General features: G+C 49.7%; 54 protein-coding genes and 1 other RNA gene (1 of these 55 running past the window's edge). 40 read left to right on the forward strand and 15 right to left on the reverse strand.

Features of this window, described 5'->3' with window-relative positions:
- From EFB08_RS20235 to EFB08_RS20275, 9 genes are all read left to right on the forward strand, one after another.
- Nucleotides 1–651: the 3' portion of a cell division protein FtsX gene (locus EFB08_RS20235; RefSeq protein ID WP_123128798.1), read on the forward strand. The gene continues 249 nt to the left of window position 1, outside the view; 651 of the gene's 900 nt are visible here — the last part of the coding sequence; its start codon lies off the left edge, out of view; its stop codon occupies nt 649–651.
- Between the two features lie 14 nt (nt 652–665).
- Complete coding sequence (locus tag EFB08_RS20240) at nt 666–887, forward strand: DUF3098 domain-containing protein (protein ID WP_123128799.1); 222 nt, start codon at nt 666–668, stop codon at nt 885–887.
- The gene (locus tag EFB08_RS20245) at nt 888–1730 is read left to right on the forward strand and encodes an undecaprenyl-diphosphate phosphatase (RefSeq protein ID WP_123128800.1); all 843 of its coding nucleotides are present in this window, start codon (nt 888–890) and stop codon (nt 1728–1730) included.
- Entirely contained in the window at nt 1730–2440 is a 711-nt protein-coding gene (gene truB / locus EFB08_RS20250; protein ID WP_123128801.1) for a tRNA pseudouridine(55) synthase TruB, read from the forward strand. Before EFB08_RS20245 ends, truB begins: the two co-directional genes overlap by 1 nt.
- The gene (locus tag EFB08_RS20255; RefSeq protein ID WP_123128802.1) at nt 2418–3344 is read left to right on the forward strand and encodes a bifunctional riboflavin kinase/FAD synthetase; all 927 of its coding nucleotides are present in this window, start codon (nt 2418–2420) and stop codon (nt 3342–3344) included. Before truB ends, EFB08_RS20255 begins: the two co-directional genes overlap by 23 nt.
- A gap of 96 nt (nt 3345–3440) precedes the next feature.
- The gene (locus EFB08_RS20260) at nt 3441–3845 is read left to right on the forward strand and encodes a hypothetical protein (protein WP_123128803.1); all 405 of its coding nucleotides are present in this window, start codon (nt 3441–3443) and stop codon (nt 3843–3845) included.
- A 105-nt stretch (nt 3846–3950) separates the two neighbouring features.
- Nucleotides 3951–4652 (forward strand): CoA transferase subunit A, encoded by a 702-nt coding sequence (locus EFB08_RS20265; protein WP_123128804.1) that lies wholly within the window; start codon nt 3951–3953, stop codon nt 4650–4652.
- Between the two features lie 23 nt (nt 4653–4675).
- Nucleotides 4676–5332, forward strand: coding sequence for a CoA transferase subunit B (locus EFB08_RS20270; RefSeq protein ID WP_123128805.1), 657 nt, complete (start codon nt 4676–4678; stop codon nt 5330–5332).
- 235 nt (nt 5333–5567) lie between these two features.
- Nucleotides 5568–7121, forward strand: a complete 1554-nt coding sequence (locus EFB08_RS20275) for a bifunctional GNAT family N-acetyltransferase/carbon-nitrogen hydrolase family protein (RefSeq protein ID WP_123128806.1) — start codon at nt 5568–5570, stop codon at nt 7119–7121.
- Nucleotides 7122–7224: 103 nt separating this feature from the next.
- On the opposite strand, the gene EFB08_RS20280 is transcribed toward EFB08_RS20275, so the two are convergent.
- Nucleotides 7225–8136 (reverse strand): chain length determinant protein, encoded by a 912-nt coding sequence (locus tag EFB08_RS20280; protein ID WP_123128807.1) that lies wholly within the window; start codon nt 8134–8136, stop codon nt 7225–7227.
- Nucleotides 8137–8343: 207 nt separating this feature from the next.
- Here EFB08_RS20280 and EFB08_RS20285 point away from each other — a divergent pair, with 207 nt between their 5' ends.
- The 15 genes from EFB08_RS20285 to EFB08_RS20355 all read left to right on the forward strand — a co-directional run bounded on the left by EFB08_RS20285 (nt 8344) and on the right by EFB08_RS20355 (nt 26366).
- Complete coding sequence (locus EFB08_RS20285) at nt 8344–9861, forward strand: oligosaccharide flippase family protein (protein ID WP_123128808.1); 1518 nt, start codon at nt 8344–8346, stop codon at nt 9859–9861.
- Nucleotides 9854–10990, forward strand: coding sequence for a glycosyltransferase family 4 protein (locus EFB08_RS20290; RefSeq protein WP_123128809.1), 1137 nt, complete (start codon nt 9854–9856; stop codon nt 10988–10990). Before EFB08_RS20285 ends, EFB08_RS20290 begins: the two co-directional genes overlap by 8 nt.
- A complete protein-coding gene (wecB, locus tag EFB08_RS20295; RefSeq protein WP_123128810.1) occupies nt 10991–12109 on the forward strand; it encodes a non-hydrolyzing UDP-N-acetylglucosamine 2-epimerase in 1119 nt (372 codons plus the stop codon).
- Nucleotides 12110–12114: 5 nt separating this feature from the next.
- On the forward strand, nt 12115–13200 hold the full coding sequence (locus EFB08_RS20300) for a glycosyltransferase family protein (RefSeq protein WP_123128811.1): 1086 nt from the start codon (nt 12115–12117) through the stop codon (nt 13198–13200).
- Between the two features lie 14 nt (nt 13201–13214).
- Complete coding sequence (locus EFB08_RS20305) at nt 13215–14156, forward strand: glycosyltransferase family 2 protein (RefSeq protein WP_123128812.1); 942 nt, start codon at nt 13215–13217, stop codon at nt 14154–14156.
- 18 nt (nt 14157–14174) lie between these two features.
- On the forward strand, nt 14175–15146 hold the full coding sequence (locus EFB08_RS20310) for a glycosyltransferase family 2 protein (RefSeq protein ID WP_123128813.1): 972 nt from the start codon (nt 14175–14177) through the stop codon (nt 15144–15146).
- Nucleotides 15143–16432: an O-antigen ligase family protein gene (locus tag EFB08_RS20315; RefSeq protein WP_123128814.1), complete on the forward strand. Its 1290-nt coding sequence runs from the start codon at nt 15143–15145 to the stop codon at nt 16430–16432. Before EFB08_RS20310 ends, EFB08_RS20315 begins: the two co-directional genes overlap by 4 nt.
- A gap of 1 nt (nt 16433) precedes the next feature.
- The gene (locus tag EFB08_RS20320; RefSeq protein ID WP_123128815.1) at nt 16434–17555 is read left to right on the forward strand and encodes a glycosyltransferase family 4 protein; all 1122 of its coding nucleotides are present in this window, start codon (nt 16434–16436) and stop codon (nt 17553–17555) included.
- 71 nt (nt 17556–17626) lie between these two features.
- On the forward strand, nt 17627–18742 hold the full coding sequence (locus EFB08_RS20325; protein WP_123128816.1) for a glycosyltransferase family 4 protein: 1116 nt from the start codon (nt 17627–17629) through the stop codon (nt 18740–18742).
- A gap of 340 nt (nt 18743–19082) precedes the next feature.
- Entirely contained in the window at nt 19083–19982 is a 900-nt protein-coding gene (locus EFB08_RS20330; protein ID WP_165864980.1) for an O-antigen ligase family protein, read from the forward strand.
- A gap of 275 nt (nt 19983–20257) precedes the next feature.
- Nucleotides 20258–21640 carry a histidine--tRNA ligase gene (gene hisS / locus EFB08_RS20335; protein ID WP_123128818.1) on the forward strand — a complete coding sequence of 461 codons (1383 nt, stop codon included), beginning with the start codon at nt 20258–20260 and terminating at the stop codon, nt 21638–21640.
- Nucleotides 21640–23145 (forward strand): histidine ammonia-lyase, encoded by a 1506-nt coding sequence (gene hutH / locus EFB08_RS20340; RefSeq protein ID WP_123128819.1) that lies wholly within the window; start codon nt 21640–21642, stop codon nt 23143–23145. The genes hisS and hutH overlap by 1 nt, the downstream gene beginning before the upstream one ends.
- A gap of 8 nt (nt 23146–23153) precedes the next feature.
- Entirely contained in the window at nt 23154–24785 is a 1632-nt protein-coding gene (locus EFB08_RS20345) for a T9SS type B sorting domain-containing protein (RefSeq protein ID WP_165864981.1), read from the forward strand.
- 203 nt (nt 24786–24988) lie between these two features.
- Nucleotides 24989–25324 (forward strand): YbaB/EbfC family nucleoid-associated protein, encoded by a 336-nt coding sequence (locus EFB08_RS20350; protein ID WP_123128821.1) that lies wholly within the window; start codon nt 24989–24991, stop codon nt 25322–25324.
- Nucleotides 25314–26366: a glycosyltransferase family 2 protein gene (locus tag EFB08_RS20355; protein WP_227006424.1), complete on the forward strand. Its 1053-nt coding sequence runs from the start codon at nt 25314–25316 to the stop codon at nt 26364–26366. Before EFB08_RS20350 ends, EFB08_RS20355 begins: the two co-directional genes overlap by 11 nt.
- Here the strand turns inward: EFB08_RS20355 and EFB08_RS20360 are convergent.
- A complete protein-coding gene (locus EFB08_RS20360; RefSeq protein ID WP_123128822.1) occupies nt 26331–26549 on the reverse strand; it encodes a PspC domain-containing protein in 219 nt (72 codons plus the stop codon). The genes EFB08_RS20355 and EFB08_RS20360 overlap by 36 nt on opposite strands.
- Nucleotides 26550–26754: 205 nt before the next feature.
- Here EFB08_RS20360 and EFB08_RS20365 point away from each other — a divergent pair, with 205 nt between their 5' ends.
- From EFB08_RS20365 to EFB08_RS20375, 3 genes are all read left to right on the forward strand, one after another.
- On the forward strand, nt 26755–28461 hold the full coding sequence (locus tag EFB08_RS20365) for a tetratricopeptide repeat protein (RefSeq protein ID WP_125077819.1): 1707 nt from the start codon (nt 26755–26757) through the stop codon (nt 28459–28461).
- 143 nt (nt 28462–28604) lie between these two features.
- Nucleotides 28605–29588 carry a pyruvate dehydrogenase complex E1 component subunit beta gene (locus EFB08_RS20370; RefSeq protein WP_123128824.1) on the forward strand — a complete coding sequence of 328 codons (984 nt, stop codon included), beginning with the start codon at nt 28605–28607 and terminating at the stop codon, nt 29586–29588.
- A 104-nt stretch (nt 29589–29692) separates the two neighbouring features.
- Nucleotides 29693–30109: a hypothetical protein gene (locus EFB08_RS20375; RefSeq protein ID WP_123128825.1), complete on the forward strand. Its 417-nt coding sequence runs from the start codon at nt 29693–29695 to the stop codon at nt 30107–30109.
- A 103-nt stretch (nt 30110–30212) separates the two neighbouring features.
- Here the strand turns inward: EFB08_RS20375 and EFB08_RS20380 are convergent, their stop codons facing one another.
- Nucleotides 30213–30929, reverse strand: a complete 717-nt coding sequence (locus EFB08_RS20380) for a methyltransferase domain-containing protein (RefSeq protein WP_123128826.1) — start codon at nt 30927–30929, stop codon at nt 30213–30215.
- Between the two features lie 324 nt (nt 30930–31253).
- Here EFB08_RS20380 and EFB08_RS20385 point away from each other — a divergent pair, with 324 nt between their 5' ends.
- The 8 genes from EFB08_RS20385 to EFB08_RS20420 all read left to right on the forward strand — a co-directional run bounded on the left by EFB08_RS20385 (nt 31254) and on the right by EFB08_RS20420 (nt 39006).
- A complete protein-coding gene (locus EFB08_RS20385; protein WP_123128827.1) occupies nt 31254–32759 on the forward strand; it encodes a sensor histidine kinase in 1506 nt (501 codons plus the stop codon).
- On the forward strand, nt 32756–33463 hold the full coding sequence (locus EFB08_RS20390; protein ID WP_123128828.1) for a sensor histidine kinase: 708 nt from the start codon (nt 32756–32758) through the stop codon (nt 33461–33463). Before EFB08_RS20385 ends, EFB08_RS20390 begins: the two co-directional genes overlap by 4 nt.
- Nucleotides 33464–33572: 109 nt before the next feature.
- Nucleotides 33573–33986, forward strand: coding sequence for a response regulator (locus tag EFB08_RS20395; RefSeq protein ID WP_123129072.1), 414 nt, complete (start codon nt 33573–33575; stop codon nt 33984–33986).
- Between the two features lie 63 nt (nt 33987–34049).
- A complete protein-coding gene (locus EFB08_RS20400) occupies nt 34050–34478 on the forward strand; it encodes a response regulator (protein WP_123129073.1) in 429 nt (142 codons plus the stop codon).
- 14 nt (nt 34479–34492) lie between these two features.
- Nucleotides 34493–36823 carry a hybrid sensor histidine kinase/response regulator gene (locus EFB08_RS20405; RefSeq protein WP_123128829.1) on the forward strand — a complete coding sequence of 777 codons (2331 nt, stop codon included), beginning with the start codon at nt 34493–34495 and terminating at the stop codon, nt 36821–36823.
- Nucleotides 36824–36890: 67 nt separating this feature from the next.
- Nucleotides 36891–37412: a DinB family protein gene (locus EFB08_RS20410; protein ID WP_123128830.1), complete on the forward strand. Its 522-nt coding sequence runs from the start codon at nt 36891–36893 to the stop codon at nt 37410–37412.
- Nucleotides 37413–37485: 73 nt separating this feature from the next.
- Entirely contained in the window at nt 37486–37971 is a 486-nt protein-coding gene (locus EFB08_RS20415) for a nucleoside deaminase (protein WP_227006425.1), read from the forward strand.
- 276 nt (nt 37972–38247) lie between these two features.
- Nucleotides 38248–39006: an OBAP family protein gene (locus EFB08_RS20420; protein WP_123128831.1), complete on the forward strand. Its 759-nt coding sequence runs from the start codon at nt 38248–38250 to the stop codon at nt 39004–39006.
- A gap of 42 nt (nt 39007–39048) precedes the next feature.
- Here EFB08_RS20420 and EFB08_RS20425 read toward each other — a convergent pair whose 3' ends face one another.
- Together EFB08_RS20425 and ffh are read right to left on the reverse strand one after the other, a co-directional pair.
- Nucleotides 39049–40308, reverse strand: coding sequence for a glycosyl hydrolase family 8 (locus tag EFB08_RS20425; RefSeq protein WP_227006426.1), 1260 nt, complete (start codon nt 40306–40308; stop codon nt 39049–39051).
- A gap of 277 nt (nt 40309–40585) precedes the next feature.
- Nucleotides 40586–41923, reverse strand: coding sequence for a signal recognition particle protein (ffh, locus tag EFB08_RS20430; protein ID WP_123128833.1), 1338 nt, complete (start codon nt 41921–41923; stop codon nt 40586–40588).
- 221 nt (nt 41924–42144) lie between these two features.
- Here ffh and EFB08_RS20435 point away from each other — a divergent pair, with 221 nt between their 5' ends.
- From EFB08_RS20435 to EFB08_RS20450, 4 genes are all read left to right on the forward strand, one after another.
- Nucleotides 42145–43464, forward strand: coding sequence for a glycosyltransferase family 4 protein (locus EFB08_RS20435; protein WP_227006427.1), 1320 nt, complete (start codon nt 42145–42147; stop codon nt 43462–43464).
- Between the two features lie 82 nt (nt 43465–43546).
- Nucleotides 43547–44866 carry a polysaccharide deacetylase family protein gene (locus EFB08_RS20440; protein WP_123128834.1) on the forward strand — a complete coding sequence of 440 codons (1320 nt, stop codon included), beginning with the start codon at nt 43547–43549 and terminating at the stop codon, nt 44864–44866.
- Nucleotides 44867–44994: 128 nt separating this feature from the next.
- Entirely contained in the window at nt 44995–46470 is a 1476-nt protein-coding gene (locus EFB08_RS20445; protein WP_123128835.1) for an oligosaccharide flippase family protein, read from the forward strand.
- 116 nt (nt 46471–46586) lie between these two features.
- The gene (locus EFB08_RS20450; RefSeq protein WP_123128836.1) at nt 46587–48191 is read left to right on the forward strand and encodes a T9SS type B sorting domain-containing protein; all 1605 of its coding nucleotides are present in this window, start codon (nt 46587–46589) and stop codon (nt 48189–48191) included.
- Between the two features lie 19 nt (nt 48192–48210).
- Here the strand turns inward: EFB08_RS20450 and EFB08_RS20455 are convergent, their stop codons facing one another.
- The 4 genes from EFB08_RS20455 to EFB08_RS20470 form a co-directional block, all read right to left on the reverse strand.
- Nucleotides 48211–49281: a glycosyltransferase family 4 protein gene (locus EFB08_RS20455; RefSeq protein WP_123128837.1), complete on the reverse strand. Its 1071-nt coding sequence runs from the start codon at nt 49279–49281 to the stop codon at nt 48211–48213.
- A gap of 19 nt (nt 49282–49300) precedes the next feature.
- Entirely contained in the window at nt 49301–49987 is a 687-nt protein-coding gene (locus tag EFB08_RS20460; protein ID WP_123128838.1) for a class I SAM-dependent methyltransferase, read from the reverse strand.
- Nucleotides 49988–50014: 27 nt separating this feature from the next.
- On the reverse strand, nt 50015–51028 hold the full coding sequence (locus EFB08_RS20465) for a Gfo/Idh/MocA family protein (RefSeq protein ID WP_123128839.1): 1014 nt from the start codon (nt 51026–51028) through the stop codon (nt 50015–50017).
- Nucleotides 51029–51099: 71 nt separating this feature from the next.
- Nucleotides 51100–52230 carry a DegT/DnrJ/EryC1/StrS family aminotransferase gene (locus EFB08_RS20470; protein ID WP_193553986.1) on the reverse strand — a complete coding sequence of 377 codons (1131 nt, stop codon included), beginning with the start codon at nt 52228–52230 and terminating at the stop codon, nt 51100–51102.
- Between the two features lie 229 nt (nt 52231–52459).
- Between EFB08_RS20470 and EFB08_RS20475 the strand changes: the two genes are divergently transcribed.
- Entirely contained in the window at nt 52460–53323 is an 864-nt protein-coding gene (locus EFB08_RS20475; protein WP_125077820.1) for a DUF6565 domain-containing protein, read from the forward strand.
- A 105-nt stretch (nt 53324–53428) separates the two neighbouring features.
- Here the strand turns inward: EFB08_RS20475 and EFB08_RS20480 are convergent, their stop codons facing one another.
- The 6 genes from EFB08_RS20480 to EFB08_RS20505 form a co-directional block, all read right to left on the reverse strand.
- Nucleotides 53429–54316, reverse strand: coding sequence for a glycosyltransferase family 2 protein (locus EFB08_RS20480; protein WP_123128842.1), 888 nt, complete (start codon nt 54314–54316; stop codon nt 53429–53431).
- On the reverse strand, nt 54306–55016 hold the full coding sequence (locus EFB08_RS20485) for a cell division ATP-binding protein FtsE (protein WP_123128843.1): 711 nt from the start codon (nt 55014–55016) through the stop codon (nt 54306–54308). Before EFB08_RS20485 ends, EFB08_RS20480 begins: the two co-directional genes overlap by 11 nt.
- Before the next feature lie 113 nt (nt 55017–55129).
- On the reverse strand, nt 55130–55333 hold the full coding sequence (locus EFB08_RS20490) for a fructose-6-phosphate aldolase (RefSeq protein ID WP_123128844.1): 204 nt from the start codon (nt 55331–55333) through the stop codon (nt 55130–55132).
- A gap of 108 nt (nt 55334–55441) precedes the next feature.
- On the reverse strand, nt 55442–56098 hold the full coding sequence (fsa, locus tag EFB08_RS20495; protein WP_123128845.1) for a fructose-6-phosphate aldolase: 657 nt from the start codon (nt 56096–56098) through the stop codon (nt 55442–55444).
- A gap of 233 nt (nt 56099–56331) precedes the next feature.
- An RNA gene (gene ffs / locus EFB08_RS20500) (signal recognition particle sRNA small type) lies at nt 56332–56431 on the reverse strand.
- 365 nt (nt 56432–56796) lie between these two features.
- Nucleotides 56797–57456 carry a hypothetical protein gene (locus tag EFB08_RS20505; RefSeq protein ID WP_123128846.1) on the reverse strand — a complete coding sequence of 220 codons (660 nt, stop codon included), beginning with the start codon at nt 57454–57456 and terminating at the stop codon, nt 56797–56799.
- Nucleotides 57457–57671: the final 215 nt, after the last annotated feature.

The following is a 57671-nucleotide window of genomic DNA, read 5'->3' on the forward strand; positions in this document are numbered from 1 at the left end:
TACGATGAAAACAAACCCCAAGTCCTGTTCATGTCCAAAGAGCAAGGGGCCAAGGAATTCATTGACGAAAGCGGCGAGGACTTCCTGACGTTCCTGGGCGAGAACCCGCTCCGAGATGCCTTCATCCTGCGCATCAACCCAGATTTTGCCAACTCAGACCAGCTTAAAACCATCAAAGCCGACCTGCAGAACACCCTGGGTGTGTACGAGGTAGACTACGTAGAAAGCCTCATTGACTCCATCAACCATAACCTGCGCCGGTTGAGCATTGTGTTGCTTTCGTTTGCGGCCATTCTGGTGCTGGTGGTTATCATCCTCATCAACAACACCATCAAACTGGCCCTTTACTCTCAGCGGTTCCTCATCAGGAGCATGCAGTTAGTGGGAGCTACGTCGTTTTTCATTCAGCGGCCCTTTTTGAACCGGGCTACGTTCCAGGGTTTGGTGAGCGGGGCAATGGCCTCTATCCTGCTTTTTGGGCTGCTTCAGTACGCCTATCACGAGATCAGTGAATTGTACCTGCTCAGAGATGAGAAGCAGATGCTCATTTTGATGACTTCCCTGCTTTTATTGGGCGGGGTATTGGGCTTTTTTAGCTCTTACCGGGCAGTTAAGAAATACCTCCGGGCCTCATTAGACGATTTATATTAAAGACATTATCCTTTATGGAAAACAAAACCCCCACTTTCTTCTCGTTCGGGCGACGCAATTACCAGATCATGTTGTTTGGGTTACTGGTGATGGCTATCGGCTTCATTCTCATGGCCCTGGACACAGAACCTTATGGATATGGCTTTTTAGGGCTCACGCTAGGGCCTATTGTATTGGTCATTGGTTTCATCATTCAATTCTTCGCCATTCTGGCGAAACCCCGCAAAAACGTTTAAATGAGTATCTGGCAAGCCATCATCCTGGCCATAGTGGAAGGGTTGACGGAGTTTTTACCAGTATCATCTACTGGGCACATGGTGATCGCCTCCAGCCTGATGGGCATCAGCGCCTTTGAGTTTACCAAAATGTTCACGGTCTCTATTCAGTTCGGGGCTATTTTGTCGGTGGTGGTGCTGTATTGGAAGCGGTTTATCAATTCCTTTGATTTCTATAAAAAGCTGATGGTGGCGGTGGTTCCTGCCCTTGCCATTGGTTTCCTGCTGAAGGACCTGGTGTACTCCATGCTGGAACGCATTGAGATTGTCGCCATCAGTTTACTTCTTGGCGGTATTCTACTGATTTTTATCGACCGTTGGTTTAAGGTAAAAGAAAACCCGGTGACCACACCCAGCTTTCAAAACGCCTTTGTGATTGGCTTGTTCCAGTGCATTGCCATGATTCCAGGGGTTTCGCGTTCGGCTTCCTCTATCATTGGTGGCCTAACTCAGAACATGACCCGTAAATCTGCGGCGGAGTTCTCTTTCTTCATGGCTGTGCCCACCATGCTGGCCGCTACCGTTTACAGCGTCATCAAAGACCTGCTGCACCTGGAAATCTCTGACGTACTCAAGTTCAACTTACCCAAAATCCAGGCGGGCTTCCAATCCATTACTGCCCAGGAATGGCAGGTACTTCTGGTGGGGAACGTAGTAGCCTTTATCGTAGCCATGGCTGCCATTAAGTTCTTTGTGGACTTTTTAACCAAATACGGCTTCAAGCTGTTTGGCTATTATCGCATTGTAGTGGGGTTGGTGATTCTGTTATTACTTTCCATGGGAGTTGATTTACAATTGATCTGATGCAGGAAACTCCTTATGATTTTGAGGCAGGGGCCATTCTCCTGATGGACAAGCCCCTTACCTGGACCTCCTTTGATGTGGTCAAGAAAACCAAGTTCGCGCTCCGCATCAAGAAAATAGGCCATGCCGGTACCTTAGATCCTTTGGCCAGCGGACTTCTGATTCTGTGCACCGGTAAGTTCACCAAACGGATTGAAGAGATCCAGGCCCAGGAAAAAGAATACACGGGCACGTTTGTCTTGGGTCACACAACCCCTTCTTTCGACCTGGAAACCGAGATTGACAGCACCCAACCAACCGATCACCTCACCCCTGAGATGCTCCAAGAAGCGGCTGATTCCTTCCTGGGGGAAATTGATCAGACCCCGCCCATTTATTCAGCGGTGAAGGTGAACGGCGAAAGAGCCTACGCCCTGGCCCGCCGTGGCGAGGAGGCGGAAATCAAATCTAAGCGCATCACCATTAAACAGTTTGAGCTTACGGCTGTAGAAGGTAACCAGGTTCACTTCAAAGTAGTATGCTCCAAGGGAACCTATATCCGTAGCCTGGCCCGTGATTTCGGCCTGAAGTTGGGATGTGGGGCTTACCTTTCTAAACTGGTGCGCACCCGCATTGGGGAATACCGCCTAGAGGATGCCATGACTTTGGATCAATTACAGGAACTCCGCGAAAAACAATTGGCGCACCATGATCGTCATCCGGGAGCTTAGCCAATTTCCTTCCCTTTCGCATGCCGTGGTAACTTCCGGCACGTTTGATGGAGTCCATGTGGGCCACCAGAAAATCCTTTCCAGACTCATAGAAGCGGCTCGCCAGGACCACGGCCAGAGTGTGGTGATTTCCTACTGGCCTCATCCCCGCACCGTACTGCACCCTGAAGACGATTCACTGCGCCTGCTTTCCACCATTGAAGAACGGATTGAGGCCCTCCGGGCTTTTGGGGTTGACTACCTGTTGCTTCTTCCGTTTACCAGGGAATTTGCTCAATTCTCGTCTGAAGAGTACATCCAGCAGATTTTGATCGAAGCCATCCAGACCAAAAAACTGGTGATCGGGTATGACCATCGGTTCGGGAAAAACCGTGAGGGAGGCTTTGATTACCTGCAAAAGAATTCCTCCCGCTATGGCTTTACCGTGGAAGAGATTCCGCGTCAGGACATTGACGCAGTGGGAGTGAGTTCCAGCAAAATCAGAACTGCCCTTGAACACGGCGATGTGGCAACCGCAGCCCGCTATCTGGCCAGACCTTACTCGCTCACCGGAACCGTAGTGAAAGGCAAACAACTGGGTCGTACCTTAGGCTATCCTACTGCCAACGTAGAACCCCAGGAAAAACTGAAGTTGGTACCGGCCCAGGGCATTTACGCCGTTCAGGTTAAAACTGCTTCCGGTACCTTCAAGGGCATGCTGAGCATCGGCACCAATCCTACCGTGCAGGGCACTCGCCAAACCATTGAGGTTAATCTCTTTGATTTCTCCGGTGACCTGTACGACCAAGAAATCACCCTTTTTTTTATCTCCTACCTCCGACCGGAACAAATGTTCGATGGGTTGGAAGCGCTTACCCAGCAACTCCACTTGGACAAGGTCGCCGCCTTACAGGTGTTAGGATAAATCAGGTAAATCCGTAACTTCACCTCGGGCTTTCACGAAAAAGACAGTAGGGAAGCAAGCCTGCCATTGGTTTGTCATCTAATACAAGACTGTGCTATGTTCAGAAGCATTCTGGCGGTTTTAGGCGGAATCGCCATTGGCGTATTTACCATTAGCCTGGTGGAATACATGAGCCATCAGCTCTATCCCCTGCTGGTGACCGGGAACCCGGCAAACCCCGATGTTGTGGCGGCTACTTTGAACAACGCGCCCACAGGGGCCTTGCTGATGGTTCTGCTGGGGTATGCCCTGGGTTCTTTCTTCGGGGGCATGGTAGCAGGCAGGGTGGCCCATTTCAGACGGATTCTACATGCGGTTTTAGTAGGTGGATTTTTGCTAGCTGCTGGAATTGCTAACCTATACGCCTTCTCGCACCCGCTTTGGTTTACGGTCGTCTCGCTGATCATTTATATACCTATGGCTTACTTTGGAGGCATAATGTCGGTGCGGCGAATTCCCTAAATCTGTTCTATTTCAAGCCTAGCTTTAGGAAAATGGCCTAAAAACCCAATCCCAGTTCATTTAACCAAATTATCGATCCATACACTCCACGTACTTTCTACTTCTATGATAAACAAAGTGGTACCAGATGCTGCCTCCGCGTGTCAGGATATTCCCGATGGCGCTACCCTCATGCTGGGAGGTTTCGGCTTATGCGGGATTCCGGAAAATTCCATTCAGGAGATTTTACGCCGGGGCATCAAAGGCCTTACCTGTATTTCCAACAACGCCGGCGTAGACGATTTTGGCATCGGGCTGCTGTTACAGCGGCGGCAGGTTAAAAAAATGATCTCCAGCTACGTGGGCGAAAACGCCGAGTTTGAACGCCAACTGCTTTCCGGCGAACTAGAGGTTGAATTGATTCCACAAGGAACGCTGGCCGAGCGCATTAGGGCAGGTGGGGCAGGCATTCCCGCGTTTTTCACCCCGGCCGGCTACGGCACTGAAGTAGGTGAAGGAAAAGAAAGCCGCGAGTTTGACGGAAAGATGTACCTCATGGAAACCTGGCTCAAAGCCGATTTTGCTCTGGTGAAAGCCTGGAAAGGCGACACGGCCGGAAACCTCATCTTCAAAGGAACCGCCCGCAACTTCAACCCCATGATGGCCACTGCCGGCAAGATCACCATCGCCGAGGTGGAGGAACTGGTACCCGTGGGCGAACTGGATCCTAACATGATCCATACCCCCGGCATCTACGTCCAGCGCATTTTCCAGGGCAAAAACTACGAAAAACGCATTGAACAGAGAACCGTTCGGGCTTCTTCCTAATTCACCTCACAAAAAAGAAAATAATGGCTTTAGATAAACACGGCATTGCCAAGAGAATAGCGCAGGAACTGCAGGAAGGATACTATGTGAACTTAGGCATCGGGATTCCTACCCTGGTGGCCAATTACATTCCCGAGGGGATGAACGTGGTGCTTCAGAGCGAGAACGGATTGCTGGGCATGGGACCCTTCCCCACCGAAGACGAAGTGGACCCTGACATGATCAACGCCGGGAAACAAACCGTCACCACCTTACCCGGCTCCGCCCTATTCAGCTCCGCGGAAAGCTTTGGCATGATCCGGGGTGAGCACGTGCAGCTAACGGTGCTTGGGGCCATGGAAGTATCGGAGCGCGGCGACATTGCCAACTGGAAAATTCCGGGTAAAATGGTAAAAGGCATGGGCGGAGCGATGGACTTGGTGGCCTCTGCCAAGAACATCATCGTGGCCATGCAGCATACCTCCAAAGACGGTCAATCCAAACTTCTGAAAAACTGCAGCCTTCCTATTACCGGCCTAAAATGCGTGAAGAAGATTGTCACCGATCTGGCGGTGCTGGAAGTTACCGTGAATGGTTTCAAGTTGCTGGAACGGGCCCCGGGCGTAACTGTGGAGCAGATTCAAGCTGCCACCGAGGGAAAATTAACCATAGAAGGTGAAATCCCTGAAATTAATGTGTGACGTTTGGTGTTAAGAAAAGGCAAAAAGCCAATAATCAAGTTTGTGTTTTGCTTTTTAAGCCCGCTTTAGATAAAAAAAGGCAAAACCCGTATACCTTCAACTTAACCGAGCACCTTACCAGTTGTAACCCTGTCAGATTGCTTTTCTCGCTGTTAATCCATTAGAAATAGAAGGACATCGTCTTCTAATTTCGGACCAAGAGGATGGAAAGCAATTCAGATGAATCCGAATCAAAATGAGTGAAAATACCGAACATAAGTTAATCCTTCGTCAGCTTACCACCTCAGACTACAAGGAAGTAAAACAAATCATGGAGCTGGTGTACACCACCATTGGAGGCTCCTGGACCCAGAAAGAATTCTCGTCCCTGCTCAAACGTTTCCCCGAAGGCCAGCTCTGTATTGAGGACAAAGGCCGGGTGGTGGCCGCGGCCCTCAGCATCATTGTCAATTACCCTGAGTACGGCGACAAGCACACCTACGAACAAATAACCGGCGGAGGTAAATTCGACACCCACGACAATGATGGCGATACCCTCTACGGCGTAGACGTGTTTGTACACCCAGAATACCGCAACCTACGTCTGGGCCGTCGTCTGTACGATGCCCGGAAAGAGCTTTGCGAAAACCTTAACCTGCGGGGCATTATCCTGGGGGGCCGTATTCCTGGCTACAAAGAGCATTCAGACAAGATGACGCCCGGCAAGTACATTGAGCAGGTCCGTAACAAGGAGATCTATGATCCTATCCTTACCTTCCAGCTCAGCAACGGCTTCCACGTCCGGAAAATCATTAGAGGGTACATGCCCCAGGACAAGGAATCAAAGGCCTATGCCTCTTTGCTGGAGTGGATCAACGTCTACTATGAGGAAAAGGAAACCCTGGTGGGTGGTACTAAGCGCGTTGTCCGGATTGGGGTAATCCAGTGGCAGATGCGCCAGATGACCTCCCTGGAGGATTTTGAGCAGCAGGTGGAGTTCTTCGTGGATACCGTGAGTTCCTACAAAGCGGACTTAGTGATGTTCCCCGAGTTCTTCAATGCGCCCCTCATGGCCCTTTCCGATGAGAAATCGCCCTCGGCGGCCATCCGGAAACTAGCGGAATATACAGATGGTATCCGGGAGCGGCTTATTCACCTGGCGCTGTCTTACAACATCAACATCATCGCGGGCAGCATGCCGGAGTATATTGAGAACAAGCTGCACAACGTGAGCTACCTCTGCCGCCGCGACGGAACGTATGACAAACAGTACAAGCTGCACGTAACCCCCGATGAATCTCAGTATTGGGGGATGCGCGGAGGAAACAAGCTGAGCATTTTTGACACCGATTTCGGGAAAGTGGGTCTTTTGATCTGTTACGATGTGGAGTTCCCGGAACTGGCTCGGATGCTGTCTGACCAGGACATGAAAATCCTCTTCGTTCCGTACCAGACCGATACCAAAAACGCTTACCTGCGGGTACGCCATTGCGCCCAGGCCCGGGCCATTGAAAACGAGTGCTACGTGGCCATCACGGGCAGCGTAGGGAACTTGCCAAGGGTAGAGAACATGGACATCCAGTACTCCCAATCGGCGGTATTCTCGCCTTCAGACGTGGCTTTCCCCCACGATGCCATCATCGCGGAGGCTACTCCTAATACCGAGATGACCCTCATTGCCGACCTGGACCTGGACTTGCTCAAAGACCTGAACACCACCGGTAGCGTTAGAAACCTGAGAGACCGCCGTAAAGATCTGTACAACCTGAGCTGGCTGCATCAGAAAGAAGATGATTTAACCGAGATTTAAATAAAACAGCCCTAAAACAGAAAAGCCGGTTTATACCGGCTTTTCTGTTTTAGGGCTGTTTTGCCAAAAAAGCTTTGTTTTGCCTGTATTAAGCTACAAGGGTTTATAATTGGGCGAGCCTTCTTTTCCGTTGCCTTAGTTTGTACTCATACCAGAGCACCAGGATAAAAGCGCCCACAAAACCCAGAACGGCACCCAGGGCCAGGTGAATTTTCACTTTGGGACCAGTTGGATGAATCAAAGGGGCAAACCCAACCACTACCTGTATTGTCTCCATTTTACGGAGCTGAGACTCCAGATAAGCCTGCTTTTCAAAGAGTTCGGCGCTTTGCTTGTAGAGTTCGGTAGGGTCTAAAGGCTCGCCGTAAACAAATCCGTTTGCGGGTCCCCTTAGGGAAACAGCCGTCCGTTTGATGCTGTCAATGGAGGCAATGTCAATCCGAAGCTTTTCGATCATACTCCTGATCTGCTCTTTCTTTGCCTGCGTGCTTTTGGTGAAGAACGGATTGCTGTCCAGGTAACTGACAATGGCTTTTTGAAAGGGCGGGAAGTACGTTTTGTCGTACAGTTCTACGTCTAACCGGAACGGAGCCCCGGTCATGATACTGTCTTCGGCAACCCGGTTGTGGTCTATGTTCACGTACCGGATGCTTTTCACTTTAGACGCATCTTCCGGGCTTATTTTCAGGTCAGTGGCTACCTGGTCAACGTTGCCATCAAGGATCAGGACGGCTAATCGGTTTACCTGGTCTTCAAAAAACTCGTTTCTGATCTCGGCCGGGGCTAAAGTCAGGAAAGATTTGTAAAAAGGACGCTTTAGAAAGAAGTCTACATATCCAAGCCCAATCCCCAGCAAGGTGATTAAAAGGAAAAGGGGCCACCTCCGGAGAACCAGTAGAAAAGCACTCTTGATAAGATGAAATACCTTCTTAAGGAAAGATCCAATCTTATCAAATACCACCCTTAGGTCTATTTCATCTGCCGATCTTTCTTCCCGGGGGGATATTCTGTTCATGGTACCTTTTTTTGTGCTAAAGCTTCCAAAAATATAAAAACTTTATAAAATCTGGCAGAAAAGCTTTTAAGCTTAATCTCTATCTTTGGTCATTTCAGGAAAGTTGAGACACTTTTGTTTCTTACCTTTTAGCCCCTGCTTCATGGATTGCCCGATCAAATAACCCGGTTTTTAACCCGTTCTTCCCTTACCACTTTCAGCTGCTTAATGATATTTGATCTTAAAAGGAAACTAAGCTCCCTCCTCTTCACTAACAGCCTGCTGGGAAGGTTCAACAAAGGTGCCTTCTGGATTCTGGTAAGCACCGTTGGCTTGCAGGGCTCCAACCTGCTGGTAACCATTTTCCTAGCCCGCTTTTTTGGGCAGACGGGTTATGGTGAGATCAGTTTAACGGTGAGTACGTTTGCGTTGGTGGGCGAAATAGCAGGGCTTGGTTTCGGGCTAACCACAACCAAATACATCGCCGAATACCGGCAGAAGGAATTTAATAAAGTCAATCACATCCTGGGCTTAACCCTAGGGTTTTCCCTTTTGCTGGGTCTTGTTTTTTCCCTTATTTTGCTTTTTTGGCCCCAAATCATCACGGTACCGTTTATCAAGGCACCCGAGCTGAATACGCTTTTCAGAATTGGGGCTTTCCAGATTTTTTTCAACGCGGTGTCCGGGGTTATCCTGGGTGTTCTCTCGGGCTTGGAGGCCTTTCCCAGCATTGGAATAAGCAACCTGATCAGGGGCGGGTTGTACGTCTTTTCGGCGGTGATAGGCTCCTTTTTCTTCGGGGCACCGGGAGCGGTCATGGCTACCACCGTATCGGCGGGTGTGGGGGTCTTGGTGGCGTTTCTGTTCCTGAGGAAAAGGCTTCAGGTATTGGGGCTGGCTATCAAATTCAAAGGCGCCCTGCAGGAGGCATCCATCCTGTCTTCCTTCGCTCTTCCGGCCCTGTTAAGCAATTTGTCGGTGATTGCGGCCGTTTGGGTTACGAACATTCTCCTGGTGAACCAAGCCTCTGGGTTCTCGGAATTAGGTCAATTGAACGTTGCCAACCAATGGAAGAACCTGCTCATGCTCATGCCTAACATTATTGCGCAGGTCCTGCTTCCGCTCCTTTCCTCGGAACTCGCCTTAAATGAAAACAGCTCTTCCAACAAGATGCTGGGCATGTTCCAGAGTATTACCGCCCTGGTCATTTTTCCGGTGGGAACCTTGTTTATGTTCTTTGCCGAGGGGGTGCTTTTCATCTATGGGCAGGAATTCAAGAACAGCCAGGAGGTTCTGATCGGCTCGGTTTGGAGTGTGATGGTGGCGAGCGCGGGCAGTGTGCTAGGGGCCTATGTTCAATCGACGGGTAAAATGTGGATCGGGTTTACCACCAATATCACGTATGGGGTACTTCTGGTTTTGCTTACCTACCTCTTTGCCGGAGCCTATGGAGCCAATGCCGTGGCTTTCGGGAGCGGGTTGGCTTATGTTTTCATCAACGGGTTAAGTCTTTTCTTGCTCCGGAACCACGTTTCACGCCAGTTGGTAAAACAAATCCTTTTGGCTTTGGTGCTCAGTGTTCTTCTGGTGATTTTCTGCCTTTCAGTAGACCCTGCTTACCGGTTTTTCTTCGGCCTGGTGGCCCTTGTCTTAGTGGAGCTATTCCTCTTCAAGGCCGTCATCAGTACCGAGGTGAGACAAGGTGTTTTTAGGTTGTTTTCCAAATTCGTGCTCAAAAATGGCTAAACCTGCCGCGCCGCGTATCAAAGTAGGAATCTTCACCTATGCCATGCACGGCGGCGGAATGGAGATGGCGCTGCTCAGGTTGGGAAAGTACCTGCAGGAAAGCGGAATGGACGTAGAAATCACCACCTTATCAGAGAAAGGCGCCTGGTTTCCTAAAATTGCCGAGGCCGGTTTGTCTGGGTTCTTTCTTTCCCATCAAGGGCTGGAAACCACTTTCAAAAGGGGAATTCACTACCTCAAGACTTTGAACTACATCCTCGGTAAAAGGTATGATATCGTCTTCCTGAACCATACTCGTTATGCGCACCGGGCAGTTCCCTTTCTGAAATTATTCACCAAAACGAAAGCCGTCGCCGTCCTCCACAACACCGATCCCTCCATTTTCGAGATTGGTTTGATCCATGCCTCTTTTCTGGATAGTGCTGTGGCGGTGGGCCCATTGGTTCAGAGCTTAGCGGAACAAAGAAACCCCAAATGCCCCGTTATCCAGATCAGGAATGGGGTGGATACTCCTGAAACCTTGGGTTTGGTGTCAGAGGAGCCTTTTCCACGGTTCACCCTGGTGTTTGTGGGGAGGTTGGAGCATGCCCAGAAAGGCGTCCTTTTTCTGCCCGATATTGTGAAAGGATGCCAAAATCAAGGGCTGGAACTTCAACTGATCATAGCAGGTACGGGCGAGGACGAACCAGAACTGAGAAGGCTTGTTTCAGAAAAAGGCCTTGAAAAAGAGATCCAGTTTGTAGGCCCGCTGGAAACCAAAGAAGTCTACCGACTGCTGCTAAAGTCTCACCTCATGCTCATGCCTTCTTATTTCGAGGGGTTTAGCGTGGTTCTTTTAGAGGCGCAGATGTGCGGATGCCTGCCCCTGGTCACCAGACTGGAAGAGATCACCACACCGGTGGTCCAAGATGGTGAGACCGGCTTTCTGATTGATGGCAATGATAATATAGATATGTTTGTGGAGAAAATAACCTACCTCTACACCCATCGGCAGAGATTGGAGGAGATGAAGGCCGCCTCCATGCGCCTCGCCTCACAAAATTACTCGGTTCAGGCCATGGGGGAAAGGTACCATGATTTGATCTTTGCTTTAGTTAAGGGTGACGGGCAAATACAGGAAACGAAATAAATGAAGAAGATACTGTTTGTTTTCGGGACCAGGCCAGAGGCGATTAAAATGGCTCCCCTGATTAAAGAATTCAGCCTTTTCCCTGGTTTATACCAGACTGTAACCTGTATCACGGGACAGCACCGCCAGATGCTGGATCAAGTCCTGGAGTTCTTCTCCATCACCCCGGATTATGACATGAACCTCATGCGAGCCGACCAAAGCCTGTTTGACATTACCTCTAACGGACTGAAAGCCCTGGAAGCGGTGCTGGAGGATTGCGCCCCTTCCCTGGTCTTCGTTCAAGGCGATACCACCACCGCGTTTATTGGGGCTCTGGCGTGCTATTACAAAAAAATCAAAGTAGCTCACTTAGAGGCCGGCTTAAGGAGCGGAAACCGCCTCTCCCCTTTTCCCGAGGAAGGAAACCGCCTGATGATTGGTCACCTCGCTGATTTTCATTTTCCGCCTACCTCCACGGCCCAACAGAACCTTGCCAGGGAAAACATCCGGCAAAATGTCTTTGTGGTAGGTAATACCGTTATAGATGCGCTTCATTTGGGACTACAGATCATCCAGGAAAAGGAAGAACCTTACAGGGCCTACTTCCAACAGCTTGATCTAAGTAAGAAAATCATTTTGGTTACCGGCCACCGCAGAGAGAGTTTCGGGGAGCCCTTTGAGAACATCTGCTCAGCCATAAAGGAGATTGCCCAGACCTTTGAGGAAGTGGAGATCGTGTACCCCGTCCACCTGAACCCCAACGTTCAGGAGGTGGTGAACCGACAGCTGAACGGCTACGCTAACATTCACCTTTTAGCTCCGCTGGAGTACCCGCACCTGCTTTGGTTGATGTCGAAATGCTATCTGGTATTAACAGATTCAGGGGGAATCCAGGAAGAGGCGCCCTCTCTGGGGAAACCCGTTTTGGTAATGCGCGACATTACCGAACGGATGGAAGGCATTGAGGCAGGAACCGCTGTTTTGGTAGGAACTCACAAAGCTACCATCGTTCAGAAGATTACTGACCTATTAACGGATGAGCCCCTGTACCAATCCATGGCTACCGCGGTGAACCCGTATGGCGATGGCACTACTTCTAAACAAATTGTCTCGTTGTTTCAAGACCTGCCCTTGTAACTTGTATGCCCAAAAACCTGGTTTTTGTAGCCCCGTATCCCACTCCTGCCACCCTTGGCGAGGGGATGATGCAACGCGTGAAGCATATTGATGACTGTTTCCTGAAGCATAGACGAACCTATTTAAACATCAGGTTGTTGCGGGCTTTTAGGAAAACTGAGTTGAAACAAGGCATGCTCTGCGTTTTGACGCTGAACCTCTTTGTCCACTTCCCGCTTATTCTGCAAACATTCAAATCAGCTGATCTCATCTACATTCATTCTGTTTTTAATGCCCTACCTGCCCTGCCTTTTTTAAAGCTTCTTCACAAGAAGACCAAAGTTGTGCTAGATGTGCACGGGGTGGTGCCAGAGGAACTGGAATTCTCCGGAGAGCAGAAAAAGAAAGCCCTATTTACCTGGGTAGAGAAAGAAGCGGTGCAGTACATAGATGCCTTTATCTATGTGACTTTTAAAATGAAGGCCTACTTCCTGCAAAAGTTTCCTGCACTCAACAACAAAGAACACTTGGTCTACCAAATCAAACCAAACATCTTGGCAGCAACTGAAAAAGAAACCCAGGAAAAGATCAAAACAGAACTGGGTTTGTCTGACACCGATGTGGTCTTCATATACAGCGGCTCTGCCCAAAAATGGCAGAACGTGAATGTCATGTTCCGGTGTATTCAGGGCCTGAACAACCCCGAATATAAGTTCATTATTTTGAGCGGAGATGTAGAAGACGTGAAAGCGGTAGCTCAGCAGGTAGGCTGCCCCGCCTCTAAACTCATCTTTAGGAGTGTTGCCCCCTCCATGCTAGGCTATTATTATGCTTTGGCGGATTATGGTTTCATTCTTAGAGACGATCATATACTTAACCGGGTTGCTAGCCCCACCAAACTCATGGAGTATCTTTATTATGGGATTACCCCAATTGTAATGCTCCAGGACATTGGCGATTTTAACGACCTTGGGTATGAATACCTGGAGTACACCAACTTGCATGAAAATTTGCCAAAGAGGAAAAGCCGCCAGAACATAGAATTGGTTTCAAGGCTTCTGCAGGAACCAATGAAAATAGAAGAGGTTCTTCTAGGTAAAGTAACAGCGTAACAGCCTTAAGCTCTATGAAGCAACCTCTTATCTCTGTGGTTCTGGCTACTTACAACGGTGAAAAGTACATCAGGGAACAGCTGGATTCTGTCTTCGGCCAAACGTACCAGAACTTGGAGGTGCTCGTTTTTGACGATGGCTCCTCTGACGCAACCCTGGACATCCTTCAGGACATTGCACGCCACCAAAAGAAACTCAAGGTTCACACGAACAGCCAGAAGGTAGGGGTTGTCCGGAATTTTTCTCGGGCCATAGAAGCTGCCACTGGAGAATACATCGGCTTATGCGATCAGGACGATGTGTGGCTGCCTGAGAAACTTTATAAGAGTTTGGAATGCATTCAGGAAATGGAGGAACAAACTTCTAAAGAGACCCCGTGTCTGGTCTTTACCGATCTTAAAGTAGTAGACAAGCACCTCCGCCTTTTGGATGATTCGTATTGGCACTACATGGGCCTGAACCCCGGTAATCATCAGTTTCACAGGGCTTTGGTGGAGAATGTAGCTACCGGCTGCACCATTTTATGTAACAGAGCCACCAGGAACCTAGCCGTGCCCATTCCTAAAGGAGCTCTTATGCATGATGTTTGGCTGCTGTTAACGGCAAGTTATTTGGGAGAGGTGCGTTTCCTCCCAGAGCCAACGGTATTATACAGACAGCATTCCCAAAATGCGGTTGGGGCAAGCAGAAAGGGATTCCTTCAAAATCTGTATATAGTTCTTGAAAAAGCTATGGCTAACAACCTTTCCCTTTTATCAGGGGAAATAAATCAAGCGCAGCTTTTTTATGACCACCACCAGAATTGGTTAACCCAGTTTCCTGCAAAACTCAAGCTATTAGAAGCATTTATCTCCTTAAAAAAGAAAGGGGTATTGGAAAGAAAATACCAGATGGTGAAACATGGCTTCTTCAGATCTTCTTTGAAGCATACCATCAGTTTGCTTTTAAGAGCCTAACCTTTCCTCACGGCAGAAATGGAGCAGAATCAACCCAAAGTATATATTATTGTTCTCAACTATGTCAGTTGGCAGGATACAATTGAATGCTTGGAAAGCCTTCTGAACCTGACATATCAGAACAAAGAAATCATTGTCGTTGACAACAACTCGCCCAATGATTCCTTCTTTCATTTGACAAAATGGGCTGAAAACCATCTCCCCACTTTTCTTTCTTTGGAAGAGAAAGAAGTTCCTACCCACCCTGTTCCTGATGATTTTGGTGTAGTTTTCTTAAAAGCGGCCAAAAACGCCGGATTCGCTGCCGGAAATAACCTGGGCATTAGGTTCGCTCTTCAGATAAACGATGCGGCTTACTTGTGGCTTTTGAACAATGACACCACGGTAGACTCCAACTCCCTGCGTGAACTGGTAAACCGGGCCGAGAACGAGGGCAAACAGGAACCACCGGTTGGCATTTGGGGCTCCAAGTTGCTGTACTACCACCAGCCCTCTCTGGTGCAGGGCGTGGGCGGAAAGCTCAACTTACGTACCTTCACTACCAGCCACCTGCACGAAGGGGAACCAGACTCAGAATTCCTCAACGTGGCTTCGGTAACGCTGGATTATGTGATGGGGGCTTCCCTCTTTGTCAGCCGAAAGTTCCTTTCAGAGGTTGGCCTTTTAAGCGAAGATTACTTTCTTTACTTTGAAGAGCTAGACTGGGCTAAAAGGGCCCAAAACGCAGGTTTTGCTTTAGGTTATGTTTGGTCCAGCAGGGTCTATCACAAAGAAGGTACAACTATTGGGTCCAGTTCATCGGGTACAGAGAAAAGCGATCTGGCAGATTACCACGGAATTAGGAGTAAGATTATCTTCTTCAAAAAGTTTTACCCAGAAAAGGCTTTTCAGTTGTATGCCCTTCTGATGGCCTCGGCTTTGCTGCGTGTTTCCAGATTACAATTCAAACGAGCCCTCACGGTTTTCAAACAGATTGCCCAATTTAAATGAACCATCCGGCCCCAACCCAAATTTCATTTTCCTACGCCTTGCTGGGGGCCATTTTAGTGACGCTTCTTTTGGGAGGGTTCATCACTAATTTCCTTTCCTTCACTGAGCTAAACATGGGCACCATGGTGATTGATTTCCTCATTGGTGTCCTTTTGATGCACACAGTGGTGGTGGTTTTATCATTTTACTACTCTGGCAAAAAGGTAAGTCTTGACTATTTTGCTTTTGCCGCGTTCTGGTGCCTTTTGCTTCTGATCACCATCCTGAAGCTAAGTTTTATAGACACCAATCCCCTCAGGGAAAAAGTCTTGGGCCTCAGGAATACTATTTTCTACGCCTCCCCGCTTATTTATTTTCCGCTTCTTTTAAGGAAAAGTAGACATATAGACCACAGTTTGGCTTCCATTGTGGTCATAGGCGTTCTTCTTTGCCTGTATGCCATTTTCCAGTTTAAATTTTCCTCCTACCTGCCCTTGTCTTTTCTGGCTTTAAGAGGGGAAGGCACGTTCCAGTTTTACGACGAGGAAATTGTACGCCCCACCGCTTTATTGGGGAATACCATCATTTTTGCCAGCTTCACCATTACCCTATTTTCCATTCTTTTAAGCAAATATGTTACGACCAAAAAGAAGGTCTATTTATTCTATATAGCCATTATTATTACTGCTAATATTTTTACTTATACCCGGGCGGCCCTGGTTGGATTGCTCCTTTCCAGTGGCACCATCTTCTTCTTGCATTATGGCAGATTCACGCTCAATTTCGTTCTTAAATTCCTGGCAGGCTGTTTTCTGGTGATTATTTCCATCCTGATAGTTGGGTACTTTAACAAAGACAGTTTCATCGTGAAAAGGGTAACGGGCCAGGAAGCAAGCACCATTTCCTCTACCACTGAGCATTATAATCAGATTGACAACGCCATTGAATATTTAAAACAGAATTACCTTTTGGGGGCCGGAACCGGAACCCAGGGCCCCAGCAGTGACACCACCCGTATGATTATCACCGACGGGTATTGGTTTCAATTGTTTCTGGAGAACGGAGTCTTTCTAGGGCTTTTCCACCTCTCTTTGTACCTGCTTTGTTTCTACTATGCCCTACAGACTTTCTTCCATTCCGATGACCGTTTATTGCGGCAACTTTGCCTGGCGTTTCTGGGAGCAAGCATGTATTTCTTTGCGGGAAGTTTCATCAACTCAGCCCTTATCGGTCGGATCAACTACATCTTGTATTGGGTGCTATTTAGTTTGTTGCTGGCCCAACGTCTGATAATCAATAAAAGATAACATGCCTTCCCTGGTAGTTGATGCCCGCATGATTCATGCCTCCGGTATTGGGGTATATTTGAAACAACTGCTTCCGTTTCTTCCTCCCTATTTTAAAGTGTCAGTCATTGGCAAAGCAGAGGAGTTAAATGCTTTTGAATGGTCTTCGGAAGTGACAATCCTTCCCATGGAGGCTTCCATTTATTCTATAAAGGAACAACTAGCCTTGACAGCCAGAATTCCTACCTGTGATATTTTCTGGTCTCCGCAGTACAACATTCCGGTGCTGCCTATCCGGGCGAAGAAACGGCTGGTGACCATCCATGACACCTATCATCTGGCGTACCGTCATACCTTGGGGTTTGCTCAAAAAGTCTATGCCACCATATTGATGAGAGCAGCCATAAGGCTTTCAGACCAAGTGGTAACGGTATCCCATTTTTCGGAAAAGGAGTTGGTCCGATACACCGGTTGTCCTTCGGAGAAAATAAACATTATCTACAATGGCGTGGACCTCACCCGTTTTAAGCCCGATTTTTCAGAAACTGGCTTAAAAGAACTTCGGGCCGCTTTGCCCCAACTGCCCGATAACTACCTGTTGTACGTGGGCAATGTCAAGCCCCATAAAAACCTGATTACCTTGTTAAAGGCATACAATGGGCTGCCCTTCGCCATAAAGGAGCGGCACCACCTGGTGATTGTGGGTCAGAAACAAGGATTCATCACCCCCGACCAGGAGGCACCAAGGTACCTGGAAGAACAAAAAGCACTGCAACCCTTCGTACATTTTACCGGCTTTGTTCCCGATAACCTTTTGCCATTCCTCTACAAATACGCATCTTTGTCAGTTTTCCCGTCCTTGTACGAGGGGTTTGGGATGCCTCCCCTGGAATCGATGGCGTGTGGCTGCCCGGTGGTGGCCTCCACTTCGGCTAGTATCCCGGAGGTGTGCGGGGAGGCTGCCCTATACTTTGATGCCCTTGACGTAAAAGGACTCCAAAAACAGCTGGAGAGGGTACTCACGGAAGATGGTTTACGTGCAGAATTACGTGTTAAAGGATTGCAGCACTGTCAGAAATATTCCTGGCGGGTTTCTGCTGAGTACCATTTGGGGGTGCTCCAAAAGCTTCTTTCCACGCCTTAACCCCAAGCGGTATCAAAGAAACGAGTACCTGGTTTGAACCACAGATAGGTTTTTCATCATATAGAATCTTTGTGAAAGTAGCGATTGTACATGAGTGGTTCGTAGATTATTCCGGGTCAGAAAGAGTGGTGGAACAGCTCTTGGAAATTTTTCCTGAGGCCAGCCTTTTCTCGGTCATTGACTTCATGCCTGAACATCTGCGCAAACACATCTTCCACAAAACCCCAATCACTACCTTCATCCAGAAGCTACCCTTCGCCCGTAAGCACTACCGCAACTATCTGTTCCTGATGCCCTTGGCCATTGAGCAACTGGATGTTTCAGGCTTTGACGTGGTAATTTCCAGCAGCCATGCCGTAGCCAAAGGGGTTTTAACCCACTCAAACCAACTGCACATCTGCTACTGCCATTCTCCGGCCCGGTATGCCTGGGATCTTTACCACCAGTACCTAAGAGAAAATAACTTGACCTCAGGGGTAAAAGGATTTATTGCCCGGTTGATCCTGCACCGGTTCAGGGCCTGGGACGTGATGACCGTAAATCGGGTAGATTATTTCATAGCCAACTCCCGTTACATCGCCCGGAGGATCAGGAAAAACTATGGCCGTGACTCATCCGTTATTTACCCGCCGGTAGATCTGGAAGGATTCACACTTTCTTCGCCAAAGGAGAACTTCTATCTTACCGCTTCACGGCTGGTTTCTTACAAGCGCATCGATTTGATTGTGGAAGCCTTCAACGAAATGCCCGACAAGCAATTGGTGGTTATCGGGGAAGGCCCTGATGAACAGAAGCTGAAGGCTATTGCCGGACCCAACATTAAACTTATGGGGTATCAGCCTTTTGAGGTGCTTAAAGATCACCTGCAACGCGCAAAAGCCTTTGTCTTTGCGGCCGAGGAAGATTTTGGCATTACACCGGTAGAGGCCCAGGCCTGCGGTACCCCGGTTATTGCCTTCGGGAAAGGGGGCGCACTTGAAACCGTTACCCCCGAAACGGGTGTATTCTTTTATTCGCAGGAAAAGGAAAGCCTGAAAGAAGCGGTAGCGGTATTTGAAAGCCATTCAGGCGGGTATAATTCCCAACTTATAAGATCCTCTGCCCAGAAATTCAACCAGGAACGGTTTAAAGTAGAAATGCGGCAGTTTGTTTTAGAGAAATACAATGACCTTCAGCAAAACAAGTAAGAAAGAGAACGCTATTGCGGATGAAGTTTACGCTTACCTAATTTTTGCCTATGCTGCCTCCCTCCCTTTACGGTTTAACCTGAAGTCTCCTCTCCTGCTTGCTTTGTTGGTTTTCTTTCTTTGGGATACCTTTCTAAAGAAAAACCGCCAGTTTTCTTATCCCAGGAAGAAGGCCTTTTTAGCCCTTGTCGTTTATTACGCCGTTTGCCTGGCCTCCCTTCTGTACAGTGATCAGGTCAAAGGCACGTTGAATTTTATCATTCTTCAAGGTTCTTTGCCTTTATTACCCATCCTTTTCCATAAAAGGCTTTCTCCAAAGCAAATTCAAACCGCTTTGCTCGTGTTTTCCCTTAGTTGTTTCTGTTTGTCAGTGTATGCGACGATAGACATTTCAAGGCAATATTTTGAAAAGTACCCGGCCCATTGGCACCAATTACAGGAAATCGACTGGACCTTCTTTTCTTATTTCCTTCCGCAGAACATTCATTTCCACGCCCCTTATTACAGCCTTTACATTGGTACGTGCCTGATCATCCACTCGTACTTTCTGTATTCCACAAAGTATGCGCAGAACAAGGCTAGCTTTGTTTTACACCTGTTTTTCTGCCTGTTCTTTTTCGGCTTCCAAGCTCTGCTGTCTTCCAGGACAGCCTTAGTGGCCACCGTATTGATGATTGCCTTGGTCTGCGTGTACCTGGCCTTTAAAGCGGGGAAATACCTTGCGTTAGTGGCCATCATTCTTTGTACCGTGGGGGCCAGCGTGTTGGTTTTCCAGAAGGTAACCTACCTCCGGATAAAGTTCAGCGAAAGCGCCGGGGTGACCCAACGGAAAATGATGTGGACCTCGGCCTTTGACATCATCAAAGAACATCCCGTGTTCGGAATCAGCCCAGGCGAGAGCGAGTCGGCGCTTGTAGAGAGGTACAAGTCAAACCAATTTCAGGAAGGGATAACCTCCCACTTTGATGCCCACAATCAATTCATCATGCACGGGGTTTCCCTGGGTTTGGTTGGTGCAGTAGCCTTGCTATTGGTGCTGTTCTTTCTTTTAAAGGAAGCCTTTCAAAGAAAGAACTATCTCCTGTTCTGTTTTGTGGCCGTTTTTGCCATTTGCTGCCTAACCGAATCGCTCCTGCAGCGGCGAGATGGTACCCTTCTATTCTCCTTCATCACTTCCCTGCTCCTTTTTGCCCCCAGGAATTTACAGCCTGAAAAGGAAATAAAGGAAATGGCTGTTTAAATACGTCTGAATTCTACTTCCCTACTGGAAAAAACCCTTTGTTTTAGGCCCGTTTTCCTGAAAATAGCCCCTAAACGGCTTTCTTACCTTTCCGGGAAAACCTTGCTGGTTTTAACCTGATCTTCGTTTCAGGAGTAAGGAAAACAAAGTGATCTTTATCCGTTACGGGGCAGTTTACGAAATAACGGGTTTAAAACAGGATAGCTGCCAGGTTGACCCAGATCCCGCCTGATTCTTTTCTGAAATTGCTATCTTCGCAGCATTAGCAAGAAAACATGAGTCAAGACAAACCTTCTATCCCCAAGGGCACCCGTGATTTCGGGCCAGCCACGGTGGTGAAACGCAACTATATTTTCTCCGTCATCAAGCGCACGTTTGAGAAATTCGGCTTCCTTCCGCTGGAAACGCCCGCCATGGAAAACCTGTCGGTGCTCACCGGCAAGTACGGTGACGAGGGCGACCAGCTTATTTTCAAGATCCTGAACTCGGGTGATTTCCTGAGCAAAGTCTCTGCCCAGGACCTGGAGCAAGGCTACAAACCACTTACCCGCAAAGTTTCCGAAAAAGCCCTTCGTTACGACCTCACCGTGCCTTTCGCCCGCTTCGTGGTTATGAACCGAAACGAGATCGCTTTCCCGTTCAAGCGCTACCAGATACAACCGGTTTGGCGCGCCGATCGTCCGCAGCGGGGCCGTTACCGCGAGTTTTACCAGTGCGATGCCGATGTGGTAGGCACTAATTCTCTGCTCTGCGAAGCAGAAATCATCCTGATGATCGATGAGGTTCTGAGCACCCTGGGCCTGGACGATTTCACCATCAAATTCAACCACCGCGGTTTACTGGCCGGCATTGCCGAAGCCATCGGGGCCAAAGGACGGGAAGCCGACCTGTGCGTAGCCATCGACAAACTGGATAAAATAGGGCAGGATGCTGTTAACGACGAACTTCGGCAGAAAAACTTCTCTGAGGAATCCGTAAACAGCCTTAGGCCCATTTTGAACCTGGCTGGGAACATCTCTGACCTGCTTCCGCAGCTGGATACCCTTTTGCAAGACTCCGAAGAAGGAAAACGCGGCTTGCAGGACATCCGCAGCATGTTGTCGTTTCTGGAGAGTTTTACCATAAACAAGGCTAAAATACAGCTGGACGTAACCTTGGCCCGGGGCCTCTCCTATTACACCGGCTGCATCTTTGAGGTGAAAGTGAACAACGTGCAGATGGGCAGCATCAGTGGCGGCGGCCGTTATGATAACCTGACCGGTATGTTCGGGTTGCCGGGCGTATCTGGGGTGGGGTTCTCTTTTGGCGTGGACCGCATCTTTGACGTATTGGAGGAACTCAACCTGTTCCCGAAGGAAAGCCAGACCATTACGCAACTGCTCATCGCCAACTTTGACGAGGCCTCCATGCGGTATGCCTTGCCGGTGCTGCAAACGCTGCGGGCCGCAGGAATCTCTGCCGAGCTGTACCCCGAGTCTGCCAAGCTCAAAAAGCAGATGGCGTACGCCGATCAGAAAAGAATTCCGAACGTATTACTGATTGGCTCTGAGGAAATAGAAAGCGGCTTGCTCAACCTCCGCAACATGCGCACCGGCCAGCAGGAAAAGTTGCCTTTAGCTCAGATTCTGGAAGTATTACAAAACAACGCAACCGTTTAATGGCCGGGCAGCATCTCGTTTCCCTCGCCCCTATCTCTTTGGCAGAGATAAAGAATGTCCTTAAAAATAGGGCTACGCTGGCGCTTTCTGAGGAGGTGGAACAACGCATCAACGCGAGCCATGCCTATTTGCACCGGCACCTGGCTTCTTCGCCAAAACCTGTTTATGGCATCAATACCGGCTTCGGGGCGCTTTGCAACACCAGCATCTCCCCCGAGAACCTGGAAACGCTACAGCGCAACCTGGTGATGTCGCATGCCTGCGGAACGGGCGAGGAAGTGCCCGCCGAAGTGGTGAAACTGATGCTGTTCCTGAAGGTGCAGTCCTTGGGCTATGGCTACAGCGGCGTGCAGCTTTCTACGGTACAACGGTTACTTTCCTTCTTTAACCGTGACGTGTACCCGGTGGTGTACCAGCAAGGTTCACTGGGGGCAAGCGGTGACCTGGCTCCCCTGGCGCATCTGTGCCTGCCCATGATTGGCTTGGGAGAGGTCCGGTTTCAGGAATTCAAGCTCAAAGGCCACGAGATCCTGGACATTTTCAGTTGGGACCCCATCCGGCTGCAGGCCAAAGAAGGACTGGCCCTGCTGAACGGTACCCAGATGATGACAGCTTATGGTGCCACTATCTGCCTTAGAGCCCGGCAGGTTTCTCTGGCGGCAGATGTAGTGGCGGCCCTTTCGCTAGAAGCCTTTGACGGACTAAGCGCCCCGTTCTCGCCTCAGATTCACCAGATTCGGCCCCATGCCGGACAGGTGAAAACTGCTGCTCGCGTCTTACACCTCTTGGCTGGCAGTGAACTGCAGCAAAAAGAAAAATCTCAGGTACAGGACCCTTACTCGTTCCGATGTGTGCCCCAGGTGCACGGAGCTAGTTTAGATGCCTTGGAATACGCCGAAAAGGTTTTCACCACCGAGGTGAACTCCGTAACCGATAACCCGAATATTTTCCCGGACGAAGAACTGATTCTTTCCGGGGGGAATTTCCACGGACAGCCGCTGGCCTTGGCCTTAGATTTCCTGAGCATCGCTTTGGCGGAATGGGGAAGTATCTCGGAGCGGCGTACGTTCCAGTTGATTTCGGGCCAGCGGGGTTTGCCGCAGTTCCTGATTCAGGAGCCGGGGCTGAACTCAGGGTTCATGATTCCGCAATACACCGCCGCCTCCATCGTTAGCCAAAATAAGCAGCTGTGTACTCCCGCCAGCGTGGATTCCATTGTGTCGTCTAACGGGCAGGAAGACCACGTGAGCATGGGCGCCAACAGCGCCACCAAGGCGTACCAGGTAGTGCAGAACGTGGAGCGGATCTTAGCCATTGAACTGATGGCGGCGGTACAGGCATTGGAGTTCAGACGCCCTTTACGCACCTCTCCGGCATTGGAGAAAGTGGTAGAAGCTTATAGAAAACAGGTTGCTCCGCTGGAACAAGACCGTGTTTTGCAGCCCGATATTGAAAAAAGCATCAAATTTATCCAGGATTTCCCTTTTGACGAGTTGATGGCGTGAGAAAACAGGTGGCTCTTCTGCTGATTTTAGTGTGTGTGGCCCTTGAAGGTTGGGCCCAGCAGGCGCCTTGTTTTTTAGCCTTAAGAGGAACCCAGCCCGTGGAGACCTTCTGCGTGGGGGAAACCATCACCTTCAAAGACAACTCCGGCAGGCCCAACGTCACCGAGTTTTATGACTTCGATGCCCGTGATGGGGTAATTCCTGATCAACTGCCCGCCCATGTTTTCAATACCCCGGGAACCTACACCGTCACCCAGTTAACTGGGGTGGGGAATCTCTGTCCGCGCACGTTTGTAGTGAAAGCCGCCGCCCCACCCTCCGCCCCGGTTTTACAGAAAGTGACCCTTCAGGGCTCCACCTTTCAATTACAACTGCAAACAACGGGAGTGAACGATCTGGTGGTTGAAAGAGCGTCCTCCCCCTCAGGCACCTTTGCTGCCCTGGAAACCATCTCAAACGTAGTTGCTGGTCAAAGCCAGCATACCATTGGAGTTAATCTGGCTCAGGGATGTTTCCGGGTGCGTGTAACCAATATCTGCTCGGGGCGAGAAGACATCGTTTCCAACACGGTTTGCTCCCAGACGCTGGTAGTATCGCCGGGTGACCGGCAGAATCTCCTTTCCTGGACCCAGAACCAGAGTCCGGGTGGCGTGACGGAATACCAGGTGCTCAGAGGCGGACAGCTTTACCAAACCCTTCCGGGCACCCAGACGTCATACACCGATGATCAGGTGGCTTGTGGCCGAAAGTACTCCTATCAATTAGTAGCCCTGCTGCAGAACAACGTTGCCAGTGCTTCGTTGCCTGTTGAAATAGAAACCCAGGGCACCACCCGCCCAGCCGCCCCTTTTCTGCTCGCCAGCTTTGATCTTCAAAACAGAGTGATGCTGGAAACCTTTGTCCCGGACCAGGAAACCTTCAAAGAACAATCGGTTTACCGAAGCCAGAATGGAAACGGTTTCAGCCTGATTTCAGAAAAACAGTCCAAAAACACAGTGGATCCTTCACAGGTAGATCTCCGGTCCAGGCTTTGTTACCAGGTGGCTTACCTTGATTCCTGTAACGTTTCCTCCAACCAAAGCAATAGTGCCTGTCCGGTCATTTTAACGGCTACCCTGCAACCCGACGGCTCCGTTCAACTTACCTGGAGCTCCTATGAAGGTTTCCCGTCAGGCGCAGGGGCTCAGACGCTGCAGCTCCTGGATGACCAGGGAACCGTTTACTGGAGCACCCCGGTGACCGGCCAAAGCTACCTTGATGCCCAGCCACAAACCAAATACCAACGGCTTACCTACCGGCTACTTTCTGTTGCCCAGAATGCATCTTACCAGAGTTTCTCTAATACCAGTTCCATTGACCAAGGCTTTCAGTTTCATTTTCCCACGGCTTTCACCCCCAACAATGATGGCTTGAACGATATTTTCCGGCCGGTGGGGGCTCCTTTTGCTTCGTCCTTTATCCTGCAGGTCCTGAACCGTTGGGGTCAGATCATCTTCGAAAGCAAGGACCCGAAAGCTGGTTGGAACGGAACCCACGGTGGTAAGCCTGCTCCCCCGGAAACCTACCTCTTCCGGATGGAAGCCGTGGATGTCAACGGAAAGAAGATTACCCAAAAAGGTACTGTTACCTTGATCAGGTAAGTTGTTTTAGGGTCATTTTCAAGAAAACAGCCTTAAATGGGGTTTCTTTCCTACTCACTTACTGACTGCCTTTTTTCAAGGATATGCCTGGGGTTCTTTCATTCAGCTAAATCCCTTACTTTTGGACCCGGAAACAAAGCTGCGGGTATCTTCCTGCCTTGTTTCCCGTTAAGCTTGATAGAACTTACTTAAAGAAGAAGACTATGTTTGACATGTTCGGGATGATGAATAAGGTGAAGGAGATGCAGGCCAAAATGAAAGAGGCCCAGGATAATCTCAAGCACATCCAGGTATCGGCGGAGGCCGGCGGCGGTATGGTGAAAGCCACGGCCAGCGGAGACCGGCGCTTGCTGAAGGTGGAGTTTGACGAGACCCTCATGAACCCCAACGACAAAGAAATGCTCGCCGATCTGGTGGTGGCTGCCGTAAACAAAGCCATGGACGAGGCCGGTGAACGCGCCAAAGAAGAAATCAAAAAGAACACCGAAGGCATGCTACCCAACATCCCCGGCTTAGATCTGAGCAACTTTGGCTTATAGTTCCCCCACGGTGGCGGTGGTCATTCTCAACTGGAACGGCCGCCGTTGGTTAGAGCAGTTTTTACCCTCGGTTCTGGAAAACAGCCCCAAAGCCGAAGTCGTGGTGGCCGACAATGCCTCCTCAGACGATTCCCTTTCCTTTCTCCGTCAGCAGTACCCCCAGGTCAGAACCATTTCCCTGCCCGAGAATTACGGGTTCTGCGAGGGGTACAACCAGGCTTTGCGGCAGGTGGAGGCCACCTATTACGTCCTTCTCAACTCAGACGTAGAGGTGACGCCCAACTGGCTTGACCCGTTGGTGAACCTCCTGGAGGAAAACCCGAAGATTGCCGCCTGCCAGCCCAAAATCAAATCGTTTTATCAGAAAACCCATTTTGAGTACGCCGGAGCCGCGGGCGGATTCCTGGATGCTTACGGGTATCCCTTCTGCCGCGGCCGCTTGTTCGATACCTTGGAAGAAGACCACGGCCAGTATGATGACGTACGACCGGTTTTCTGGGCTACTGGCGCTTGTCTTTTCATCAGGTCTGCTGCCTACTGGCAAGCCGGCGGATTGGAAAAGGAGTTTTTTGCGCACATGGAAGAGATCGACCTATGCTGGCGTTTGCAAAACCTTGGCTACGAGATCTATTACCAGAGTCAAAGCACTGTGTACCACGTTGGAGGCGGAACCCTGCCAAAAGCCAACCCCAGAAAGACATTTTTGAACTTCAGGAACGGGGCCGCCTTGCTCTACAAAAACCTGAATGAGGAAGAATTGAACAAAATCCTGTACACCCGTTTGGTTTTGGACGGTGTGGCGGCTACCCAATACTTTGTAAAAGGCAACTGGAAAGAGGTACAGGCTATCTATAAAGCGCACCGGAACTTTTTTGCTCAAATGGCTTTTTGGAAAGAAAAACGAAAGGAAACTCCGGTAAAGAAAAAAACCACGCAACTCACCGGCTGGAGCCAGCAGAGCGTGTTGTGGCAATATTTTGTAAAAGGCAAGAAGGATTTCATGGCTTTAAACGTCCCAGACGGTGCTACGCTCCCGGCGTAGGATCTTCCGGATGTTCAGCCAAAAAGCCATTACCAGGTACACCAACACTGGTGAGCCGAACGTTAAAAAGGAGAGGTAGATAAAATAGAGCCTGATGCTGCTGGTAGCGAAGCCTAACTTTTCCCCTACTTTGGTGCAGACCCCAAAGGCTTGGCTTTCCAGGAAATACTGAATATTTTTCATGGTTTGAAAAGTTAAACACCTAAGTTAAATAAAATTACAATTTCTACCGTAACTTCCCCTTTGAAAAAGGCTCTAATTGAGTCTGGTAACGTTTCTATACGTTTCTTGTTGTTTTTAAGATATGCCTTTGTTGTTCTCCCGTCCCCTTTTTGCCTTTAGCTTCCTTTTCTCTTTCCTTCTTTTTACCGGTTGCACCCTTTCCAAAATGACCCGCAAAGCTGAGAAAGGCCAGACCATCACGGCCCAGCCTCAGGTACTCATGGTGCGCGGAAACCAGGTGCCCATAGAAGTACAAGCCCAATTACCCAAAAACCTACTCCGGGATGACTATCGGTACGGCATCAGGGTATATTACAAGGCAGAGAAAGGCGTGGAGGAACATGTTGGTTCTTTGGGCTTCGATTTCGGAAATTACAATTTTGTGGAAGGCAAACCTACCATGGCCAGCTCTTTCGCTTTTCCGTACACGCCTTCCAAAATCAGGGGTCAGTTGATGGCCCAGGGCGTAGTCACTGACCCCAAGGGACGCAAGAAATACACCAAGTCTAAGGTTTTGGCCCAAGGCATCATCACAACCCCGCACCTGATCCAGACCATCCATGCTCCCGCTTATGCCCCGGAAGTTTTCAAGAACGAGGCTCCCGGACCACTGAAGTTCCCAATCTATTTTGACCAGGCGCTGGCTACCCTTCGGCAGGGTCATGGCACCAACCTGCAGCTTTTGGAGGATTTTATCAAATCGAACCAAAAAACGCAGAAAATTGAGATCCTGGCCATGCATTCTCCGGATCAAATGGAAACCAACACCCGCAACCTGGCTCCCCGTAGAGCGGTGGCCGTGGAGCGGTTCATCAAACAGAAAATAGATACTGAGGGTTACAACAACACCGTTGGAGGCATTCAATTCGATACGCGTACCCTGCAGAAAAACTGGTCGGCGTTTCTGGGTCGCGTACAGACCTCTGCTCTTCCCGAAGATCAGATCCAGCAGATTCTTGACATCGTGAACGGTACGGGCTCTTTCGAGGAAAAGGAAGAGAAACTGCAGACGCTCCCCTCCTATGACTACCTGGAAATGTACGTGTATCCCGTTTTGCGGTACGCCGAAGTGACCGTGGACTACCAGCCCAACCTGCGCCGCGACTACGAAATCTATCTTACCGCCAAGCGCATTGTAGAGAACCGGGCCAACGCCGATGCCCTTACCGCCGAGGAAATGCAGTATGCCGCTACCTTAACCCCTTTGCTGGCCGAGAAAAAACGCATCTATGAATCCGCGGTGGAGACCTATATGAACTGGCAGTCTTTGAACAACCTAGGCATGGTGTTTTATGAGCAGGCGCAGAAAGAGCTTCGGCCGAAGGTGAAACAAACCCTGCTGCAAAGCGCCATTTTGAACTTGCGCTACGCGGCGCACCGCAAACCCGAAGCCCAGCAATTCTACAACCTGGCCGTGGCCCACCACCAGCGTGGCGATGCCCTGGAGGCCTTGCAAAGCTATGATTACGCCATCCGTTTGGGAGGTCCACTTCCCATTCTGCAGCAGGTTTTCACCGACAAGGCAGCCCTGGAACTGAGCGTAGGCCAGTACGATGACGCCGTGCGCAGTCTTTCCTACGCGGGAAAAAGCTACGCCGCCCAGTTCAACATGACCCTCCTCTACTTCCTGAAGGAAAACTACGAAGGTGCTGCCGAACTAGGCCAGAAACTTTTGGCGGAGTATCCTCATGATGCGAATGCCCATTATCTGATGGCCGTGATTGGCGCCCGCAGCCAAAAAGAATCGCTTATGGCTGAGCACCTGAAATTAGCCGTCAAAGCTAAACCCACCCTGGCCGGGAAAGCCATAGACGACCTGGAATTCAGTAAGTACTATAAATCGGCGGCTTTCGCCGAGGCCTTGAAACCCTGATCCCTTGTTCAAGGCTTGTTTTTGAAAAATAGGCCCAAAGCTTCAAGCATTTTTATACAACTTTCACCTGCCGGCAGATGCGTTTTTTTATTTGTGCCGCATGTCTTAATTTTACCCTTTAGATAGACGTTGAAAATCTTACTATGAGAACCATACAATTCAGAGAGGCATTGCGTGAGGCAATGAGCGAAGAAATGCGCCGCGACCCAAAGGTGTTCCTGATGGGCGAGGAAGTTGCCGAGTACAACGGTGCTTACAAAGTGAGCCAGGGCATGCTGGATGAATTTGGGCCAGAGCGCGTGATTGACACGCCTATTGCCGAGCTTGGCTTTGCCGGTATCGGGGTGGGTGCTGCCATGAACGGACTTCGGCCTATAATTGAGTTCATGACCTTCAACTTCTCCCTAGTGGCTATTGACCAGATCATCAACTCCGCTGCTAAGATCATGTCCATGTCTGGTGGCCAGTACTCTGCTCCAATGGTGTTCAGAGGACCAACCGGTAACGCCGGTATGTTGTCTTCGCAGCACTCGCAGAACTTTGAGAACTGGTTTGCCAACACGCCGGGCTTGAAAGTTGTGGTTCCTTCTAATCCTTATGACGCCAAAGGTCTGTTGAAGTCGGCCATCCGTGACAACGATCCGGTGATCTTCATGGAGTCTGAATTGATGTACGGAGACAAAGGCGAAGTTCCGGAAGAAGAGTACCTGATTCCCATCGGCGTAGCCGACATCAAGCGCCCGGGTAAAGACGTAACCATCGTTTCCTTCGGGAAAATGGTGAAGTTGGTTTTGCAGGCGGCTGAAGAACTGGCCAAAGACGGCGTGGATGCCGAGGTGATTGACCTTCGTTCCGTTCGCCCTATTGACTACAAGGCCATCATTGAGTCTGTAAAGAAAACAAACCGCCTGGTGGTGGTAGAAGAAGCGTGGCCATTGGCCTCTATCTCCTCTGAGATCGCTTTCCACGTGCAGCACAACGCCTTCGACTACTTGGATGCCCCGGTGAAACGCGTCACGGCCCGCGATGTTCCGTTGCCTTACGCCCCTACCCTCATAGAGGCTTCCCTGCCAAACGTGCAGCGTGTCATCCAGGCCGTGAAAGACGTAACGTACGCCAAAGCGTAGTTCAGATACAATAAATTACAGGAGCCGACCTTTATAGAAATGGTCGGCTCTTGCTTTTTACAGGCGTTTAGTGCTTGTTTTCGTTAAAAGAGCCCTGAAACAAGATGATCCAGAAATATTTGAAAGTTCCTTTGGCCGCCATCGCTTTGTGCCTGGGCGTTGTCGCCTGTACTGAGACCTCGCAGCTTGAGGAAGTGGTGCTGCCCGTACCAGCCGAGGAGACCGCCGGCTTCCCCCGAGGACCGATAAAGGCCGATACCACGCTCACCCTTAAAGTCCTTTACCGCCCCGAGAATGGCTGCGGCAGGTTCTCAAGGGTAGATTCCGTCAAAACCGGACAAAGAACAGATATTCAAATTTTTGTCGCTTACCCCACCGAAGACCAGGAAGCGGTCTGCGCCGATATCGCAAAATTGGTGACCTACTCCTTCCAGTATAGACCTGCCACCCCGGGCATCCACCGTTTCCGGTTCTGGCAAGCTGACAACTCGTACCTCCTTGATTCTTTGATTGTGCAGTAAGCTGTTTTGAAGAAGTTTTATCACGCAAAGGCCTTCGTTTTAGCCCCTCTTTTGGAAAAGGAAGGCTAAAGTGAAGGCCTTTAAATTCTTAGGAATTCCTTTGCTACGCCAGGGTCAGGCGCGCGATATAATGATCGTCTTCTTCCTGTAAAAGCAACTCGGCTTGAAAACCGGCTTCTTCGGCGTATTGTTGCAGCAGGTCAAAGTCAATGAAAAGCCAGGGGAAAGGCTCGGTACGTTCCTGTCCGAACTCCATCATGTAAGTTAACTCGCCGTAGTACGCCCCGTTCAGATCCAACAGCACCGAGCCGTCTTCTTCTTCATACAGGTACAGAATATCTGATGATTCCAGCAGAATCTGTCCGCCCGGAGCGAGCCATTTCTTGCAGGTGTCCAGGAAATGCGGCAGGTTATCCAGGGTACCGGCCAAGCCGATGCCGTTCATAAGCAGTAACAAGGTATCGTGGGGGGTGGCTTCCAAGGAAAAGAAATCGCCCACCAGGATGTTCTGTACGCCCCGGGCTTCCTGCACCTGGGCCGCTTTTTCGGATATTTCTAAGGCAGTTACTTCCAATCCTTTTTCCTGCAGGGCCAAAGCATGGGAACCGGCTCCCGCTCCTATGTCCAGCACCCGGCCACGGGCTTCCTGTAAAGCAAATTGCTCCCGCTCGGGCATTTCCTGCGACGTCCTAAACAAGTAGGCGGCGGGCAGTTCATCGGCTTCCATCTGGTCTGAGTACACGGTGACGGCGGCATCTTGCTGGCCTTGCCAATAGGCCTTGATAGCTCCGCCGATGGGGTCTGGTTTTTCTAACGACATGCGGTTACTGGTAAAAACCCAAAAGTACACATTCTAAGGCAGCCTTCCTTTATTTTAGCCTCTTCCAGGATACTGCTACCTGATTAGGCATGGACCTGAGTTCAACGAGTATATGGAGCCTTTCATCGAAAAGGGCCTTAAAACATGCTGACTCTTTAAGAACTTTAATTTTTCTGCGCCAGAAAAAAACAGGCCTTTAACTAGACATCAGACCGGAGCTTTATCCTGGGGGCAGAATAGTCTTTTTCGTATAATCAGGGAACCTATATATCCTTTATCTTTGGGGAAACACCATTCCCCCAAACCTCTTGTTGAGGAAAACCTATGAAAATAATTCCCACCATCTATACAGTTATTGCCGCCATTCTGGCCATGTTCTGTATTGTGACATTTGGATATATCTACCAGACGCAACAGGTAGAGAAAAGCATTGGGGATGTTTTGAACACCTCTAACCTCATCAGGGAAGGAGAACGGGCCCAAAAGCACTTGCTTGATCTGGAAACAGGATTACGCGGGTATCTTCTTACGGGTCAGAAAGCTTTTCTGGAGCCTTATGAAGAAGGGCAGGTTCAGTTAGAGCGCACCTTTGCCCGCCTGGATTCACTTACCCAAAACAATCCGGAACAAAACAAACTGGTGCACCTCATCAGGCAAGATGCCCATGCCTGGATCACAACCTTTGCCACTCCCCTGGTTTTAAGCAAGCACCGGGAAATGACCAACTCCCAGGGAAAAGCCCTTTATGATTCCCTGTTCTTCAATTCGGTGCAACAGGGCAACGGCAAACGAATCATGGATAATACCCGCCAACTCTTTGATCAGTTGAAACATACCGAGGAACGCATCAAGAAAAACCGGATAGGACAATTGAACGCTTCTTTGGTAAGGACCAATGAGATTGCGGTTGGTCTAACGGTGATGTCTATTCTGGCCGGAGGAATCATGGCTTACCTGTTGGGTAAAACCATCAGAAACCGGTTCCGGCGCATGAACAGCCTGGCCCATAGTATTTCCCAGGGCGATTATAGCGTCTCGCTGGTGGATACCCGTAACGATGAGATCAGCAGCCTCACCCAATCTTTGAACCTGATGGCCAGTAAGCTGCAGACCAGCTTCAATCACCTCACCAAGATGAACAAAGAGTTGGACCAGTTCGCCTATGTGGTTTCCCATGACCTGAAAGCACCTTTGCGGGCCATCAACAACCTGGCCGAGTGGATTTCAGAAGACCTGCAGACAAACGACCCAGACATCATCAAGAACTTTTCCATTTTGCGTGGAAGGGTGCAGCGCATGGAGAACCTGATCAACGGCATTCTGATGTACTCACGGGTAGGGAAACAGACCTTGCCTTCCACAACTTTCTCGGTGAAAGAAATGCTGGAGGAAACCATTGAAAACCTGTCTCCGCCGGAGGGTTTTGAGATCAGGACGCATGGCTCCTTGCCTACCCTTACCGGTGAGCGCACGCTGTTTTACCAGGTTCTATCCAACCTGTTGGGTAACGCCATCAAATACCACCACCGCTCAAGTGGCTGCATTGAAGTGAGTGCCACAGAACTAGATGATTTTTATCAATTCGAGATCAAAGACGATGGTCCGGGCATCCCGAAGGAATACCAGGACAAAGTCTTCGGAATATTCCAGACCATGGAAGCCCGCGACGTGAAGGAAAGCACGGGCATAGGACTTTCCATTGTGAAGAAAATAGTAGAAGAAAAGGGCGGCCAGATCTGGATTAAGTCAGAGAAAGACCAGGGCACCACTTTCCTGTTCACCTGGCCCAAAGCGTCTGTGCCGCACCTAAACCTCACGCCTTTAACATGATGCACCAAAAGCAAACCTGTGAGCAACAGTTGGAAAACCTGCGCCAGGAATATGAGGAGTTCGCCTATCTGGTGTCGCATGACCTGAAGGCGCCTTTGCGGGCCATCAACAACCTTTCGGCCTGGATTGAGGAAGACCTGGGCGATGACCTGGCCCCGGACATTCAGAAGAACATTCAGCTGCTGCAACAACGCACCGACCGGATGGAACGGATGATCAGCGGTTTGCTTGATTTCTCCCGCATTACGCGGTATGACCTGAACATCAACGAAGTGAACGTGCAGGAATTGGTGCAGCACCTAGCCGATCAAATTGCGCATGGCAGTCCGCTGGAGGTACATGCCTCGGGGCTTCCTACCCTTACCACGTATGCTAAAAAGCTGGAAACGGTTTTCCGGCTCCTTTTGCAGAATGCCGCCAAATTCAACCAATCAGCCAAACCGCAGGTGTGGATTACGGCTCAGGAGCAGGAAGAAGCGTTTCTGTTCACGGTTAAAGACAATGGAATAGGGATATCCACCGAGGCGCAGGAAAAAGTGTTCAAGATGTTTTACTCGGTGCAACCCAAAGAACATAACGAGGGAATTGGCGCCGGTCTGGCCATCGCGCGTAAGATCATTCAGTTTGTGGGAGGTACTATCAGGGTACAATCCACGCTGGGGCAAGGGGCAGAATTCTCGTTTCTATGGCCCAAGCACGTCTAGCATTGCCATCACACCCGTATACGGGTACATTTTAGGTTTACTTTTCAAAAAAGAGCGATAAAACAAGGGAGTGCAGGCACAACCCGGTACTTCAAGTGAATTAGATAGCATGGAAGAAAAAGAGGTGAACATTCTACTGGTTGAAGACGACGAAGTAGATATTATGAACGTGCAGCGGGCCTTCAAGAAAAATAACATCACCAATCCGCTGCACATTGCCAACAATGGCTTAGAGGCGCTGGAGTTGCTCCGGTCAGGGGGTATTCCCATGCCTCCCATCATTATCCTGGACATTAACATGCCCAAGATGAACGGCATTGAGTTTCTGCAGGAGTTGCGCAAAGACCCGGTCCTGAACCGGATCAGTGTCTTTGTCATGACCACTTCCAACGAAGATAGCGACAAAATCAACGCCTATAACCTCAACGTGGCGGGCTATATCCTGAAACCACTTTCGTTTGAGAAATTCCTTACCTCGGTGGCTACCCTGAACCGGTATTGGAAATTATGCGAGAGACCCTAAGAAGAGTACCATAAATTCTGTATTTTTAGGTTCCCCCGCCTAGTGACCTCTAGTTTTACCGTTTTGAAGACTACCAACGCCCATATACTGCTTGTAGAGGATGATCCGGAGGATGTAGCCTCCACCAAGCGCGCTTTCCATGCCAAGGGCATAGGGAACCCTATTCATGTTGCTCCCAACGGAAAAGTAGCCCTGGACATGCTGCAGGGAAGAAACCGCCCTGCCCTTACCCCTACGCCCCACATCATCCTCCTAGATCTGGAACTTCCAGAAATGGGCGGCATTGAGTTTCTGAAACTGCTTCGGCAAGACCCCAAACTGAAATCATGCAGTGTTTTTGTCATGACGGGGCAAAACTCAGAAAAAAACGTTCTGGAGGCGTATGACCTCAACGTGGCCGGCTATATTGTGAAACCCATTAAATACGATTCGTTTTTGGAAGCCATTGCCACCTTACACTCCTTCTGGAATTTAATTGAATTACCCTACTAATCCTCTCTCCCCCTATGGAACCTGCGGTAAAACTTCTGATTGTAGACGATGATGAGGTAGACCGGATGATCATTAAGCGATCTCTGCGAACCGCCAAAGTAGAAGCCACTATCACCAACGCCGCTCTGGGCAGCGAAGCGCTGGACGCAGTAAGCCAGCAAACCTTCGACTTTATCTTCATTGATTTCATGCTGCCCGACATGAACGGCCTGGAGGTTCTGCAGAAGATCAGGGAGAAAGGCATCACCACCCCGGTGCAGATCGTTACCTCCCAAGGAGATGAGCGCATTGCGGTAGAAGCCATTAAAACTGGGGCCTCAGACTATTTGCCTAAAACCCTGCTCACCCCAGAAGGCATTTCCCAGAGCATCAGAACGGCCATCCGGTTGCACAAGATTGAGCAGGAGCGGCTTCAAACCCAGGAACAGCTCGCCAAAACCCAGAAACAACTGGATACCGTCATCAACGGCGCGCCCCTTATTTTGTGGGCCACCGACCAGGACGGTATCTTCACCATGGCCCGGGGCAAAGGCCTTCCGCTCATTGGCAAGTCCGAAGGCCAGTCCGTTGGGAAATCCGTCTTCGAGGTGTATGCAGACTACCCTATTATTTCGAAATGCGTACGCCGCACCTTAAACGGGAACCGGTCTACCTGTACCATCAACATCCGCGGCGTCTGGTTCGATTGCCTTTTTCTTCCCCTGCGCAACACGGCCAACGAAGTAAACGGCATCATTGGGGTTTGCTACAACATCACCGAGCGCATAATGATTGAAGAGGAACTGAAAAGGGCAAAGGACGAAGCTTTGAGCATGGCCCGGGTAAAAGAGCAGTTCCTGGCCAACATGAGTCACGAGATAAGAACGCCCATGAACGGAATTCTTGGATTAAGCGAAGTTTTGGCAAAAACCCCCTTAAACGAAAGCCAGAAAGAATACCTGCAAGGCATCCACGCCTCGGCTAACAACCTGATGGTGATCATCAATGACCTGCTTGATTTTTCCAAAATAGAAGCCGGCAAAATCACCTTTGAGCACATTCCCTTCGATCTGAAGCAAACCGTTAAGCAACTGCTGGATATTCTGGAGATCAGGGCCATAGAGCGCCACAATTCCTTGAAACTTCTCTTTGACCAGGACATTCCACCCATGGTGCAGGGCGATCCTTTCCGGCTCAGCCAGATTCTGAACAACCTGATAGGCAACGCCCTTAAGTTCACAGAAAATGGATCGGTTCGGTTGAATGTGGAGGTGGTTGGCCAGGAAGAAGACCAATTGCAGTTGGAATTCACCGTGAAAGACACCGGCATTGGTATTCCGAAGGAAAAGCTGGAGACCATCTTCGAGAAATTCACCCAGGGCAGCAACGACACTACCCGCAAATTCGGGGGTACCGGTCTGGGCTTGTCCATCGCCAAAGAGCTGATTGAGTCACAGGGCGGACACATCACAGTAGAAAGCGAACTCAACGTGGGCAGCACCTTCCGTTTTGTGCTTCCTTTCCGGAAAGCAGACGAAAAACCCCACTTGTCCGGGAAAACAGTCAGTCCGGATGCCGCTGATTTAAAGTTGCTGCAAAACGCCAGGATCTTACTGGCCGAGGACAATTCCGTGAACCAGATGCTGGTGACCAAGATCCTGAAGGACCACAGAGTCCGGGTATCGGTGGTGAACAACGGTCGCGAAGCCCTGGACCTGTTGGCCGAGCAACCTTTTGACCTGCTGCTCATGGACATGCAAATGCCCGAAATGGACGGTTACGAGGCCATGCAATACATCAGGCACCAAATGCCGGAATTCCAGCAAATTCCCATCATCGCGCTGACCGCGCATGCCACGCAGGGCGAGTTTGAAAAGTGCCTGGGTGCCGGAGCCAACTCCTACGTGTCCAAGCCTTTCAAAGCAGAAAAGCTTCTGCAGGAGATCTCCATTTTGCTCCAATCTAAAGAAGACGAAAAAACCATCCCTGAAGCTTCTGATCCGGAGGAAGTGCAGATTGACCTCGCCTATCTGGAGAACTTCGCCAATGGGAATAGGGAATTCATGCGGGACATTCTACAGTTATTCATCACTCAAACCCCGCGTTTGGTAAAAGACCTGACCAAAGCCGTCTCTCTTTCCAACTGGCTTGAAACCAGAACCCTGGCCCATAAAATCAAACCATCCATCGCATTAGTGGGCATCCAGCAGTTGGAGGAGTTGAATGACACCATTGAGCAATCTGCGTTGAACCTTACCCACACCGAGCAATTACCTGAACTGGCCCGTCAACTGGAGGACTTGGTGAACCGGTCCATTGTTCAATTAAATATAGAACTGGAAAACCTGCAGGGAAAACTGGTGTAAAGTATACTCTGGTTTCAGGCTTCTTTTCAGGAAAACGGCTCCAAAACGGCAACCTAAACTAACGGCTATGAACACGCACCTTTTATCTTCGTTTGAACAGTTGGAGAAGCAGCGGGAGGAGTTTAGCCAATGGGTAGCGCAGGCCCCCGAAGCCGCGCAGCACCTAAAGCCCGCGGCAGACCAATGGTCGGCGGCGCAGTTGCTGTATCATTTGTCCAGGGTAGACCAGCAGGTGGTCCTGGGGCTGGAGAAAAGATTGGCCAGTGGTAAACCTTTAAGACCCCGAAGATTGGGAACGCAGATTAGGTCTTTTCTGCTCAACCTTTTCCTGAGTCTGCCCATCAAGTTCAAGGCTCCGGCTGCGGTGAGTGAAGTACCCGAGCAGGTGATAATCCCCGAGGTCATCCAGCATTGGAAACAGACCCGGGAAAAGCTCCAGGCCATCCTTTCCGGTTTCCCAGACCAGCACCTGAACAAAGAGGTCTTTTTCCACCCCAGGTCCGGAATGATCACCTTGCCCCAGACGCTGCGCTTCATGATAGAACACATCGAACATCATCGGAGACAGATGCGCCGACTTCTTTCTTAAAACTCCTTTGTTATCTTTGCAGCCCTTTTGCGGGAACTCCCCGTATGTACGGTATCTTAACTTCTGTTACCCCATGGCTGATTCAACCTCGTCTAAAGAAAACTTCATGCGCGAAGCCATTCGGCTTTCCATCGATAAAATGAAAGAAGGAAAAGGCGGTCCGTTTGGGGCTGTGGTAGTGAAAGACGGAAAGATCATCGCCCGCGGCTTCAACAATGTCACCTCCAGCCTTGACCCCACCGCCCACGCCGAGGTAGACGCTATCCGGAAAGCCTGCCAAGCCTTGGGCACCTTCCAACTCACCGGTTGCGAACTTTACACCAGCTGCGAGCCCTGCCCCATGTGTTTAGGCGCCATTTACTGGGCCCGCCCCGACAAAGTGTACTACGGCAACACGAAAGCAGATGCCGCCGCCATTGGCTTCGACGATGCCTTCATCTACGAAGAACTGGAACTACCCCTCCACTCCCGCTCCCTTTCCATGGAACAACTCCTGCACGACGAGGCCTTAGAGGGATTCAAAGAATGGGAAAAGCACGAAGGCCGGACGGATTATTGATTGTTAATTGCTGATTGTTAATTGTCTTGTTGCATTCAAGAAGGGAAAATAGGGCATGCGCAGGTTTGTACTTCTCGGCTTTGAAGCTAGGAAATCCCCTGAATCCCTTAATGGAGTAAAGCGAAGAGAGAATGTTGAACTGAAATCCATCACCTGAGGAATTCCCAGTTTTTAACCCGGTTTTCAGAAACCAGCCTTAAAACCAAATCAGCGCTCCTTTCTTAGCCATAAGGGAACTTCCTCCGTAGTTAAAAGCTCATCCCACGCTTTAATCCTATGGAAAGAAACCTCTATCCCCTTCTTGGCTGCTTTGCCCTTCTTTTGATATCCAGCTGCGGCGGAAACAACACCGATTCAAATGTGAAAGCTCCCGGCGGGGAAAAGACTGCTAAAACCAAAGTACTGGAGGCCGGGGCCGATGTGCTCCAAAAGAAAACGCCGCTCTCCAAAATTGACGCGTATCTCAACGGTTTCCACTTCTACAACGGGAACCTGCAAGGCCAGATGGAGGCGCACCACTACGTGACGCAACTCAACGAAGACCTGCACCAAGCGGTGATGTATGACGGAAACGGGCCAAACGCCAAGCTCATGGGCGTGGAATACATCATCTCGGAACGCCTGTTCAAAAAGCTGCCGCTGGAGGAACGCAAACTCTGGCACAGCCACCACTACGAGGTTAAATCCGGCGAACTGATTGCCCCCGGCATTCCAGACGTGGCCGAACATGAACTCATGGAGAAACTGGTAAGCACCTACGGCAAGATCATCCATACCTGGCACACTGACCGGGACTCGGAACTTCCTTACGGCAGTCCTATGGTCATGATGGGCTTCACCAAAGACGGGCAACTGAAGCAAGAGTTGGTAGCCGACCGGGATAAACGCTTCGGGGTGTCTATGATGGAAAAACGCAAACAACGCGAAGATATACCCATGCCCAAGGTAGTGGAAGGCGCCAATGCTTGGGAGAAAGGAGAGGTAAGGCAACTCCAGATCACAGACAATTACGAGGCTCCCGAGCACCAGCACTAGATTTCAGGACTGTTTTCAGGATAAGCGGCCTAAAACAGAAACTTAGCGAGGATAATAGATCTTAAACTGGCCGCTGCAGTGCAGGAAACTCATCAGGTACAATAAGCCACCATAATAACGGTCACCCACCGTATGGGGCACGGGCAGATTCCAAAGGGCCTCCGTGAAATCCTTGGCCAGTGGGTGGCTAGCGGCCAGGCTCGCCACGGCGTTGGTAGCCACCAATCCCGCTGGCGGGCCGGGGCTTACCTTTTGACCGTCAAGAGAGTAAATGCTCCCGTAGGAAGAAAGTCCCTGCGAGGCGAAGAACGCCTGGATCTTGTTGCTGAGTTGGACCTCCCGTGGATCTTTTTGCCACCAGGCCCAATCCACGCTCCAGTTCATGGCCGTGCGCCAGGAGTCATAGGCGAACCGATGGGAGTTAGGGTTGAACGGCGTGGTCACCGGTGATCCATCGAAATGAGCGTAATCTGGGGCTAAACCGGTTACCGGGTGCGTGGTCTTCTGGAAGAAGTCCCGGCTAACCTGGGCAGCGTCTTTCCAGAACTCACGGTCAGGTTCAGGTCCCCAAAGTGCCCACAAATCATAGAAGGCCGGCAAATGGTAAGACGGATCGGTGAATTTTCGGCCCTGATTGGTGGGCACGAACAGAATCATTTTCATCTCTTCGTTTACCATGCTCCCAGAAGTCTGGGTTCCAAACTGTGTAGTGCCCGTTCTTTCAGGGTTGTGCCGGATGGCAAAAAGAATCTTATCGGCCCAGGATTTGTAATTGTAGAATCCTTCCCCATTGCCCCATCGGCCCGAGGCAAAATAGAGCGCCATCGCAAAATACTCTTCCCCGTCCGGGGCGGGTCCTTCCGAGTTCTTGGTTCCGTCAGGCTTCACTGACCAGGCAAAATATCCTTCTGAGGGATGCCCAGGCTCATCAAGGTACATGTGGGTGAGCGCGTAGTTCCAGAGAGCGTCGAACTCGGCTTTTTGGTTCATCTGGACGGCAATCATCATTCCGTAAGACATGCCTTCGCTGCGCACATCTTTGTTGTACACGTCATAGATGTACGCCATGGGACCATGGTCATTTGTCCCGGCCTGAAAATAGATGGCTTGCGTAGCAGAGTCTCCCCTGAACAACTGCTCATAGGCCAGATTGATCTTCTCCTTTATCGCCTCAGCGGAATGCCCGTTTTCCTTGAAAAGGTTTCGGTACTTCTTGGTAGTAAAAGCTCCTTTCTCTGGTCCAGATTCGGTTTTTTGGACTCCTTCAGAAGAAGTGCTTCCCTGGGGAAAACATGAACACAAGCATACACAACAGATCACCGCTACAGCCTTCCATTTGAAAACCCTTTTTATAGCCAATTTGGAGAGGAATGTGCGTTTGGTCTTCATGTTGTTTCAGGAATAGAGATTTAAATTTTAAAGTAGCCGAAAGTTAAGCGTACGGGAAAAAGGCTCTAGAGCAATATCGTTTTTATTCTGATTTTCTAAAAACTGACCAAAAACAGAAAGGCCTGTACTCTTTGTAGTACAGGCCTTTTATGATTCTAAGCTTAATTATCTATTAGGCAATAAAGAGCTCTTAGCGGCGTCCCATCATGCTGCCCAACTTGGCAAGACCGCCTTTGGTACCGGCCATCTTGTTCATGCTGCGCATCATTTTACGCATGTCGTTGAACTGCTTCATCAGGTTGTTCACCTGCTGAATGGTCGTTCCTGAACCTTTCGCGATACGGTTACGGCGACTGCCGCTGATCATATCCGGGTTCTGGCGCTCTTCTTTAGTCATGGATTTGATGATAGCCTCAATTGGTTTGAAGGCGCTTTCGTCAATCTCCACGTCTTTCAGCATTTTGCTCACACCCGGGATCATGCCTACCAAGTCTTTGATATCCCCCATCCGCTTGATCTGCTCCAACTGAGACAGGAAGTCATCGAAGTTGAATTGGTTTTTACGGATGTTCTTGTTGATACGCTTGGCTTCGTCCTCGTCAAAGGTCTGTTGCGCGCGCTCCACTAGGGAGATCACGTCACCCATCCCCAAGATACGCTGGGCCATCCGGTCTGGATAGAACAGATCAAGGGCTTCCATTTTCTCACCGGTAGAAATAAACTTGATTGGTTTCTCAACCACGGCTCTGATGGAAAGGGCGGCACCACCTCTTGAATCACCGTCTAACTTGGTCAACACCACGCCATCAAAGTTGATGCGCTCGTTGAAGGTTTTGGCGGTGTTCACGGCATCCTGACCAGTCATGGAGTCTACCACAAACAAGGTCTCAGTAGGCTTGATAGCCTCCTTGATGTTGTAGATCTCTTGCATCATGGCCTCATCCACGGCCAAACGACCAGCAGTGTCAATGATGACTACTTTCTTGCCGGTTCTCTTGGCATGTTCTACGGCGTTGCGGGCAATGGAAACCGGGTCTTTAGACTCGCGCTCAGCGTAGAACTCCACGCCTACTTGGTCGGCCAACACGTTCAGCTGGTCAATTGCGGCAGGGCGGTACACGTCACAGGCAGCCACCATCACGCCTTTTCCTTGTCTTTTCAGAAAACTGGCCAGTTTACCAGTGAAGGTGGTTTTACCGGAACCTTGCAGACCTGCAATCAGAACGATGGCGGGAGAACCGTTAATGTTGATGTCTTTTTTCTCGCCACCCATCAACTCAGTGAGTTCTTCGTGCACGATTTTCACCATCAACTGGCCCGGAGAAACCGCAATCAATACATCACGGCCCATGGCTTCGTCCTTGATCTTGTCGGTCACGGTTTTGGCCACCTTGTAGTTCACGTCGGCATCCACCAGGGCGCGGCGCACTTCTTTGATGGTCTGGGCAACGTTGATCTCGGTGATGCTGCCCTGGCCTTTCAGGGTTTTAAAGGCGCGGTCAAGCTTGGTACTTAAATTCTCAAACATGTGTGGTATATGACTGAGTTATATGAATCTCAATGAATGATAAAGACAAAAATAAGCAGAATTTGCGGAAGTTCACCATCTTTTAGCCAGAGGTACGTATATTCGGACTTAACTATACAGTTGGCGGAAGTGAATTCTGTTTTGGTGCTGTTTGTCGTAAAACACCGCTGAAACGGTTTCCGTTCGCTCCTTTTCATCTATTACCTGAAGAACCAAAGCTTTTGAAATCATCTGGTGTACATACTTCCCGGCAGGCTTTACTAATTACCTATTATTGGCCCCCTTCGGGCGGAGCCGGAGTGCAGCGGTGCCTAAAATTTGTGAAGCATCTGCCCGAGTTTGGGGTGAAACCCACCGTGATTACCGTTGACGCCCAGAAAGCCTCTTACCCGGTGCTGGACCAAACGCTCCTGAATGAGGTTCCGGCTGATGTGCGGGTGATCCGGACGGCAACGCTGGAGCCTTTTGAGTTCTACAAGAAAATCAGCGGTAAAAAAGATATCCCATTCGGGGGCTTTGCCAATACCGGACAAGAAAGCTGGAAACAGAAGCTGTTCAAATTCCTGCGGGGCAACCTGTTCATCCCTGATCCGCGGGTGGGCTGGAACCGTTTCGCCTTTGCCGCCGCCCAGAAAGTGTTCAAGGAGCAGCAGATCAAAGCCATTGTCACCTCCAGTCCGCCCCACTCCACGCAGCTCATCGGCCTGAAGCTGAAAAAGAAACTGGGCCTTCGCTGGATTGCCGACATGCGTGATCCCTGGACCGACATCTATTATTACCCAGACCTGAACCATACCGCCCTGGCCCAGAAGTTGGATGCCAAATACGAGCGCGAAGTGTTGGAACATGCCGATGCCGTGGTAGTGGTTTCGGAGGACATGAAGCGCCTGTTCCTGAACAAATCCACCAGCATTGATCCGAAGAAGATACACGTGATCCCGAACGGCTATGACGAGGCTGATTTTGTGCATGATTCCACTCCTTCTTCTGAGGAATTCATCATCACCTACACCGGCACGCTCACTGAGGCCTACAACGTGATTGGCTTTTTTCAGGCGCTTTGCGAGGTCATGACCCGAAACCCTCTTATGCGCTACCGACTTCGGTTCGTGGGCAAGGTTTCGGCTGAAATAAAACGGCAGATTGAGGAGGCCGGCCTGCCACTGATTACAGAGTACATTGATTACGTGCCCCATGAGGAATCCATTAAGTACCTCATGGCCAGCACGGTCTTGTTTATGGCCATCCCCGATGTGCCCAACAACTTCGGGATTCTGACGGGTAAACTGTTTGAGTACCTGGCTTCTAACAAACCAATTATTTGCCTCGGTCCCATCCACGGCGACGTGGACAAGATTTTGGACGAATGCGGCGCCGGGCGAGTATTCCATTATTCGGGCTTCGACCTGATCGTGGATTACCTGATGCAACTAAGCAAAAGCTGGAAGGTAAACCACAACCTGGACCTGCCTTTCATCAATTATACACAGTACTCCCGCCGCTCGCTCACTGAGCAACTAGCCAAGCTGATTGGGGACTAAGTAGCCTTCCCTTTCGGGGCTGATTTCCGGAAATCAGCCCCGAAACATATACCATAACTGAACCGAGGATCGTTTTGAACCCGTGAATAGCCTTTTCGAGTACGTCCTCTTCCATTTCCAACGCCTGTACCACCTGCCCTCCTCACTGGAGATTCATTACGGGTTAGATGGTAAAAGTAGGGTACAGATCACCGCCACCTCCAGCACCTTCTTTGAACGGCAGCAACCTAAACCGGTACAGACCTTCTGGAAGGAATGGCAAGGCAACCATCTTCCCCTTTTCTTTGATGAGGCCGTAGACCAGCCCTGGTTTAGCCAGAATGAACAGGGGCACATGGTGGTACATTATGATCTGGTGGCCTCAGCCTTTTACCTACTAAGCGGTTGGCAGGAATTCTACGGCCCAGAACGCGACCTATTCAACCGGTATCCCTACAAAGCTTCGCAACAAGCCCGGCACCGGTTCATCATCAAACCCTTGGTTAATTATTATCTAGGAATCCTGAAAGAAGCGGTTTCTTTAGCCTACGGACAAGAGATTTTGCCTAAGCTCTGGAACGGAAAACCCTTCGCTACCTGCCTCACCCATGACATTGATTACCTACAGAGTGCCTGGAAAGTAGCTGGAAAACCTGCGTTTCAAAAGGGAAATTTGGCTTTGTTATTCAAGCTGGCCCAACAAAAGCTTACCGGGAAAGATGCCTGGTTTAACCTGCCGCAGGTAGAGGCAGAATTGGGGAAATTACCCGCCAAAGCTACTTTCTTCTTTTTACCCGAGGTTGCTCCTTATGAAGGTCACCCCAACGCGGATTACGATGTCTCGGCACCCGTAATCCAGAAAGAGGTGAAACGGTTGACGGCATTGGGTCATGAGATAGGCTTGCACGGCAGTCATGGAACGGGTACGAAAGCAAAGCAGCTACAAACCGAACAGGAGAAACTTCCCGGGGCCATTCAGGGAAACCGGTTCCACTACCTCCGCTTTGACCCGGTGAAAACACCTTCGGTTTTAGAGGAACTTACCTTCCTTTATGACAGTACCCTGGGTTTTCCGGAGCATTTTGGTTTCAGGAACAGCTTTTGCCACCCATTTAGGTTGTTTGATTTCAAGCAACGCAGGATGTCCCCCATTTGGGAAATGCCCCTGAACCTGATGGATGTGACCCTAAACCACCCCAACTACCTGCAACTAACTCCCACTGAGGTTCTACCCGCCATCACGCCCATGCTGGAAGAAATCATCCGTTTTCACGGCGTTTTCACGCTTTTGTGGCACAACGAGAACTTCAGCCCGTACGGCATGGAAGGCGGTCTGCAACTATTCCGGGACATCACGGCTTGGTTGAACAAACGGCAGACTTCATTTCTGACTATCTCGGAGGCACTGCAACAGGTTCGGTAAACAAGCCCGGCATTCTAATTTAGGGCACATAGCAAAAGCATGGAAAGAAGCTGCTAATTTTGCTTTTCGGGCCGAGGCTGTTTTAGGCCTGATTTGATGAAAACGGCCCCAAACGCCGCACACACTCCATGGATGTCATCCGCAAGCAGGGTTATCTGAATACCATTATCTCAACGGTGGGAATGGTGATTGGGTACCTGAATACTGTTTTAGTTCTCCCCTATTTCCTCGCCGATCCGGACAAAGTGGGTCTCACCCGTTTTCTCCTGAGCGTGTCGCCGGTGTTTGCACAGTTTGCGGCCTTAGGGTTCACCAATACCAGCGCCCGTTATTTCCCCTACTTTCGTGACCGCGACAAGCAGCACAACGGCTTTCTTTTCCTGATGCTGGCCATTCCTATGTTGGGTTTTGCGGTGGTCACGGTCTTGTTCCTGTTCCTGAAACCCGTGGTTTTTGACCTGTACCGGGTTACTTCTCCGCTGGCGGTTGACTATTACTACTACATCATTCCGCTCAGTTTTTTCACGCTGCTGTTTCTGCTGCTGGATGCCTATTTACGCTCATTGTACAAAACCATTGTGCAAACCTTCCTGCAGGATTTTTTGGTACGCCTGCTCACCATGGCCTGTGCCGCGCTCTTCTACTGGGGCTTCATCGATTTCCAGGGATTTGTGATTCTGTTTATTCTTGCCAACTCCTGCACCGCCTTTATCTGCATTGTGTATTTGCTGTGGCTTCGGCAGTTCTTTGTGCGGCCCGGCCGAAATATGTTCCAGATTGTGCCCATCAAGGAAGTGGTGCAGTACGGGCTGTATGCATTCCTGGGAAACATCTCCGGTACCATCATCAGTTTTACCGATACAGCCATGATCATGGCCTACGAAGGCCTTTCTGAGGTGGCATACTATACAACCGGCTATTTTATTACCAGCGCTATTTTAGTCCCCTACCGGTCTATGAATAAAATCCTAAGTCCGCAGGTTGCCGATCTGTTCAAACTGAAGGACTTTCCCGCGCTGGCCAAGCTCTACAAAAACATGACGCGCGTGAACCTGCTCATTGGGTTGCTTTTGTTTCTGGGAATTTGGTGCAACGTAGACAATATTTTCGCCCTCATGCCGCCTGAGTATAGCGCCGCCCGCTACGTGATTCTGTTCATGGGCATCGCGCGGATTTTTGAATTGGCGACGGGTTTGAACGCCATGATCCTGGTGACCTCGCACAAATACCGCTATGACCTGATCTTGAATATCTTGATGGTGGTGCTGGTCATTTTCACCAATTACCTGCTCATACCGCCTTACGGCATCAGTGGGGCCGCTTTCGCGTCCATGCTGGTGTTCATCCTGATCAATGTGTTCCGGGTGGCGTTTGTGGGCTACTTTTTCAAAATGCAGCCTTTTGGGTGGGATTCCATTTTGCTGCTGCTGATCGCCGGAACTGCGTACCTGGCTTCTTACCTTCTGCCGCAACTACCTAATTTGTTCCTGGATATTGCCATCCGCTCTGCTTTAATCACAGCAGTTTACGGTGTATTAGCCATCGGTCTGAAAGTCTCTCCTGAACTGAACAATGGGATAAGTAAACTCAGTGCGAGGTTTTAAATAGTTTACGCCCTTTTATTGTAAATACTCTATATTCAGGTATATTCCTAAGAAATTAATTTCTGAAACCGATTCACCTGAATAATGAATAAACATTCCATCTCCGGTATTGAATAATGAAAAGAATTGCCCTGTTACTTTTTGCCTACCTCACAATTATATCCACTTCCTTCTCCCAAACTTCGGTAGAGAAACTCATTGCCCACTTTCCCTTTGATGGAAATGTAAAGGACATCAGCGGTAATAATCATCAAGCTACGGTTAGAGGAGCTACTTTAACAACTGACAGGTTCAACAACCCTAATAGCGCCTACTATTTTGATGGAATTGATGACAACATTGTGCTGGCGAACAGTTTTGACCTTATTCCGAAGACCATAAGTTTCTGGTTTAATGCCCACACCATTGATGCCAACTCCAGGGTTATTTACGCCTCAGACAACCCTGATTTGAATTACGGGATCACAGCGGTGGAAATTAAAACAATCAACGGTCTTTCAAAAATGGCTACCCATATCACCAGCTCCAGAGACACCGCTTCAGTAGCTGTTAATACCTGGCATTTTTTTACCATTACAGTGAACACAGATTCTACCCACTTCTACTTAGATGGGGTAAAACTGAAAAGTAGGGAAAGAAATGGGTACCCCAGATCAGATACGGGGGTACCGCAAACTGTTGTGGGATCGCATAGACAAGGAAATACGGGTAGCCTTTTTTTCCACGGCAAAATAGACGATGTAAAAATCTACAACAGAGAATTAACAAAGGAGGAGATTTCTAAGGAAGTGTTCTCTCCGCTGACCATCACCGCCTTGGACGGCAACTGTATCAAACAGAATGAAAATAAGGCTTTAACCGCTTTGGGGTTTGTCAGTTACAAATGGAGCGATGGATCTACTTCGCCCACCTTCATAGTTTCCCAACCAGGCAAATACTCCTTAACTGCAAAGGATCAAAACGGCAAATTATATTATGGCGAGATAACTATTACTGCCTGTCCCATCCCCGACTTTAGGTACACCTTTGACTGTGACACCAACACTTTTACGTTTAAGCCTATTCTCAATTTCCCATATGACAACTTCCATTTTAAGATGGAGGGGATAGTTATTTTAAATGATCAATCTACAAAACACAACTTTGCGAAAGACGGACAGTATGAAGTGACCTTGAATGTTTATAAAGATGGAAAGGAGTTCACTACCAATAAAATGATTTCTTATACAGCTAGCGTCACGCCTTTGTTAGGAGATGATTCTCAGCTTTGCTTTGGGGACCAGATAGTCTTATCACCTACTGTGTTGCCTGACACTAAGTTGAAATGGTCAGACGGAAGCACTACTCCCTCCTTTACTATCTTGGCCCCTGGTACCTATTGGGTAGAGGCTACCCGAGGCAATTGTACCATCAGAGATGAAATCATTATTCTAGATCATAACTGCCCAATTACAGTGATATTACCTAACATTTTCACACCAAACGGAGATGGTAAAAACGACTTATTTATCATAGAAGGGATTAACAGCCTCATGACTTCTTCAGATAAAAGCGGCTGGGATCTTGAGGTATTTAACCGTTGGGGGAAAAAAGTATACAGTTTTTCTAACTATAGAAATAATTGGGATGGTGGTAATTTGACCAATGGAGCTTACTTCTATTATTTTACAAATAAGGCGCTCTCCAAGCAGTTCAAGGGTTGGATTGAAATTTTACGGTAAGTCAAAAGTAAAACCAATTCTACTCAGCTTGCAGATGATGAATTAGCAGCAGCAGTTCCTGTTCTCGTCTTGACTCAGGGTATTGTTCAGCAACCCTCTTACGGGCCATTTCTCCTAAGTTAGAAGTTTCTGATATCATCGCTATTTCTATCACCTCTGCCAGCAGATTACTATCTCTCTTCTCAAGCACAAAACCACATTCGCCAATAATCTCTGGCATAGAAGACACTTTGCTCACTACCGGCACGCAGCCGCACAGCATACTTTCGCTAAGGGCGTTTGGGAAACCCTCTGACATGGAAAGCTGCAGGTAAAACGCATGCGCACTGTACACCATTTTCAAATCTGTCAACGGCATCTTGGGCAGCAGCTTCAAATTAGCCGGTTGGTTGGGAAAACGGAAACCCTCCGGTGCACCCACAATTGTAAACGTCGCCTCAGGTACTCGTTTAGATACTTCCAAGATTAGGTCCACTCCTTTGAGCCGCTGGGTGAAGCGCATATCCAGGCCCGCACAGACAGTAAGAAAGGTATTAGGTTGCCTTACTACCGATGGGTCTGGTTTCCAAAACGAGGCATCATAACCGTTGTAGACTACCGTGTGCGGCGTCTTCAGATCTGGGCAATGGAAGCGGAAACCCTGGTGCGGGAAATCATTAGGTTGGTAGGTATAATCCTGCCAGACCAGTTTCTCGTGCACTGGCGCGATGTGAGCGGCTAACTGGTATGACCAGCGAGCGAAACGCCCTAAAAGCGGATTGGCGAAAACCCCGTACCCAATACTGGGAAACGCCACGCAATCAGTGCCGCCTGCGATGATGAGGCAGGGCTTTCGGGTTATTTTCCCGAAAACGGCCGGAAAATAGGAATGGTATCCGGCGAACATACATACCAAAGCCTGGGCTTTCCAGATGTGCCGTAACAGAAATAACACTTGCCCAAGCCAAATCAAAGGGGTCTGCCACTTCTTCTTCGGTAGAAAACCCTGGTGCCGCACCTCGTATTGCTGCTCCATCAGCCGCAAATCTTTCACCACGAAGGAAGACTGGGCCGGGTAGAAATAGAGCAGAACGGGTTTACGCGGAGGCATAAAAATCAAGCTTAATATACTACAGCCACTTAGAGGAAAGGTCCTGCAGTTTGAGGTCCACTTTTGATTTGGGCTGCACGGATTCCGGTACCAAACGCTGTTTCAGGATGATCCACTGGTAATCCTCGGCCTGCGAGAACAGGGAATAGCTTTCCAGTTTGTGCAGGTACAGACCGGCCGCGTAGGTGTTGCGCAGGAGTTCATCGGTGTGGATGGGTTGGTCAATCACCTGCAACAGCTCCGGCTGATGTTCGCGCACCCACGTCAGGTACAACGGATGCGGGATGTTGATGGCCACCACTGATTTTGGGTGCAGATGGCGGGAGATCACCTGGAACAAATTAGGATGCTGCTCCAGCGGAATATGCTCAATCACATCAGGCAGCACCACGAAATCAAATTTTTCAGGGCGGTTGAAATCCGTCATATCAGACACGGCGAACTCCACGTGGTTGAACTGTTGGTTGAACCGGCGGGCCATGTCAATGCTTTTCGGGCTGATGTCTACCGCCAGCACCTTCCCCTGCGGCGTGGCTTTGCCCAGCAGGTGCGTCACCGTCCCGATGCCGCAGCCAATCTCCAACACCTTTGAATTGGACTTCAGGCCGGCTTCTTTCAGATTCTTCAGAATGGTCCGGTGCCGGATGTGGATGCCCTTCTGGAACTGCTGCTCGGTATATTCGTCGTAAAAATCAGATACTGACATGGTGGTTATGCTGTGGCCAGATAGCCGTTACTTCTTTAATTCGTAAATGCGTTCAATGATCTCCACCACTTTAAGGCCTTCCAGGGCGTTGGTGGTGGCGAAGGTCTTGCCTTTAAGCGTGTCAATCACGTTCTCAAAGATGAAGTGGTGGTTGGCGGCGCTGCCTTTGTAGTGGCCGTAATCGTTGGCGGGGCTACTAGGCGGAAGCTGCGGCATGACGTAGTCCTGCACGTGGCAATACTCCACCTCGTTCATGTACTGTCCGCCTACCTTGATGCTCCCCTTCTCCCCGATGATGGTCATGCTGCTTTCCAGGTTCGTGTCCCACACCGAAGTAGAATAGTTTAGCGTACCCGCGCCGCCGTTCATGAAATCGAAGTGGATGAGGCCGCTGTCTTCAAAATCGGTGAGATCCTGATGGTTGAAATCCATGAAACGCCCGCTGATGTTCTTGATGTCGCCGAACAACCAGTACATGATGTCAATGAAGTGACTGAACTGGGTGAAAAGTGTACCGCCATCCAAGGCCTGGTTTCCTTTCCAGTTGCCGGCTTTGTAGTAGCGCTCGTCGCGGTTCCAATAGCAGTTGATCTGCACCATGAAAATCTGTCCCAGGCGGTTCTCCATGATCATCTCCTTGAGCCACAAAGAAGGCGGACTGTAGCGGTTTTGCATCACGCAGAAAACCAGCTTTGAGGTCTGCAACGATTTGTAGATAATGCGCTCACAGTCAGCTTTGGTAAGGGCCATGGGTTTTTCGCAGACCACGTGGCAACCGCTCTCCAGGGCAAGCATGGCCTGATCAGCGTGAAAACCATTTGGGGTGCACACGCAAATGACATCGGCTTTAGGACCATTGGCTACATATTCTTCCATGCTGGAGAAGAACGGAACCCCAAAGGCATCAGCATCTTCCTCGCGGGCGGGATTGTTGTCCACCATGGCCACTAACTCTCCATCGGGGTGGCGCTGCACCATGGTGGCGTGGCGTTTGCCAATGTGCCCTGAGCCTACTACTGCAAATTTTATCTTTTCTGACATCAGATGTCTTCTATTCGTTTTTACCTCCGAATCCGGAAACCGGCCTGTAAACGGAGTTCCTTTAAATCTTTTTAACTCTTGAAAAAGCCTACTACAGCTTCTGAAATGTAGTTCTGTTGCTCTTCGGTGAGTTCGGTGTGCATGGGCAGGGAAATCACTTTGTGGCAAAGCTCCTCAGATACCGGGAAGTCACCAGCTTTGTAGCCCAGGTACGCGTAAGCCTCATGCAAATGCAGAGGTAATGGATAGTAGACCATGCTGGGAATTCCTTTTTCCTGCAGATAGGCTTTTAAGGCATCGCGCTGCTCGGCAGGAACTTGCAGGGTGTATTGGTGAAACACGTGGCTGCTATAGGGTGCCAAAGAGGGAATTTTGATTTGCTCCACTTCTGCGAAAAAAACATCATAAACCCCAGCGGCTTTTTGCCGCCGGTAAATGAAGTCATCCAACTGGGTAAGTTTCACATCCAGCAAGGCGGCCTGCAACGTGTCTAACCGGGAGTTTACGCCTACGCGGGAGTAGTGGTATTTCTTGTGCTGCCCGTGGTTGGCGATCTGTTGCAAGGTAGAAGCCAAATCAATGTCTTGGGTGAAAATAGCGCCGCCGTCTCCCATGCAGCCCAGGTTCTTAGACGGGAAGAATGAAGTGGTCCCAATGTGCCCAATGGTGCCGGCGAAGGAGGTTCCACCCTCGGCATCTATGTACTGGGCCCCGATGGCTTGGGCATTGTCTTCAATCACAAACAGCTCCTGCGCAAGGGCCAGGTCCATGATCTCCTCCATGGGTGCGCATTGCCCAAACAGGTGCACCGGCATGATGGCAACTGTTCTCTCCGTCACGGCCAGGCGGGCCTTGGCGGGATCTATGCAGAACGTATCAGGCAGCACGTCTACAAACACGGGTTTAAGACCCAGCAGCGCAATCACCTCGGCGGTAGCCACGTAATTAAAGGCCGGCACAATCACCTCTCCCCCGGCAGGCAAATCCAAAGCCATCAGAGCGATTTGCAGGGCATCGGTGCCGTTGGCGCAGGGAATCACGTGGTTGACCTGTAGGTACTGGGCCAGGTTTTGGCTGAAGGTTTTCACCTGCGGACCGTTGATAAAGGCGGTGTTGTCTACCACCGCCTGCATGGCGGCATCAATCTGTGGTTTCAGGCGCTGGTACTGACCTTTCAGGTCTACCATCTGGAGCTGGTTCATGGACACAATCGAAAAGACAAATATAAGTTTTGTCACCGGAACCATCCGTACTTCTTCCCGATTATTCCTGTCTTTCCTACCTAGCTCTTCTTCAATCCATTTCTAACCAAAATACAATTACATCATCAATATACAAGTTTAAGGATATGAAGCGAAACATCCCCAAATCATTCACGTTCAAAGCAAATACAAGTACCAAGTTCCATCAACCATAAAACAAACTATGAAAATGTACAATCTTCTAACCAAAAATACACTGGTGTATGCAGCGGCCTTGGGCTTAGCTTTTACCCAGTTTGCGTGTAACCGCACGGAAAGTACGGACACTGCGACTTCTACGAACACCTCCGCGGGCAGCACCCCAGATCAGGCCTATGATGACTACAAAAATCATGTGACCACCCTGGAGTCTGACGTGCAGCGGGGCTGGGACACCACCACCACGGATGGCGAAGCCCAGATGAAACAATGGCAAACCGATTATGAGACTAAGCGCTCGGCATTGGCCCAATACGAAGGCGATTTCGACGAAACCCGTAAAAAAGAATATGCCGAACTGCAATCAAGATACAACACGGCCTGGGCTACCCGTGAAGAGCAATACAATCTCTGGCGCATGAACCATCAGGGGGCCGGCATGGCTTCTGATTCAAGCAAGAATTCTTCCTCTTCCCATACGGCTTCTCTGGATGAAAGCAAAATCACTGGCTATACCGCCACTAACATCAGAACGGCCTATGTGGATTTTGTGAAACACGTGGAAGCCCACAAATCGGGTTTCAGCAACGAAGACTGGAGAACCGTGGAGAAATACTGGAACCAATTGGATGACCGCAAAAACGCCATTCAGTCTCAGTTAACCGATAAAGATAAGTGGGAGATTGCCAAAGCCAAAACCAAGTATATAGCCATGAAGAACGCTAACAAAGCGGGGAACACGGCCTCTAAAGTTGGTTCAGACGTGAAGGAAGTTGGCAAAGACGTTTCTAACAGCAAAGTGGGCGAAGCCACTAAAGATGCCGGGAAAGCAGTAGGCAACACTGCCAAGAAAGCCGGCCAGAAAATTGGTGACGTGGTAAAGGGCGATAACTAAGGATTGTGTATCGCTGAATTATAGTAGAAAGCCTCTCCGGTTGGAGGGGCTTTTTCGTGCCCTTCTGTTTTCAGGGCTTTTCTAAAAAGAAGGCCAAAAGCACCCTTACCCGCGCAGGTACCGGTCCAGGAGTAGCAACCGATAAAGATCAAACAGGCGGAGGCTGGGATTTCTTGAGATCAGATTTCGCTTCAGTAGCGGAAACAACCAGGAGCGGTTCTCCCGCAACAAAGTACCTATTTTCCACTTCTGAATACCGGCATAGGCTTTGAACAGCTTGGTTTCCTTCCCTAACCCAAATTCTCGGTCCAGGTGTACCAAGTTGTGAAGGGCTTGCTGGGTTTTCAGGAGAAAGACATCGGCGGGTTCCAGCCCCAGGTGCCATACGGGGTTATCTAGGTGATGAACCGGAATGTCGTTTTGCTTTAACCGGTAGGCGAAAAGCGTGTCTTCGTGTCCGTAGCCAGAAAGTTCGTTTTGAGGGAAGTGGTCCAGGAAAACAGGTTTGGGCACAAGTAAATTACTGGAAAACACCCTTTGGTAAGGCTCATTTTGCCGATGGTGCGCAGCTGCTTCCTCGCGGGCTTTGCCGTATTTCCAACGCAACTCAAACCCGGCCGGAGCCTCTGGTTTATACGCCACTCCACCTATCACTACTCCCGACCAGGATTCAAAAAGATACCGTTTCAGAAAGCCCTGATGAACCGGCAGGACATCGTTGTCAAGGAAAAGGAGGGTTGAATATTGCGCTTCCTGAGCCAGTTTATACCTGATCTGAGAACGCCCTAAGTTTTGGGGCAATTCCTGGTAAATTACCCCAAAAAGGCTTTGCAGCGGTTTGTTTTGGCGTAAGGTTTCTGGGTTAGAACCGTCATCGTACACTCTGATCTCAAAGGAAATGGATAAAGAGGCGGCCTCGTTATGAAGGACCTCCACTAACGCCGTTACGTTCTGGTTATGGACAGGAATAAGGATAGAAACCTCAGAAACCATCTACGAGCGAGAACTCTTCCTTGGCGGAGTCCAGAACCCGGCCCTTCTCACATTTCAGGATACGGCGCGGATAGCGTTGCAGGATATGGTGGTTGTGGGTGGCCATGAGCACGGCGGTACCGCTGTTGTTGATTTCCTGGAACAGGTCCATGATGCCATGGGTCACGTCGGGGTCAAGGTTACCGGTGGGCTCATCGGCGAACAGAATCAAGGGTTCGTTCAGCAAGGCCCGGGCAATCACCACCCGCTGCTGCTCGCCCCCGGAAAGCTGGTGAGGCATTTTATTCGCCACAGAATCCAAGCCAACGCGCATAAGCACCTCAGAGATCCGGTTCTTGATCCGTGATTTGTCATTCCAGCCGGTGGCTTTGAGCACGAATTTCAGGTTATCGGCGACGGAACGGTCAAAGAGCAACTGGAAGTCTTGAAATACGATTCCAATTTTGCGGCGCAGAAACGGTACCTGTTTCCAGGTGAGGGCATGGATGTTGAATCCGGCCACTTGGGCGGTGCCTACTTTCAGGGGAAGGTCGGCGTAAAGAGTTTTCAGCAGGGAGCTTTTTCCGCTTCCGGTGCGGCCCACCAGGTACACGAACTCGCCTTTGTCAATGGTACAGGTTACATCAGACAAGATGGTGTTCACATCCTGAAAAATAGACACTTTGTGCAGCAAGACCACTGGGTTAGACGAAAATTCCATAACAGGGTATTAGGTAAAAAATACTGCCCGGGGCAGCGGGTATTCAGGGGTTAAAGGCACTTGACAGGCCTGCCAGAAAAAAGGCGTTTTGCCGCCGTTTCCTGAAAACAAGCTTAAATCTCCAGTTTCTGCAGTTTGCCAAACTCCAAACCGGCAATCACCGAGGCCAGTTCTTCCTCTTTGTTGTCCAGGCCGTAACGATCCAGGTTCTTCAAAGGCCGGTCGGCCCGGAAATAGGCAATCAGCACGAAGTTCTCATCGCGCAACTGAATGTAATCCGGAATCTTGGCCTTGCCTTTAACTTTGATGATGTACACTTTAGAGGAATTAGAAATTAGAAATTAGAAATTTTGACCTTAAGGAAGGCGAAAGCCACTCCTCTACTCCCACCATTTCTAATTTCTAATTTTGACTATCTAATTAGATTACGCGTTGGCTTTCTTGTGATCGGCCAGGAACTTCGCCAGGCCGCTGTCGGTCAAGGGGTGGTTCAGCAGACCGGTGATCACGTTCAACGGACAGGTTACCACATCGGCACCAATCTCCGCGCACTTCACCAGGTGCATCACGTGCCGAACCGAAGCCGCCAGTACCTCGGTGGCGAATCCGTAGTTCTGGTAGATGTTCACGATCTGATCAATCAGGTCCAAACCATCGGTCCCGATGTCATCCAAACGGCCCACGAACGGCGACACGTAGGTTGCACCGGCTTTAGCGGCTAACAACGCCTGGCCTGCCGAGAAAACGAGCGTACAGTTGGTTTTGATGCCCTTGTCAGTGAAATATTTGATGGCTTTTACGCCGTCTCTGGTCATAGGAACCTTCACCACAATGTTTGGATGCAGCTGGGCCAGCTCCTCTCCTTCTTTCACCATGGAGTCAAAGTCAGTGGCGATTACCTCCGCGCTGATATCTCCGTCCACAATCTCGCAGATGGCCTGGTAGTGCTTCATGACGTTGTCATAGCCTACTATGCCTTCTTTGGCCATGAGCGATGGGTTGGTGGTTACGCCGTCCAACACGCCTAAATCATGGGCTTCGCGGATTTCGGCTAGATTAGCGGTATCAATGAAAAATTTCATAGTTGAAGTAGTTTGGAAACACAAATCTACTTCAATCTGCCTTAAAACCGAACGCCCTTCCCAAGTATTTTAAGGCTTGGGAAAGAGAGCTTACCTGGAATTGAGAGGGTTACATCAGGTATGGTTTCCAGGCTGATTTTCAGAAAACAGGCCGAAAAGAGCATACGCCACAAAGTAGCGAAGAAGTGAAATATGGAAGGGTAAACGGGAAATCCGTTGGGGTATGGGCAAAAAAAAGCGGCAAACCGAGTATCGCGCCGCTCAACCACTTACCCTTGCTCCCTTCCGGGCCTGGGGGAGTTCAGCAGGAGCTGGCCGTACCGATTTGCCGTTACAAAGATACGAAGGCTTTCCTTCAGCGCAAGTGGTTTTCGGCTTATTTTCAAGAAATCGCCTTAAAAAGGCGGAAGCACGCTCATTCTCAGGCAGGTTAATTTTTTGAATATCTTCCATTTCATGCCTTGGGAGTTGATTAGTAGATTATCTCGGAACCAAGGTACAATCTTCCCCTGCCTGTTTGCAGTACGCCTAGCGGTGATATTGTTCCTGAACCGGTTTGCTAGGATTCTATTCTTCCCTCCCTTGCTTTCATACCCTTAAAAAGAACTTACTAGCTGTAAATAAAAAAACCGCTTCAGGACTGATTTTAGGAAAACAGCCCCGAAGCGGTATATATAATTCAGTTAAGCTTTTTGGTCTTACTCGTTTTTATGGTCTTTGATGTTCTGGAAGGTGATGTTCAGGTTTCTGCTGGAGCCACTGTTTTTCAAGGCAATTCCAGCCCGGTTAGGGAACGAGTACTCCGGCACGTAATATTCCAGCCCCATTTTGAGGTTAGAAATACCTCCGCTCAGAACATGGGTGGAGGGATTGTATTGCAGGTTGACGGTACCATCCAGAACAGCCACGCAACCCGGTGACATGGCACCGCTTCCGTCAGAGAAGGTCTGCCCGTTATGCACGCAAACTGTGGACGCATCTTTTAAGGAAAGCGTTTCAGGCAGGTTGAGCAACGTGCGGTTCTTGAATTGGAGTGATACCCAGGAGCGGGCATCCACCGTGGAGGTATCCCTGAAATATAGGGTTACGCCGTTGGCATCTTCATAGAAGTAGGCTTCCAATTTATCTTGGGTGGCTACTTTATAGGTTTTGCCCCGCAGGTTGTCATAGGCCTCTGGGTACATGTTCCGGTAGGCGGCGTTCACCTTAATACTATCTACCAAAGAAAAACTGGTATGGGAAGGGCCAACCTCGGGCATGGGCTCGGTTTCGGAATCTCCCTCACAGGCCATCAACAGGGAAGCCGTCATCAGCACTCCCAGCGCGGTACGTAAAGGAAGAAGTAAAGCTTTTAACATAGTATATCGTTTCTGAACGTGAGTTTCTGTATTCCATTCCTGCTCCTTCAAACTTTGAACTGAGCGGAGGAACTTCTTTGAAATACGTGACGCAAATTACGTGCCTCCCTTTTTCATTTGGTAAACTACGACCTTTTTCCGGATTCATTTTATATAAATACCCGCGAAACGGACAAATCTACCGGTAAACTTTCCTTCTAGACAGGCGCTTTTCT

Origin of the sequence: Rufibacter latericius (assembly GCF_003721515.1) — a bacterium.
Classification (GTDB): domain Bacteria; phylum Bacteroidota; class Bacteroidia; order Cytophagales; family Hymenobacteraceae; genus Nibribacter; species Nibribacter latericius.

Bases quoted from the DNA above. Each gene is read 5' to 3' on its own strand.
- EFB08_RS20310 (WP_123128813.1), top strand. From the start codon at position 14,175: ATGGAGCAGAATCAACCCAAAGTATATATTATTGTTCTCAACTATGTC.
- EFB08_RS20415 (WP_227006425.1), top strand. From the start codon at position 37,486: ATGGCTGATTCAACCTCGTCTAAAGAAAACTTCATGCGCGAAGCCATT.
- EFB08_RS20380 (WP_123128826.1), bottom strand. From the start codon at position 30,929: ATGTCGTTAGAAAAACCAGACCCCATCGGCGGAGCTATCAAGGCCTAT.
- EFB08_RS20305 (WP_123128812.1), top strand. From the start codon at position 13,215: ATGAAGCAACCTCTTATCTCTGTGGTTCTGGCTACTTACAACGGTGAA.
- EFB08_RS20275 (WP_123128806.1), top strand. From the start codon at position 5,568: ATGAGTGAAAATACCGAACATAAGTTAATCCTTCGTCAGCTTACCACC.
- EFB08_RS20290 (WP_123128809.1), top strand. From the start codon at position 9,854: ATGGCTAAACCTGCCGCGCCGCGTATCAAAGTAGGAATCTTCACCTAT.
- hisS (WP_123128818.1), top strand. From the start codon at position 20,258: ATGAGTCAAGACAAACCTTCTATCCCCAAGGGCACCCGTGATTTCGGG.
- EFB08_RS20390 (WP_123128828.1), top strand. From the start codon at position 32,756: ATGATGCACCAAAAGCAAACCTGTGAGCAACAGTTGGAAAACCTGCGC.
- EFB08_RS20280 (WP_123128807.1), bottom strand. From the start codon at position 8,136: ATGAACAGAATATCCCCCCGGGAAGAAAGATCGGCAGATGAAATAGAC.
- EFB08_RS20300 (WP_123128811.1), top strand. From the start codon at position 12,115: ATGCCCAAAAACCTGGTTTTTGTAGCCCCGTATCCCACTCCTGCCACC.
- EFB08_RS20320 (WP_123128815.1), top strand. From the start codon at position 16,434: ATGCCTTCCCTGGTAGTTGATGCCCGCATGATTCATGCCTCCGGTATT.
- EFB08_RS20450 (WP_123128836.1), top strand. From the start codon at position 46,587: ATGAAAAGAATTGCCCTGTTACTTTTTGCCTACCTCACAATTATATCC.
- EFB08_RS20465 (WP_123128839.1), bottom strand. From the start codon at position 51,028: ATGTCAGAAAAGATAAAATTTGCAGTAGTAGGCTCAGGGCACATTGGC.
- EFB08_RS20480 (WP_123128842.1), bottom strand. From the start codon at position 54,316: ATGGTTTCTGAGGTTTCTATCCTTATTCCTGTCCATAACCAGAACGTA.
- EFB08_RS20475 (WP_125077820.1), top strand. From the start codon at position 52,460: ATGTACAATCTTCTAACCAAAAATACACTGGTGTATGCAGCGGCCTTG.
- EFB08_RS20315 (WP_123128814.1), top strand. From the start codon at position 15,143: ATGAACCATCCGGCCCCAACCCAAATTTCATTTTCCTACGCCTTGCTG.
- EFB08_RS20405 (WP_123128829.1), top strand. From the start codon at position 34,493: ATGGAACCTGCGGTAAAACTTCTGATTGTAGACGATGATGAGGTAGAC.
- EFB08_RS20365 (WP_125077819.1), top strand. From the start codon at position 26,755: ATGACCCGCAAAGCTGAGAAAGGCCAGACCATCACGGCCCAGCCTCAG.
- EFB08_RS20375 (WP_123128825.1), top strand. From the start codon at position 29,693: ATGATCCAGAAATATTTGAAAGTTCCTTTGGCCGCCATCGCTTTGTGC.
- EFB08_RS20370 (WP_123128824.1), top strand. From the start codon at position 28,605: ATGAGAACCATACAATTCAGAGAGGCATTGCGTGAGGCAATGAGCGAA.
- ffh (WP_123128833.1), bottom strand. From the start codon at position 41,923: ATGTTTGAGAATTTAAGTACCAAGCTTGACCGCGCCTTTAAAACCCTG.
- EFB08_RS20385 (WP_123128827.1), top strand. From the start codon at position 31,254: ATGAAAATAATTCCCACCATCTATACAGTTATTGCCGCCATTCTGGCC.
- wecB (WP_123128810.1), top strand. From the start codon at position 10,991: ATGAAGAAGATACTGTTTGTTTTCGGGACCAGGCCAGAGGCGATTAAA.
- EFB08_RS20360 (WP_123128822.1), bottom strand. From the start codon at position 26,549: ATGAAAAATATTCAGTATTTCCTGGAAAGCCAAGCCTTTGGGGTCTGC.
- EFB08_RS20470 (WP_193553986.1), bottom strand. From the start codon at position 52,230: ATGAACCAGCTCCAGATGGTAGACCTGAAAGGTCAGTACCAGCGCCTG.
- EFB08_RS20455 (WP_123128837.1), bottom strand. From the start codon at position 49,281: ATGCCTCCGCGTAAACCCGTTCTGCTCTATTTCTACCCGGCCCAGTCT.
- hutH (WP_123128819.1), top strand. From the start codon at position 21,640: ATGGCCGGGCAGCATCTCGTTTCCCTCGCCCCTATCTCTTTGGCAGAG.
- EFB08_RS20265 (WP_123128804.1), top strand. From the start codon at position 3,951: ATGATAAACAAAGTGGTACCAGATGCTGCCTCCGCGTGTCAGGATATT.
- EFB08_RS20270 (WP_123128805.1), top strand. From the start codon at position 4,676: ATGGCTTTAGATAAACACGGCATTGCCAAGAGAATAGCGCAGGAACTG.
- truB (WP_123128801.1), top strand. From the start codon at position 1,730: ATGCAGGAAACTCCTTATGATTTTGAGGCAGGGGCCATTCTCCTGATG.
- EFB08_RS20285 (WP_123128808.1), top strand. From the start codon at position 8,344: ATGATATTTGATCTTAAAAGGAAACTAAGCTCCCTCCTCTTCACTAAC.
- EFB08_RS20460 (WP_123128838.1), bottom strand. From the start codon at position 49,987: ATGTCAGTATCTGATTTTTACGACGAATATACCGAGCAGCAGTTCCAG.
- EFB08_RS20420 (WP_123128831.1), top strand. From the start codon at position 38,248: ATGGAAAGAAACCTCTATCCCCTTCTTGGCTGCTTTGCCCTTCTTTTG.
- EFB08_RS20240 (WP_123128799.1), top strand. From the start codon at position 666: ATGGAAAACAAAACCCCCACTTTCTTCTCGTTCGGGCGACGCAATTAC.
- EFB08_RS20395 (WP_123129072.1), top strand. From the start codon at position 33,573: ATGGAAGAAAAAGAGGTGAACATTCTACTGGTTGAAGACGACGAAGTA.
- fsa (WP_123128845.1), bottom strand. From the start codon at position 56,098: ATGAAATTTTTCATTGATACCGCTAATCTAGCCGAAATCCGCGAAGCC.
- EFB08_RS20350 (WP_123128821.1), top strand. From the start codon at position 24,989: ATGTTTGACATGTTCGGGATGATGAATAAGGTGAAGGAGATGCAGGCC.
- EFB08_RS20410 (WP_123128830.1), top strand. From the start codon at position 36,891: ATGAACACGCACCTTTTATCTTCGTTTGAACAGTTGGAGAAGCAGCGG.
- EFB08_RS20245 (WP_123128800.1), top strand. From the start codon at position 888: ATGAGTATCTGGCAAGCCATCATCCTGGCCATAGTGGAAGGGTTGACG.
- EFB08_RS20445 (WP_123128835.1), top strand. From the start codon at position 44,995: ATGGATGTCATCCGCAAGCAGGGTTATCTGAATACCATTATCTCAACG.
- EFB08_RS20505 (WP_123128846.1), bottom strand. From the start codon at position 57,456: ATGTTAAAAGCTTTACTTCTTCCTTTACGTACCGCGCTGGGAGTGCTG.
- EFB08_RS20255 (WP_123128802.1), top strand. From the start codon at position 2,418: ATGATCGTCATCCGGGAGCTTAGCCAATTTCCTTCCCTTTCGCATGCC.
- EFB08_RS20485 (WP_123128843.1), bottom strand. From the start codon at position 55,016: ATGGAATTTTCGTCTAACCCAGTGGTCTTGCTGCACAAAGTGTCTATT.
- EFB08_RS20260 (WP_123128803.1), top strand. From the start codon at position 3,441: ATGTTCAGAAGCATTCTGGCGGTTTTAGGCGGAATCGCCATTGGCGTA.